Genomic DNA, 57,517 nt, shown 5'->3' with positions numbered 1-57,517 from the left:
GTCTCCGCCGCGCGTGAGGAACGCCGTGGGGGCGTACGGCGTGTGGGTGGCGTCGCCGGGAACCTCGGCGAGGCCGGGGAGGGCGACCATCGCGACCCGCGGGGCGACATTGTCGGCCGCGAGCAGTGCGTCGAGCTCGTCGGCCCGGCCCTCGGCGGTCAGGGCGCGGCGGAGCGCCCGCACGATCCACACCGGGTGTGAGGTCGTCAGCCCGAGGCGCTCGTCGTCGCTGCGGGCGTCGGCGGCGATGCGGTCCATCCACTGGCCGGGGGTGTCGCGCGAGACTCGGCGCAGCACCGCGTTCGCGAAGCCCGCGGCGCCCTTGCCACCGCCGTGGCGACGCGCCAGCTCGACGGACTCGTTGACCGCGGCGTGCGAGGCCACGCGGGTCGACAGCAACTGGTGCACGCCGAGCCGCAGGGCGTCGAGCACCGCCGGGTCGATGCGGTCGATCGTCCGGTCGGCGGCGGCGGCGATGATCGCGTCGTACGTGCCACGACGGCGCAGGGTGCCGTACGTGAGCTCGGTGGCCAGACCGGCGTCTTTCGCGTCGAGTTTCGCCCGCACGATCGCGTGCGGGAGCAGCAGGTTGGCGTAGGCCTCGTCACCCGAGACCGCACGCAGGACGTCGTACGCGACCGAGCGCGCTCCCTGCACGATCATGCGCCCAGCGCCGGATCGCTCGTGCGCAGACCACGGAACCAGGCCCCCGCGTCCATGGCGCCCTTACCGGCGGGTTGCACGCTCTCGAGGCGCAGGGGCGTCGTGCCGGTGCCGACGATGACGTCTCTTCCGGATGCCGCGACCCTCCCGGGCGGCAGCGGCGGCGCGTCGGAGGGGGTCGCCCGCAGCACCTTGAACCGGGCGCCGTCGAGCGTGGTGTGGGCGCCGGGCTCGGGCGTGACCCCGGCGATCTGGTGCAGGAGGGCCTCGGCGTCGCGGGTGAGATCGAGCGCACCGTCGGCGAGCACGAGTTTGGGCGCGACGGTCGCCTCACCCGCCTGCGGGGTGGCGACGGCCGTTCCGGCGGCGATGTCGTCGACCACGCGGGCCAGCAGGGGCGAGCCGAGCTCGGCGAGGGCGTCGAGCACCTCGGACGACGTCGCACCGGAGGGAACGGCATAGCGCTCCTCGGCGAACACGTCGCCCGCGTCGAGAGCGGCGACCAGCTGGAAGACGCTGGCCCCGGTCACCGCGTCGCCCGCGATGAGCGCCCGCTGCACGGGGGCGGCGCCGCGCCAGCGCGGCAGCAGGGAGAAGTGCAGGTTGATCCACCCGTGCGAGGGCGTCGACAGCAGCGGTTCGCGCACGAGCCCGCCGTAGGCGACGATCACGCCGAGCTGCGGCTCGAGCGCGGCGATGCGGGCGGTGACGTCGGCGTCGAGGCGGTCGGCCTTGATCACCGGCAGGCCCAGCCCGTCGGCGGCCTGCGCCACCGGCGAGGGCGTGAGCACGCGCCTGCGGCCCCAGGGTGCATCACTGCGCGTGACGACGGCGGCGATCTCGTGCGGACCGGATGCCAGGGCACGGAGCGAGGGGACGGCGACGGCGGGGGTGCCGGCGAAGACGAGGCGCATGGTTCTCCTCAGACGGTTCGAAGCGGGCTGTGCGGAGCGGGTGGTCGGGATCGCCGCACGCTCACAGATCGGGCTCGGGGATGTCGAGACGAACTCTGAGCGTACTGCGCGGCTGGGGACCGCGATTCTTCCGCGACTTGCGCGCGCGCAGAGCGTCGGCGATCACTCCGGCCCGCAGGGCCTCGGCCACCGCGCGTCCCTGTGCGTAGTCGAAGCGCACCAGCGCCCGGGAGGTGGCGACGTCGGGGGTCTCGGAGGTGTCGACCGGGCCCAGGATGGCGAGCGGGTCGAGCTCGGGCACCGTCTCGCGCAGTGACCCCAGCAGCGCGTCGACGCTGCGGGTGCGCCCGTCGACGCTGGCCACCCGCACGGCGGGCGGCATGCGCAGCGGTGCACGGTCGATGAGCTCGCCGCGCGCGTAGGCCGGCTGAGTCCAGGTCGCCAGCGCCCGGGCGACGGGTCCGGCGACCCCGACCAGATGCACCGGAGCGCCCGGGGCGGCGAGGGCGGCGGCGTTCGACCACCAGCGCAGGCAGCTCTCGGCGATGCGTAGGGCCTCGCTCTGCAGCATGCGGTCACCGTCGAGCAGGATGACGGCGCGGTAGCCCTTGCGCGCCAGGGGCTCGGCCCCGCGAGTGGCGATGATCAGGGCGGGCTGGTCGTCGACCTCGGCCACCGGATGCGCACCGTCGGCGACGATCACCCGCGTGTTCGGGAACGCACGACCGAGCTCGTCGGCGGTGCGCTCGCTGCCCGACGACGCCATGCGCAGCTTGGCCGACCCGCAGTGCCCGCACGTCCAGGCGTGGGCACTGCGCCCGCACCAGGAGCACACCGGGGTCGCCCCCGGCCGCGCGGCACGCAAGGGCCCCGCGCAGTGCGCGCAGCGGGCCGGGCGACGGCAGTCGGCGCAGACGAGCGACGGCGCGTACCCGGGACGTGCGACCTGCACGAGCACGGGACCGCTCTTCAGCGCCTCACGGGCCGCCGCGAACGCCGACGACGGGACGCGCGACATGCGCTGCTCGCCCTCGCGGGTGGCGCTGAGCACGATGCGCGGGCTGGGGCGACGGGTCTGCACGATCTCACGGACGTACCCCACCTCGACCAGGCGCTGCACGTCGGTCGTCCGGGTGTGCCCGGCGAACAGCAGGGCGGAACCCTCGAGCTCCTGCCGCACCAGGGCGGCGTCGCGCGCGTGCACACCCGGGGCCAGGGGCTCGGCGAGCAGGGAGTCACCGTCGTCCCAGATGGCCACGAGACCCGTGTCGTGCGCCGGGGTGTACACACCCGATCGACGACCCACCACGATGCACGGCACCGGGGCGAGGGCACGCAGATACTGCGCGTAGCGGGCGGGGCCGGACTGATCGGAATCGTCGCGCACGATGGCATCCGGGGTCACCAGCTCGGCCAGAGCCGCCAGCAGCTGCGCCTGATCGCGGTAGTCGGGAACGACGAGCACGGCGCTGCGTCCCCGCGCCAACGTGTGCACGGCGGCGGCGGCCAGAAGATCCGCCCACGCGCCGCGCGGCAGGTCGGCACTCGGATGCGGAGGGGCATCGACGGCGATGCGCTCGCCGCCGTCGATCGCCGCGGCGAGGTCGGCGTAGGGGGCGAGCAGCTGATGGGCGCGCTCGAGGGCGGCGGGAACGACCTCGGGCGGTTCGGGGGCGGGGGCGGCCGCCCAGGCCTTCTCGGCGCGCACCATGCGCTTGGGGACGGCCAGGCGCAGCACGTCGCTCACCGATCCCGCCGCGCGGTCGGCGACTCGCCGCGCGAGCGTGTACAGCCGCTCGGGCAGCACCGGCATCGGCGAGACGACCGTCTCGATAGACGACAGGGGACGCTCGCTGCCGTCATCGGCCACGACCTCGACGACGAAGGCGTCCATCATGCGACCGGCCGAGCGCAACGGCACCTTCACCCGCACTCCCGGTGCGACGTCGCCGACGAGCGGGTGCGGCACGGCGTAGTCGAACAGGCGATCGAGCTGCGGCACGGGCGACTCGAGCTGCACGCGCGCCACGCGGCGCTCGCTCACGAGCTACTCCCGCGGGCGCGATCATGCGCGCTGCCGACGCCCGCGGTGCCCAGGCCCGCGGTGCAGAGGCCCGCGGCGCCGACGTGCGTGCTGCCGAGACCCGCAATGCCGACGCCCGGAACGCCGACCATGCTGGCGCCCGCCTCGCCGACTCGCGCGCCGCCAAGACCCGCGACACCGATGCCCGCAACCCCGAGACGCGCAACGCCGACGGAGCCGCGTGGCCCGCGGCCGTGCTGCACGCTCAGATCCCGGAGGCGGCGCGCAGCTCGTCGACGCGGTCGGTGCGCTCCCAGGTGAAGTCGGGCAGTTCGCGGCCGAAGTGGCCGTAGGTCGCGGTCTGCGCGTAGATCGGGCGCAGCAGATCGAGCTGGTCGACGATGGCCTTGGGGCGCAGGTCGAACACCTCGCGGATCGCGCGCACGATCACGTCGTCGGCCACGTGCGCCGTTCCGAACGACTCCACGTACAACCCGACGGGATTGGCCTTGCCGATGGCGTAGGCCACCTGCACCTCGAGGCGGTCGGCGAGGCCCGCGGCGACGGCGTTCTTCGCCACCCATCGCATGGCGTAGGCGGCCGAGCGGTCGACCTTCGACGGGTCTTTTCCGCTGAAAGCGCCGCCGCCGTGACGGGAGGCCCCGCCGTAGGTGTCGATGATGATCTTGCGACCGGTGAGACCGGCGTCGCCCTTGGGGCCGCCGATGACGAACGGGCCGGCCGGGTTGATGTAGTACTTGACGTCGAGCAGCTCGAGACCCGTCTCGGCCAGCACGGGGTCGATGACAGCGGCCTGTACCTCGGCGCGCAGGTCTTCTTGCGAGATGTCGGGGTGGTGCTGCGTCGACAGCACGACGGAGTCGACGGTGCGTGGAACCAGGCCCTCGTAGCCGAGCGTGACCTGCGTCTTGCCGTCGGGGCGCAGGAACGGGAGCGTGCCGTCTTTGCGGACGGATGCCAGGCGCTCGGCGATGCGATGGGCGGTCCAGATCGCCATCGGCATGAGCTGCGGGGTCTCGTTCGTCGCGAAGCCGAACATGATGCCCTGGTCGCCCGCGCCCTGCAGATCGCGGGGATCGACCGAGCCCCGCTCGCGCTGCTCGAACGCCTTGTTGACGCCCGCGGCGATGTCGGACGACTGTGCGCCGATCGAGATCGAGACGCCGCACGATTCGCCGTCGAAGCCCGTGTCGCTGGAGGTGTAGCCGATGCGGTTGACCACGTCGCGCACGATCGCCGGGATCTCGACGTAGGCGCTGGTCGACACCTCGCCGGCCACGTGCACGAGACCGGTCGTGACGAGGGTCTCGACGGCGACGCGACCGGTGGGGTCGTCGGTGAGGATGGCGTCGAGGATGCTGTCGGAGATCTGGTCGCAGATCTTGTCGGGGTGTCCTTCGGTGACGGACTCGGACGTGAACAGGCGCAGGTCGGTCAAGGCGACTCCGGGAGGGTAGCGAGGTGGGGACGGGCACAAGTATGCCCCGGGCGGCGCACGGCCGTCCGGGGCATCGTCACATCTGTGAACAGTTCACGTGTGAGCGGGTCTCGCCGGGAGATTACTCCGCAGCGCGCAGACGCAGCTTGTCTTCGTGGATCTCGTGCAGCGCGATCGTCAGCGGCTTGTCTTCGACGGTCGAGTCGACGAGCGGCCCGACGTTGTCGAAGAGGTTGCCCTCGTGCAGGTCGGAGTAGTAGTCGTTGATCTGACGCGCACGCTTGGACGCGTAGATGACCAGCTGGTACTTCGAGTCGACCTTGTCGAGCAGTGCGTCGATGGGCGGGTCGATGATGCCCTTGTCACGTCCGGCCATGGGGAACCTCCTGGTTCGGCGGGATGGGGTGGATGCGGCGCCGGAAGCGCCGAAGCATCCTCGTATTCTAGCCGACGCGGGCTCGGACTGTGCCGAGGGCCCGCCGCGGCGTGTGCCGCGGCGCCCGGCGGGGCAGCCACGGCAGTGTCGGCCACGCCGAAGGCGCGACATCGGGGCGTGTTCGGTGCACCGGGGCGCACCGTGTCCGCCCCGTTGCACCATTCGTGCCCCAAACCGGCCCGCGCCCCCAACCGGCCCGCGCCCCCAACCGGCCCGCGCCCCGAGCCGGCCCGCGCCCCGAGCCAGCCCGCGCGCCGAGCCAACCCGAGCCCGGCTGAACCACACCGCGGCGCGTCGGCGACGCGTCAGTGCTGCGCGGCGGCCAGGGCGACGACGTCGGCGGCGGCCGACGCGACGTCCTCGTTCACGACGCGGTAGTCGAACTCGTTCTGGGCCGCGAGCTCCACGCGGGCGGTGCGCAGGCGTCGGGCGCGCTCCTCGGCGTCTTCGGTTCCGCGTCCGACCAGGCGTTGGACGAGTTCGTCCCAGCTGGGCGGGAGCAGGAACACCAGGGTCGCCGAGGGATCGGCCGCCCGCACCTGGCGCGCGCCCTGCAGGTCGATCTCGAGCAGGGCGGTGCCGCCGTCGGCGAGCACCCGCTCGATGGGCTCGCGGGGCGTGCCGTACCGGTTCTTGTTGTGCACGACCGCCCACTCCAGCAGCGCACCGGTGGCGACCAGGCGATCGAACTCGGCGTCGTCGACGAAGTAGTAGTGCTCGCCCTCGACCTCGCCGGGACGGGGCGCGCGCGTCGTCGCCGAGACCGAGAGGTGGATCTCGGGGTAGTGCTCCTTGATGTGCGCCGCCACCGTCCCCTTGCCGACCGCGGTGGGACCGGCCAGCACGATGAGGCGGCTGCGTCCGTCACGCGGCCCGGGCTCGGGCCACCGGCCGTCGAGGAAGGCGCGCAACGCGTCGCGCTGCCGGGTGCCGAGGCCCCCCAGGCGCTTGACCGGCGAGATGCCGAGCGAGGCGAGGATGCGGTCGCGCTTGCTCTCGCCGATCGCGGGGATGGCGGTGAGGAACTCGGTGACGCGCATGGCCCCGGCCGCCGACAGCGGGTCGGCGAGTCCCCGCCGCAGGAGCTCCTGCGGCGAGATCACGCGCGTCGACACGTCGCGCTTGAGCGCGGCGCGCTCGCGACGCGCCTCGACGGCGCGGCGCGAGGCGGCGGCGCGGTCGACCTCGGGCGGGCGACGGGTCTCAGCCATGCAGGGTCTCCCGGTAGAGCGCGGCGCGCTGGTCGATGCGGGCGGCCAGACGATCGGGTCCGACCGCGAGGATGCTCCGGCTCTCGTTGGCCACGACCGCCTTCGCGACGTAGCCGAAGAGGCGGCCCAGGTCGGCGGGCTCGGCACCCTGCGCGCCGAAGCCGGGAGCGAGGATCGGCATGCCCGCGAGCGCCACGTCGCCGAGGCCGAAGGCGGCGCGGTCGACCGTGGCGCCCACCACCACGCCGATCGGGCCCAGGGCTCCGGGCGCTCCGAGGTTGGCCTCGTTGATGTCGTGCGCGACGCGCGCGGCGACGTGCTCGTGGTCGCCGACGGCGAGGGCGTCGTCGACGATCGCGCTCTGCACGGCCCGTGCCTCGGGGTTGCTCGTCGCGGTGAGGACGAAGGCGCCCTTGCGGTGATGCACCGCGAGCGAGAGCGTGGCGCGCAGCGAATCGGCGCCCAGGTACGGCGTCAGGGTCACGGCGTCGGCTTCGAGCGGCGAGCCGGGCTCGAGCCAGGCGTGGGCGTAGCCCTCCATCGTCGTGCCGATGTCGCCGCGCTTGGCGTCGGCGATCACCAGCAGACCCGCCGCGCGGGCTGCGGCCATCACGTCTTCGAGCGCGGCGAAGCCCTTCGAGCCGTACCGCTCGAAGAACGCCACCTGCGGCTTGACCACCCCGACCCGGCCGACGGCGGCCTCGACCACCCGCAGACCGAACTCCCGGGCGCCCTGGGCCGTGGCATCCAGCCCCCACGCCGACAGGAGTGCGGCGTGGGGGTCGATGCCGACGCACAGGGCGCCGTGGGTGTCGAGGGCGGCGCTGAGCCGCTGGCCGAACGTTTCGCTCACAGACGCCCCGCGCGATCGATGGCGTACTCCTGCAGGCTCCGCACCTCGAAGCCGTCCTTCATGGCGCCGAGGGCGCTCACGGCGGCACCCAGGACGGCCATCGTGGTGAACAGTGCCTTGTCGGCGGCCACGGCCGCCGCGCGGATCTCGTAACCGTCGGCGCGGGCCGTGCCGCCGCTGGGCGTGTTGACGATCATGTCGATCTCGCCCGCGTTGATGAGGTCGACGACGTTCTGCTGACCCGACCCCTGCGTCTCGGAGTACTTCTCGACGACCTGCACCTTGATGCCGTTGCGGGCCAGGATCTCGGCCGTGCCCTCGGTGGCCATCAGCTCGAAGCCGAGCTCCTGCAGACGGTGGGCCGGCAGGATGACGGCGCGCTTGTCGGCGTCGGCGACCGAGATGAACACGGTGCCCGAGGTGGGCATGCCGCCGTAGGCGGCCTCCTGCGACTTCGCGAACGCCGTCGGGAAGTCGCGGTCGATGCCCATGACCTCACCGGTCGAGCGCATCTCGGGTCCGAGCACCGAGTCGACGGTGTGACCGTCGGCGGTGCGGAACCGCTTGAACGGCAGCACGGCCTCTTTCACGGCGACGGGTGCGTCGAGCGGCACGCGGGAACCGTCGCCCTCGGGCAGCAGCCCCTCGGCGATGAGCTCGGCGATGGTGTCGCCGACCATGATGCGGCTGGCGGCCTTCGCGAGCGGGATGCCGAGGGCCTTCGACACGAACGGCACGGTGCGGCTGGCGCGGGGGTTGGCCTCGATCACGTAGAGCACGCCGGCCGAGATCGCGAACTGCACGTTGAGCAGACCCCGGACGCCGACGCCCTTCGCGATCGCGAGGGTGGCCACGCGCACGCGGTCGACCTCGGTGGGGCCGAGGCTCACCGGCGGAAGGGTGCACGAGGAGTCACCGGAGTGGATGCCGGCTTCTTCGAGGTGCTCCATGACGCCGCCGATGTACAGGTCGGTGCCGTCGTACAGGGCGTCGACGTCGAGCTCGATCGCGTCGTCGAGGAAGCGGTCGACCAGCAGCGGCAGGCCGGGTCCGATGATCGCCTGGTCGGCGACGCGCACGAAGTAGTCGCGCAGGGCGTCGGTCGAGTAGACGATCTCCATGCCGCGGCCGCCGAGCACGAAGCTCGGGCGCACGAGCACGGGGTAGCCGATCTCCTCGGCGATCGCCACGGCGCCGTCGACGTCGATCGCGGTGCCGCTGCGGGGCGCCACGAGACCCGCCTCATCGAGCAGACGCGAGAACAGCTCGCGCTCCTCGGCGAGGTCGATCGCCTCGGGGCTGGTGCCCAGGATCGTGTAGCCGGCGGCCTCGATGCCCTTCGCCAGGCCCAGCGGCGTCTGGCCGCCCAGCTGGCAGACGACACCGAGGATCGTGCCCGACTGCGCCTCGGCGTGCAGCACCTCGAGCACGTCCTCGAGCGTCAGCGGCTCGAAGTACAGGCGGTCGCTGGTGTCGTAGTCGGTCGAGACGGTCTCGGGGTTGCAGTTGACCATGACGGTCTCGTACCCGGCATCCGACAGCGCGAACGACGCGTGCACGCACGAGTAGTCGAACTCGACGCCCTGGCCGATGCGGTTCGGACCCGAGCCGATGATGACGACCTTCGTGCGGTCCGAGGGCGTGACCTCGGTCTCGACGTCGTAGCTGGAGTAGTGGTACGGCGTGAGCGCCGGGAACTCCCCCGCGCAGGTGTCGACCGTCTTGTAGACCGGGCGCACGTCGAGGGAATACCGGATGCCGCGCACCTCGGCCTCGTCGAGACCGCGGATCTGGGCGATCTGCACGTCGCTGAAGCCGTGGTCCTTCGCGAGACGGAGGGTGTCGGCGTCGAGGGTCTCGGCCTGCGCGATGAAGCCGGCGACCTCGTTGATGAGCACGATCTGGTCGATGAACCACGGGTCGATCGCCGTCGCGTCGAACGCCTGCTGGGCGGTCGCGCCCAGGCGCAGCGCCTGCTGCAGCACGACGATGCGGCCGTCGGTCGGCTTCTTCGACACCTCGAGCAGCTCGTCGACCGAACGCGACTCCTCGCCCCAGTGGAAGCTCGATCCGCGCTTCTCGAGCGAGCGGAGCGCCTTCTGCAGGGCGGTCGTGTAGTTGCGGCCGATCGCCATGGCCTCGCCGACCGACTTCATGGTCGTGGTCAGCGTGGTGTCGGCGGCGGGGAACTTCTCGAAGTTGAACCGCGGCACCTTGACCACGACGTAGTCGAGCGTGGGCTCGAAGCTCGCCGGGGTCACCTTGGTGATGTCGTTGGGGATCTCGTCGAGGCGGTAGCCGATCGCGAGCTTGGCGGCGATCTTGGCGATCGGGAAGCCCGTGGCCTTGGACGCCAGGGCGGAGGAGCGCGAGACGCGCGGGTTCATCTCGATGACGATGATGCGGCCGGTCGCGGGGTCGACCGCGAACTGGATGTTGCAGCCGCCGGTGTCGACGCCCACGGCACGGATGATGTCGATGCCGATGTCGCGGAGCTTCTGGTACTCGCGGTCGGTGAGCGTCAGCGCCGGGGCCACGGTGATCGAGTCCCCCGTGTGCACGCCGACCGGGTCGACGTTCTCGATCGAGCAGACGACCACCGTGTTGTCGGCGGTGTCGCGCATGAGCTCGAGCTCGTACTCCTTCCACCCGAGGATCGACTCCTCGAGCAGCACCTCGCTGGTGGGAGAGTCGTGCAGGCCCGCGCCGCCGATGCGGCGGAGGTCGTTCTCGTCGTAGGCGAAGCCCGAGCCGAGGCCGCCCATGGTGAAGCTGGGTCGGACCACCAGCGGGTACCCCAGCTTCTCGGCGCCGGCGATCAGTTCGTCCATCGAGTGGCAGATGACGGATGCCGCGACATCGGCGCCCGCCTCGAGCACGAGCTCCTTGAAGATCTGGCGGTCCTCGCCCTTGTTGATCGCCTCGAAGTCGGCGCCGATGAGCTCGACGTCGTACTTCTCGAGGATGCCGAGCTTGTGCAGCGCGATCGCCGCGTTCAGCGCCGTCTGTCCACCCAGGGTGGGGAGGATGGCATCCGGCTTCTCTTTGGCGATGATCGTCTCGATCACCTCGGGGGTGATCGGCTCGATGTAGGTCGCGTCGGCGAAGTCGGGGTCGGTCATGATCGTCGCCGGGTTGGAGTTGACGAGGATGACGCGCACCCCCTCTTCGCGGAGCACGCGGCACGCCTGGGTGCCGGAGTAGTCGAACTCGCAGGCCTGACCGATGACGATCGGGCCGGAGCCGATGACGAGGACGGAGTGGATGTCGTCGCGCTTAGGCATTCTTCTTCTCCTGGGTGGCGATAACCATGTCGCGGAAGCGGTCGAACAGGTAGTTGGCGTCGTGCGGGCCGGCGGCGGCCTCGGGGTGGTACTGCACGCTGAACGCGGGGATGTCGAGGGCGCGGAGGCCCTCGACCACGTTGTCGTTGAGACCGATGTGGCTCACCTCGACGCGGCCGAAGCCGGCGGGGCTGTCGACCACGGCGTCCAGCGGAGCGTCGACCGCGAAGCCGTGGTTCTGCGAGGTGATCTCGACGCGCCCGGTGGTCTTGTCGAGCACGGGCTGGTTGATGCCGCGGTGGCCGAAGGGCAGCTTGTAGGTGCCGAAGCCCAGGGCGCGCCCCAGCAGCTGGTTGCCGAAGCAGATGCCGAAGAACGGCAGTCCGTCGCCGAGGACGGCGCGCAGCAGCTCGACGTGCTGGTCGGAGGCCGCGGGGTCGCCGGGGCCGTTGGAGTAGAACGCGGCGACCGGCTCGATGGCGCGGATCTCGTCGATCGTCGCGGACTGCGGGAAGACGTGCACGTCGAAGCCGCGGGCGGCGAGGTTGTCGATCGTCGAGGTCTTCACGCCCAGGTCGAGCACGGCGAGGTTGCCGATGCGCTCCGCGGTGGCGGCGGTCACCTCGACCTCGGTGACGGACACCTCGGCGCTCAGGTTGCGCCCGGCCATGCCGGGAGCCTCGCGGACGCGGCGCAGCTGCTCGTCGGCATCGAGGTTCGCGAGCTCGCCCGAGAAGACGCCGCCGCGCATGCTGCCCGAGGAGCGGATGCGACGGGTGACGGCGCGGGTGTCGATGCCCGAGATGCCGACGATGCCGTCTTCGACGAGCGCGTCGTCGAGCGAGCGGTCGGCGCGCCAGTTCGACACCATGCGCGAGGGGTCGCGCACGACGTAGCCGGCGACCCAGATGCGGCGCGATTCGGGGTCCTCGTCGTTCACCCCGGTGTTGCCGATGTGCGGGGCGGTCTGCAGCACGATCTGGCCCGCGTACGAGGGGTCGGTGATCGTCTCCTGGTAGCCGGTCATGCCGGTGGCGAAGACGACCTCGCCGAGGGTCTCGCCGCGCTGGCCGTACGCGCGGCCGGTGTAGCGGGTGCCGTCTTCGAGGACCAGGACGGCGGGGTCTCGCGAGATGAGTGAGGAAAGGGTCACGGCGGTCATGCGTCGCTTCCTGTCGTGAGGATGAGGGGACGGATGGCGTCGGCGAGGGCTTTCGCCGAGGCATCCTGGGGTCGGAGGTAGGTGTCGACGACGGTGTCGTCGTCGATGCGCCAGCTGATGCGCGTCAGGCCGTCGCGCTCGACCACGCGGTCGATGGCGACGGTGGCCTGAGCGGCATCCACCAGGCGGTCGCGGGTGAGCGCGATGCGGGGCTGGCCGGGCAGGTCGAGGGCGACACCGAGGGTCGTGACCGTGATGTCGACGCGGGAGCGGAAACCGAGACCCTTGATGGCGAGGCGCTCGAGCGGCTCGTCGTGACGGGTCGTGGCGACGTAGAGCCCCGGGAACATCGCCGTTTCGACGGCGTTCTCGGGCAGCTCCCCCACCGGGGCCGTGTAGCGCGCATCGCGCCGCGTTCGTCGCACCCAGGCCCAGGCCAGCAGGGCCAGCAGCACGACGGCGACGCCGGCCATGACCAGCAGGGCGCCTTCGCGGCTCACGCGAGCACCCCGGGGGCGTCGAGCAGGGCGCCGTCGACGACCGTGGGGATGCCACGACGCACGGTCCAGCGCACCTCGCCCGGCAGCTCGCGGCCGAGGTACGGCGAGTTCTTGCTGCGGCCGCGCAGGTCGCCCACCCCGAAGGGACGCGAGGGGCGCGGGTCGTACAGCGTGAACGACGCGGCCTGTCCCGTGGTCAGCGGGGTGCCGTGGCCGTCGAGACGGCCGATGCGCGCGGGGGCGGCCGACATGACCCGGGCGACGTCGGCCCAGTCGAGCAGGCCCGTGTCGACCATGGCCAGCTGCACGACGCGTAGCGCGCTCTCGAGGCCGACCATGCCGTTCGCCGCGACGGCCCACTCGCAGGCCTTCGCCTCGGCGGGGTGCGGGGCGTGGTCGGTGGCGACGATGTCGATCGTGCCGTCGGCCAGGCCCTCGCGCACGGCCAGGACGTCTTCTTCGCGGCGCAGCGGCGGGTTGACCTTGAACCGCGCGTCGTAGTCGCGCACGAGTTCGTCGGTCAGCAGCAGGTGGTGCGGGGTGACCTCGGCGGTCACGTTCACACCGCGCTTCTTGGCCCAGCGGATGATGTCGACCGACCCCGCGGTGCTGAGGTGGCAGACGTGCAGGCGCGAGCCCACATGTTCGGCCAGCAGCACGTCGCGGGCGATGATCGATTCTTCGGCGACGGCCGGCCAGCCGGTCAGGCCCAGTTCGGCCGAGACGGCGCCCTCGTTCATCTGCGCGCCCTCGGTGAGCCGGGGGTCTTGCGCGTGCTGGGCGACGACGCCGTCGAACGCCTTCACATACTCGAGCGCGCGGCGCATGATGAGCGGGTCGAACACGCAGAAGCCGTCGTCGCTGAAGACCCGGACGCGCGCGCGGGAGTCGGCCATCGCGCCGAGCTCGGCGAGCCGCTCCCCCTTCTGGCCGACCGTGACCGCACCGATGGGCTGTACGTGCACGTACCCGGCCGCCTCGCCGAGCGCGAGCTCCTGCTCGACGACTCCGGCGGTGTCGGCGGTGGGTGAGGTGTTGGGCATGGCGAAGACGGTGGTGAATCCGCCGGCCGCGGCGGCTCGCGATCCGGTGAGGACGGTCTCGGATGCCTCGAACCCGGGCTCGCGCAGGTGCACGTGCAGGTCGACCAGGCCGGGGAGGGCGATCAGCCCGTCGGCGTCGACGACGGTGGCACCCGCGTGCGACAGACCCGAGCCGGTCTCGACGATGACCCCGTCACGCACGAGGAGGTCGGTGGCATCCGTTCCCTCGACGCGCGCGCCGCGGACCAGAAGCGTCTGGGAGGGGGCGTGGCTCATCGAAGGTCCTCTTTCTCGGTGTCGGGCCGCTCGCCCGCCAGCAGCAGGTACAGCACGGCCATTCGCACGGAGACGCCGTTCGTGACCTGCTCGAGCACCGTCGAGCGAGGGGAATCGGCGGCTTCGGCGGAGATCTCCAGACCCCGGTTCATGGGGCCGGGGTGCAGAACGATGCTACCGCCCGGCAGGGCCTCCAAACGCCGCGCGTCGAGACCGTAGCGCCGTGAATACTCCCGTTCAGTCGGGAAATACGCGGCGTTCATGCGTTCCAGCTGGATGCGGAGCATCATGAGCGCGTCGGGCTCTTGCGCGATGGCGTGGTCGAGGTCGTAGTCGATCTCGACCGGCCAGCCGCGGACGTCCTGGGGAACGAGCGTGGGGGGTGCGACGAGGGTCACGTGCGCGCCGAGCGTGTGCAGCAGCCAGACGTTCGACCGCGCCACCCGCGAGTGCAGCACGTCGCCGACGATCGTGACCCGGATGCCGGCCAGGTCGCGCCCGCGGCTGTCATCGCCGAACAGACGCTTGCGGATCGTGAACGCGTCGAGCAGCGCCTGGGTGGGGTGCTCGTGCGTGCCGTCGCCGGCGTTCACGACCCCGGCGGTGATCCATCCGCTGGTCGCCAGCGTCCGCGGGGCGCCGGACGCGCCGTGGCGGATCACCACGGCATCCGCCCCCATCGCCTGGAGTGTCTGGGCGGTGTCCTGCAGCGACTCGCCCTTGCTGACGCTGGAGCCCTTCGCCGAGAAGTTGATGACGTCGGCGCTCAGGCGCTTCGCCGCCGCCTCGAACGAGATGCGGGTGCGCGTGGAGTCCTCGAAGAAGAGGTTGACCACGGTCTTGCCCCGCAGGGTGGGGAGCTTCTTGTTCTCGCGGCGCTGGGTGTCGGCCATGTCCTCGGCGACGTCGAGGATCGACAGGGCCGCGGCGCGCGAGAGGTGCTGGGTGTCGAGGAGGTGCCTCATGATCCGATCGTCACCTCTTCGATGCCGTCGATCTCGGCGAGGCGCACGTTGACGCGTTCGTCGCGGGCGCTGGGGAGGTTCTTGCCCACGAAGTCGGGGCGGATCGGCAGCTCCCGGTGGCCCCGGTCGATCAGGGTCGCGAGGCGCACGGCCGCGGGGCGGCCGATGTCCTGCAGCGCGTCGAGCGCGGCGCGGATGCTGCGGCCCGAGAACAACACGTCGTCGATCAGCACGACGACCCGGCCGTCGATGCCGCCGGCGGGGATCTCGGTCTTGCGCGGCGCCCGGGTGGGGTTGCGGTGCAGATCGTCGCGGTACATCGTGACGTCGAGCGAGCCGACCGGGACCGGCGCTCCCCCGAACTCGCTGACGAGCGGCCCGATGCGGTTCGCGAGCGTGACGCCGCGGGTCGGGATGCCGAGGAGGACGAGTCCCTCCGGTCCTTTGTTGGACTCCAGGATCTCGTGCGAGATGCGCGTCAAAGCGCGGGCGATGTCGGCATCGTGCATAACGGTGCGCGTACTCATCCGTCGCTCCCTTCTCCGCCTCACGGGACGGGGTTAAAGGTTGCTGTGGTTCGTGGTCGAGTCTAGCGGGTGGATGCCGTGACGGCAGGTCCGGGACGGTGGCGCCGTGGCGCCCGACGCCGCGCTGCCCCGCCCGCGCGGGCTCAGCCCGCGGCGACCTCGGCCGTCTCGGCGGCGCGCGTCGAGCGGATCGGGTGACCCGTCGTCGTCAGGCAGCGACCCGTCGCCAGGTCCCACTTCCAGTCGTGCAGCGAACAGGTCAGCACGCCGTCCTCGATCTTGCCGGTCTTGGTCAGGTCGGCGCGCAGGTGCGGGCACCGACGCTGCACGGTCCAGCCGTCGATCTCGGCATCCTCTGTCTGATCCGACTGCTCGGCGTACCAGTTCTCGACGTATTCGATGCGGTCGCGCGACAGGCACTTGAGGAACGTGGTGAGGAACTCGTTGAACTTGCCGGAGCGACCGACCTCGAACTGCATCGACAGGAAGATCGAGTTCGACCAGTCGATCTCGTGGTCGCGGATGTTCGTCGACACCAGGTCGGCGGGGATCGTGTACCAGTAGATGCAGTCCTCGCCGGCGTACTCGCGCACCTTTGCCTTGGGGAAGTCCACGACCATGTCGAGCTCGCCGATGCGGAAGCGCACCGCTCCCCCGACGCCGTTGCGGATCGTGCGCGCGCGGCGGAGCAGCGGCTCCCACCATTCCTTGATCGCGGCCAGCATCTCGGCGGGCGGCAGGATCTCGGCGCGCGATGCCACCTCGGCGGCGACCTCGCTCTGGCGCGCGTCGCGCTGTTCGGCGAGGTAGTTCCACTTGTCGCCGAAGACCCGGTCGATCTCGGCGTCGGTGTACAGCGTCTGCGTCACGGTGACGTCGGACCCCCGCACCTCGACCTCGGCGCCGGGGAGGAACAGGTAGCCCTTCTGATCGGGGCGCTGCTGCTTCATGTGCGCGAGGAACTCCCGCTGATCCGTGAAGATCGAGTCGTTCTCGAGGCCGGTGCCGTTGTAGCGGAAGAGCTCTTCGCGCAGGAACATCGGCGGTCCCGCCATGGGGAAGACGTGCTCGGCATCCACCTTCTCGATGTAGTACATCGCGCGCTTGTTCTGCGCGTCGCGCTTGAGCTGCGCGAAGTTCTCTTTCGCATCGAGCGGCAGGTCGTAGACCATGGGCCACCAGATGGCGCCCGACACCTGCGTGAAGTAGGCGTCGGGCTTGCCGAAGTCCATGAGCTTCTCGAGGTCGAGGGGATGCGAGTCGTTCTGGTTGAGGATCGACGCGGTTCCGTCGTCGACCGACAGCGACGAGTCGCCGATGGGGCCGTCGGAGGGGGCGCGCAGCGGCGTGATCATGAGCTTCAGATCGCCGTACTGCAGGGGGACGCCCGCTTCGGTGCGCACCAGGTTCGTGTACCCGAGGGCCACCAGGTCGCGCTCGAGGTCGTCGGTGGGGTACTCGGGCAGCAGCACGCGGATGTCCTTCGACACGTACCGCTCGAGCACCGCCGGGTCGAAGTGATCGCGGTGGCGGTGCGAGATGTAGAGGAAGTCCGCCGCGCCGTACCGCTCCCAGTCGAGCTGGCGGTTGTCGGGGAACGGGAACCACGAGCCGAAGAAGCTCGGACCGATGACGGGGTCGCAGAGGATGCTGCCACCCGCGGTCTCGATGAACATGCCCGCGTGGCCGAGGCCGGTGATTCTCATGTCGCTCCTGTGTCGTTGGCGAACCTGACGAGTCTACGCGGGGGTGGCTGAACGGGTTCGGGGAGCCACGGCGGGTCGCTCGCGAGAACGGATGCCGGGGTGCCCGCGCTGCGCCCCGCGTCAGGGCCCCAGCAGCCCCCGGATGTCGTCGGCGTCGAGCGAGGCCGCGAAGGCGTCGTCGTCGTCGATCACGGCGTCGAACAGCGCCGCCTTGCGGTGCTGCAATGCCCGCACCTTCTCTTCGACCGTGCCCGCGGCGATGAGCCGGTAGACGAACACGCTCCGGGTCTGGCCGATGCGGTGGGCGCGGTCGATGGCCTGCGACTCCGCGGCGGGGTTCCACCAGGGGTCGAGCACGAACACGTACTCGGCCTCGGTGAGGGTGAGCCCGAAACCCCCGGCCTTGAGGCTGATGAGGAACACCGGGGCGTCTCCCCCGCGGAAGCCCTCGATCACCTCGCCGCGGCGAGCCGTGCTGCCGTCGAGATGGGCGTAGGCCAGACCCGCGGCATCCAATCGCGCGGCGGCCAGGTCGAGGAACGAGGTGAACTGGCTGAACACCAGCGCGCGGTGCCCCTCGGCGGCGACCTCGGCGAGGCGCTCCAGCAGCACGTCGAGCTTGGCCGAGCCCAGGTGCGCGTCGTGCTCGTCGACGAGGCCCGGGGCCAGCGCCAGCATGCGCAGCAGCGTCAGCGAGCGGAAGACGATGAAGCGCTGCCGGTCGAGGTCGTCGAGCAGCCCGAGCACCTTCTGCCGCTCGCGCTGCAGCACCCGGTCGTAGAGCTCCTGGTGCGCGGGCCCCAGGGCGACCGCGATCTCCTGCTCCTGCTTGGGCGGGAGATCGGAGGCCACGACGTCTTTCGTGCGGCGCAGGAGGAAGGGCCGCACGCGGCGGCGCAGGCGATCCAGCGTCTTCTCGCGGTGCGCGCCGGCCGCGGCGGCCGACAGCGCGGTGGGCGCGTCGGCGGGCAGTTGCTCGATCGCGCGCGTGTAGTCCTCGCGGAACTGCCGGATCGACGGGAACAGCCCGGGCGCGGTCAGCGCGAGCAGGGCCCACAGATCGTCGAGGCCGTTCTCGATGGGGGTGCCGGTCGCCGCGAACACCGCGTCGGTGCGCAGCGCCGCGATCGCGCGGTGGATGCGGGTCGCCGGATTCTTCACGAACTGCGCCTCGTCGAGCACGACCCCCGCCCAGTGCGGACCGGCGAACTCCTCGGCATCGGCGCGCACCACCCCGTACGGGGCGACCACGATGTCGACGTCGGCGGCGACCTCGGCGATGGTGAGCTCGCGACGGACGGCGGTGGCTTCGACGACGGCGACCCGCAGGCCGGGAGCGAACCGCGCGGCCTCGTCGCGCCACGTCGGCAGCACCGAGGTCGGGGCGACCACCAGCCACGGCCGCTCGTCGCCGAGGTTTTTCGCGTGGGCGATGAGGGCGAGCAGCTGCAGGGTCTTGCCGAGCCCCATGTCGTCGGCCAGGATTCCCCCCAGTCGATGCCGGTGCAGCAGGGCCAGCCACGACAGGCCCTCGCGCTGGTACGGGCGCAGCTCGGCGCGGAATCCGGGGGGCGTCGGCACCTGCGGCACGTCGGCGACGTCGCGCAGGGCGCGGGCGAGCCGGCGCCACTCGACCGCCGCCTCGGATTGGTCGGCGAGGTCTTCGAACTCCGCCCACAGCGACAGATGGGTGCGCGGCAGGCGCGGCCCGGCCTCCCACTCGTCGAGGGCCGCCGCCTCGTCGAGCAGATCGCGGAGCCGCTGCAGAGCGGGGTGCGCGAGCGAGAACCACGCGCCGTCGGAGAGCTTGATGCGCGTGCGCCCGCGGGAGAGAGCCGAGAACAGGGTGGCGAACGGGATCGTCCGACCCTCGATCGTCACCACGATCCCCAGGTCGAACCAGTCGCGGTCGATGGACTCCACCGCCGTGACGCGCAGCGAGGGGTCGCCCCGGAGCTCGCGGAACGACGGTGCCGTGCCGGTCGCGCGCACCCGCACCTCGTCGAGCAGGTCGACGGCGGGGAGCACGCGCGAGACGAACACCGCCGCGTCGGCGTCGCGCAGCGTGGCGCGCGCCGACACCGGCAGGTCGGATGCCGCCCGCCACGCCGTCTCGAATCGTTCGCCGATCTGCGCTTCGGCGCGGGGGTCGCGCTCGGGGTCGTCGGCCGTGGCGTCGTAGGCGACGCGGTGCGTGCCGGGGTACGCCCAGGTGAGGACGAAGGCCACGTCGTCGTCGGCGTACGTCACGGCGACCTCGAGGGTCGGCCGCGGGGGCGGTGGGGCCGGAACCCCCGCCCCCACCGACAGCGGAGCGCGCCGGGCGAGGCGGGGGTACATCTCGGCCAGGAACTCCGCCGCATCGGCCGACGAGACCTCGACGACCCCGCCGCCGAGAAGGGCCGGCAGGGGCGCCGGCAGCTCGACGGCGGCGAGCACGATCGGCACCGGGTCGCGGTCGAGTTCGTAGGCGAACAGGCCCGCTGCGCCGAGAGCGCGCGCGTGGGCGGCGTCGACGCGCCGCTCGTCGATCTCGAGGTCGGCCGAGACGCGCAGCGCTCCCCCGCCCACCGCGTCGAGCGCCACGCGCGCGGTGGCGGTGCGCGCGAGGCGGACGCTCTGCTGCGCATGCATCGGCACGATCGGGATGCCGAGCACCTCGGCGCTGCGCAGGAGCGGCCACAGCAGGGGCGAGTCGGCGGCGTCGAGGGCGACCGTGTCGCCCGACGGCGCGAAGGGGCCGGTGGTGCGCAGCGCCTGCGCCAGCGCGTAGAGTTCGGCGAACCAGCGCACGTGCGCCGGGTCGAAGCGTCCCGACGATCGGCGCACGGCATCCCAGGTGGCATCGGCGCGGATCCAGGCGTCGCGGGCTCCGCGCACGAGCGGACGTGCGACCAACTGCAGGTCGTCTTGGCGCTGGGCGAGCGAGCGCGGGGTCACCGGCACGACCGCGCGGGCCTCCCACCGCGCCGGGTCGTACGCCTCGCGCTGGCGCAGCTCGATGCCGAGGGCGAGCGGCTCGAACGCGGTCGTCTCGCCCGCGGGGACGAGGTCGCGCCACGAGGTCACGGGAGCATCCTGCCGGGAGCCTCCGACATCGGCGCGGGTGCGGGCGCCGGACGCGCGGACACCCGGGTCTCGGCATCCGGGAAACGACGCGACGCGACCGCCGACACCGGGTCGGGGCCGCGTCGGAACACGTCGAGAGGGGTCAGGACGAACGCGCGATGCGCGCCAGCACGCCGTGCACGAACGAGCCGGAGTCGTCGGTCGAGAACTCCTTGGCCAGCTCCACGGCCTCGTCGATGGCGACGGCCACGGGAACCTCGTCGTTGTAGAGGATCTCCCACGCGGCCATCCGCAGCAGGGCACGGTCGACGGCCGGCATGCGCTGGAGCGACCAGTCCTTCGAGAACGTGGTGATCTGCTCGTCGATGGCGTCGCGGTTGTCGATCACGCCGTCGACGATGTCGCGGGCGTACAGCCACGAGGCTTCACGCGCGGGCTCGGATGCCGCGCGCTTGGCCTCGGCGGCCAGCATGATCGCGAGCTCTTCGCCGCGCACGTCGGCCTGGAAAAGGATGTCGAGGGCGCGCTTGCGCGCCTTAGTCCTCGCGCTCATTTTGTCAGGACCACGGGGTCAGCTGATGCGACCGAGGTAGTCACCCGTGCGGGTGTCGACCTTGATCTTCGTGCCGGTCTCGAGGAACAGCGGAACCTGCATCTCGTAGCCGGTCTCGACGGTGGCGGGCTTGGTGCCGGCCGACGAGCGGTCGCCCTGCAGGCCCGGCTCGGTGTAGGTGACCTCGAGGATGACCGACGGCGGCATCTCGACGTAGAGCGGGTTGCCGTTGTTCAGCGCGATCTGCACCTGCTGGTTCTCGAGCAGGAAGTTGGCCGCGTCGCCGACGGTGGCGGCTCCCACGGTGATCTGGTCGTAGTCGAGCACGTCCATGAAGACGAAGCCGTCACCGTCGTTGTAGAGGTAGGTGAAGTCGCGGCGGTCGACGTTCTCGGTCTCGATCTTCGCGCCGGCGTTGAACGTCTTGTCGACGACCTTGCCGCTCATGACGTTCTTGAGCTTGGTGCGGACGAACGCGCCGCCCTTGCCGGGCTTGACGTGCTGGAACTCCACGACGCTCCAGAGCTGACCGTCGATGTTCAGGACGACGCCGTTCTTGATGTCTGCGGTGGATGCCATGAGGTCGCTGTTCCGTTTCGTGTGAGGAGGGTCCGCGCTGTGGCGCGCACCCGGCGACCGAGTCTACGCGATGCCCCGACGCCGGTGCGATCCGCGCCCGGGCGCGGCGCGTCAGCCCTCGGCGAGCCCGGCGATGACGGGGATCAGCAGGTCGACCGCGCGCGCATAGCCGGGCACTCCCTCGCCGATGACGTGCACGACGGCGACGTCTTCGATGTACGAGAAGTGCCGGAAGGCCTCGCGCTCCTTGATGTTCGAGATGTGCACCTCGGCGACGGGGAGGGCGACGGATGCCAGGGCGTCGCGCAGGGCGATGGAGGTGTGCGTGAGTCCTCCGGCGTTGATCACGATCCCGGCGCAGTCGAGACGTGCGTCGTGGATCGCGTCGATCAGCACGCCCTCGTGATTGCTCTGCACGGCGCGCACCTCGAGCCCGTGACGCGCGGCGGCCTCGTCGACGACGCGTTCGACGTCGGCGAGCGTGTCGCGACCGTAGATCTCGGGCTGCCGCGTGCCGAGCAGATTGAGGTTGGGGCCGTTGACGAGCAGCAGGCGGCGGGGCGTGGTCATGTCGGGCACGCTATCAGCGCCGCCCCTGCGCGGTGAGGCGCACCGGGGCGGTCCCGGCGCCGTAGCCGGCGTAGGCGTCGACGCGCTCCACGAACTCGAAGAAGACCTCGCCGATCGTGCGCGTGTAGAAGTGCAGGTACTCGCCCGCGTCGTCGCGGTCGTAGCCGAGGTGCAGGTCGCGCAGCTCGTCGACGGCGGGCTCCGACAGATCGAAGCGGGCGGCGATGTCGTCGTAGTAGTTGGCCGGCATCTCGAGCGGCGCGAAGCCGCGTTCGCGCGCCGCGCGGGCGACGTGGCGCACGTCGTCGCAGACGAAGGCGACGTGCTGCGGGAGTGCGGCTCCCGCGCGTTGCGAGGCGAGGATGGGCGGGGCGACGTTCAGGGGAAGGCGCACGGCGCTCCCCGGCGCGACCAGCACGCGGCTGGCCACGAGTCCACGGGGCCCCGGCACGTCGGTGCTGCTGTCGACGCGCAGCGCGAAACCCGCGGTGTAGAACAGCGTCGCCTCCTCGATCGCGTCCCAGGGCTGGCTGAGGCTGACGTGATCGACACCCGTGATGGCCGTGTCTCGCGCGGCCTCGCCGTGCTCGAACTCGCCCACCCACGCCGGGTCGCCCTCGTCGGCCGCTTGAGCCCAGTACACCTCGGTGCCGTCGGGGGCGATCGCGCCGTCGAGGCGCTCCTCGGTGGCGTAGGTGCGGCGGTAGGCCCGCGGTACCCGCAGCTCGTCCATGCGCAGGTCGACCGCCTCGGCGTCGTCGACCTCGAGCCCGACGGCCGCGAGCCGGGGCTCCCAGCCTCGGGCGTGCTGCTCGTTGAGCACCACCCGCGCGTCGCCGGCGGTCCACAGGGTCACGGGCTTCGTGCGGTGGCGTCCACGCGAGGTGAAGCCGAGCTGGCCGAGCAGCCCCTCGATCACGGAGGTGTCCTCGGCCTTGACCTCGACGAAGTCGACGCCCGAGGGGGCCGCCGAGTCGGGCAGCATCGACAGATCGCCGCGGTGGGTCGTGGCATCCGGGATCTCGCGGGCCACGGCGTCTTCGAGCCAGCGCAGCGACCGGCGGGCGTGCAGCGCCGTGCGGCGCGGGTCGGTCTGGCGGAACGTGTCGTTGAACACCTCGAGTGACCAGGGTCCGGTGTAGCCGGCCTCGACGATGCGCGCGGTGAAGTCGGCGAGGTCGAACTCGCCCTCGCCGGGGAACAGGCGGTGGTGGCGGCTCCACGAGAGCACGTCCATGCTCAGGCGCGGGGCGTCGGCGAGCTGGACGAAGAAGATCTTGTCGCCGGGGATCGCGGCGATCCCGGCGGGGTCGTGCCCGCGCGAGAGGATGTGGAATGAGTCGAGGCAGACACCCACCGCGGGGTGGTCGGCCTGCTCCACGATGCGCCACGCGCGCCGGTAGTCGTCGACGTACCGACCCCAGGCGAGGGCTTCGAAGGCGATCCGGATGCCGTATCCCGCGGCCAGGTCGCCGAGGCGTCGCAGCTGGTCGGCGGAGACGGCGTCGTCGTCGATCGTGGCGGTGCCGACGTTGCTGCAGCAGAGCACGAGGTCCATGCCGAGGCGCCGCATGAGCTGGAACTTGGCCTCGGCGCGGCGGAGCACCGCGGCGAAGGCGGCCTCGTCGACGCCCTCCACGTCGCGCATCGGCTGGTAGAGGTCGAGGCTGAGCCCGAGGCGCCCGGCCAGTGCCGCGATCTCCTCGGGGCTCTCAGGGGCGGCGAGCAGGTCGGGCTCGAAGATCTCCACCCCGTCGAAACCGGCGTCGGCGCAGGCGTGCAGTTTGTCGGCGAGGGTTCCGCTGATGCAGACGGTCGCGATGGAGGTCCTCATGGCGGCCGAATGTACCATCTGGTACAAAGCGGGTCCACTAGTCTGACCGAATGGCCGAGGCACGTCGAGACGCCGAGCGCACCCGCGCCGAACTCCTCGCGGTGGCCACCGAGGTCTTCGCCGAAGACGGCTTCTCGGGAGCGCGGGTCGACGAGATCGCCGCCCGCACGCGCACCACGAAGCGCATGATCTACTACTACTTCGGCGGCAAAGAGGGCCTGTACCGGGCCGTGCTCGAAGAGGCGTACCGCGGCATCCGCGAGGCGGAGCGGGCGATCGACGTCGATCACGCCGACCCCGTGGATGCCATCCGCTCGCTCGCCGAGCTGACCTTCGACCACCACGTCGGGCACGACGCCTTCATCCGTCTCGTCGCGATCGAGAACATCCACCGCGGCGAGTTCATCCGCCAGATCGAGGGGCTCCGCACCCTGTCGCAGCCGGCGAAGGGCCTGCTCGACGAGATCCTCGAGCGCGGGCGCACCGCGGGGGTCTTCCGCTCCGACGTCGACGCGATCGACGTGCACCTCGTCATCAGCTCGTACTGCGTGTTCCAGGTCGCCAACCGCTACACGTTCGGCCACCTCTTCGACGTCGATCTCACCTCGCCCGACCGGCGCTCGCACCTGCGCGCGGTCATCGGCGACGTGGTCGTCGGTTGGCTGACGGCCCCCGCCCGCTGACCGCGCCCCCGCTCGGCTCCCGCGCGCTGACCGCGCTCGGCCCCCTCCGCGGCCCAGACCCTCGTTGAGTGTCCACGGCATGCCGTGTCGGTCCGGCGGCGTGCGGCGTGTCTTGGGCACTCGACCATCCGGACGGGCCCCGCGCGCCGAGTGGGCCCCGTGCGCTGAGCGTGCGCCGGGCGGGCCCTGCGCCCCTCCCCTCGGCCCCCTCCCCGGCCCAGACCCCCGTTGAGTGTCCACGACATGCCGTGTCGACCCTGGGGCGTGCGGCGTGTGTTGGACACTCGACTATCCGGGCGGGCCGCGCGCGCTGACCGCGCGCCGGGTGGGTCCCGCGCGCTGAGCGTGCGCCGGGCGGGCCCCGCGCCCCTCCCCTCGGCCCCCTCCCCGGCCCAGACCCCCGTTGAGTGTCCACGACATGCCGTGTCGGTCCGGCGGCGTGCGGCGTGTCTTGGACACTCGACCATCCGGGCGCGCCCGGGCGTCCGGGTCCCGGCAGCGGCGCCATACCGAAGTCGTCGTTGACACGATGCGCTTCCGCATGGTTTCCTCTGAACGTACCGGTTAGTACATAACCGGCTCGCGGAAACGAAGGAGTACCGTGATCGACGCGCACCCGTATCTCGTCGGCCTCATCGGCACGGGGGTCCTCCCCTCGTTGACGCCGCCGATGCACATGGCCGAGGCGCGCGCTCTCGGACTCACTTACGTCTACCGTCCGCTCGACCTCACCGCCCTCGGCATCGATCCCGAGCGCATCGGCGATGTGCTGGCGTGGGCCGAACGGCTCGGCTATGACGCCGTCAACGTCACCCACCCGTGCAAGCAGAGCGTGCTCGCGCACCTCGATCGCATCGACTCCGTCGCCGCCGCCCTCGGCGCGGTCAACACCGTGCTGTTCACCCCCACCGGACGCGTCGGGTACAACACCGATACGACGGGCTTCGCCGCCGCCTTCACCGACGGACTCCCGGATGCCGCGACCGACCACGTCGTCCAGCTCGGCGCGGGAGGTGCGGGGTCGGCCGTCGCCGACGCGCTGCTGCGCCTGGGTACCGCGCGGTTGAGCATCGTCGACCTCGACCCCGTGCGCGCCGCGGCCCTCGCCGACGACCTGGCGTCACGGCATCCGCTCGCCGTCGTCGACACCGCCGCCCCCGACCGGCTCGCCGACGTGCTCACCGGCGCCGACGGCCTCGTGCACTGCACCCCCGTCGGAATGGCCGAGCACCCGGGGCTCCCCCTCGACGCCGCGCTCCTCCGCCCCGAGCTGTGGGTCGCCGACATCGTCTACCGCCCGCTCGACACCGAACTCCTCGTCACCGCGCGCGAGCGCGGCTGCCGCACACTCAGCGGCGGACGTATGGCGGTCCACCAGGCCGTCGACGCGTTCGCCCTCATCACGGGGACGCGACCCGACCCCGACCGCATGACCGCCCACTTCCTCGACCTCGTCACCACCGACAGCATCCCCGACACGACCGCCGACCCGGCCGTCGCCCGATAAGGAGCACACTCGCATGACCACCCCCGCAACGACGCGGAAGACTCCCGTGAAGGCGGCCACCGCCAGCTTCATGGGCAGCGCCGTCGAGTACTACGACTTCTTCCTGTTCGGCTCCGCCGCCGCCCTGATCTTCCCGACGGTCTTCTTCCCGTCGGGCGATCAGGCGGCGCTCGTGATGTCGTTCGCGACCTTCGGGTTCGCCTACATCGCGCGCCCCTTCGGCGCCGTCATCCTCGGCCACTTCGGCGACCGCATCGGGCGCCAGAAGGTGCTGATGTTCACCCTGCTGCTGATGGGCCTGTCGACCTTCATCATCGGCTGCCTCCCGGGCTTCGCCCAGATCGGGTGGTTCGCTCCCGCGCTGCTGGTGCTGTGCCGTCTCGCCCAGGGGCTGTCGGCCGCCGGCGAGCAGGCGGGGGCCTCGTCGCTCACGCTGGAGCACGCCCCCGACTCGCGCCGGTCGTTCTTCACGTCGTGGACGCTCACCGGCACCCAGGGCGGGCAGATCCTCGCCGCCCTCATCTTCATCCCGGTGGTCGCCCTGCCCGACGACATCAAGTTCTCGTGGGGCTGGCGCATCCCGTTCTGGCTGAGCGCGGTGGTCGTGGTCGTGGCGTTCTTCATCCGCCGGAGCCTGCACGAGACTCCCGAGTTCGAGCAGGCCAAGGCCGACGGGAAGATCGCGCGGATGCCGCTGGTGCCCCTGCTGAAGAACCACTGGCGCGACGTGCTCCGCGTGATCTTCTGCGCCTTCATCGCCGCGGTGTCCACCGTGTTCGGCACGCTCGCGATCGCCTACGGCAAAGAGGTCGGTCTCGCCGCCAGCGTGACGCTGTGGCTCGTCGTCGTCGCCAACGTCGTCGCGCTGTTCACTCAGCCGCTGTTCGGCAAGCTCGCCGACCGCATCGGCCGCAAGCCCGTCTTCATCTACGGCGCGCTGTCGTCGGCGGCGTTCATGCCGTTCTACATGCTGTCGATGGGCGCCGGGAACGACCTGCTCACCTTCGGCCTGGCCATCTTGACGTTCTCGTGCGGGTATGCCGCGGCCAACGCCGTGTGGCCGTCGTTCTACGGCGAGATGTTCAGCACCCGGGTGCGTTTCTCGGGCATGGCGATCGGTACGCAGCTCGGCTTCCTGATGGCCGGCTTCGCGCCGAGCATCGTCGCCGCCCTCGGTGGTGGCGGTGCGGGCGGCTGGGTCGTCATCAGCATCTTCACCGCGGTCATCGCGATCATCGCCTCGGTCAGCGCCCTGACCGCTCGAGAGACGAAGGACGTCCCCACCGACCAGCTGGGTCTGTCGTCGCGCGAGCGCGCGACCGTCTCGGTCTGACGCCCGACCTNAGCCGGGCGCCGGCGGCCGTGTCAGCGCAGCGAGCGGGTCATGGCGAGCTCGCGGCCGATCGACGTGGTGAACTCTTCGCCCGTCGCGATGAATCCCGCGCGACGATACGCGGCCTGGGCGCGCCCGTTGTCGACGTGCACGTCGAGCGACAGCGTCTCGAATCCGAGCGCGCGGGCCCAGTCCGCGGCAGCGTCGAGCAGGGCGTCGATGGCCCCGGAGCCGCGGTGCGCCGGGTCGACGAAGACGCCGACGATCCCGGCGTGCGCCTCGGTCCGCCGACGGCCCGTGTGGTCGACGTCGCCGGCCCGGCGCACGAGCACCGTCGCCGATCCCCCCCACTCGCCCGCGGTCTCGACCACGAACATCGCGCCCGCGTCGCCGCTCGCGCCGCTCGCCGCGCGGGCATCCCAGAACGCGGGATCGCGCGCGATCTCCTGCTCGTAGGTGGTCAGGAACGCCAGGGCGGCGTTCGGATCACGGACAGCACGCAGCCGCAGTTCCCGGACGCGCGCGCCCTCGTCCGCGCGCACACGGCGCGCGGCGGGGGTCACGCACCGACCTCCTGGTAGGCCGCGAAGAGCAGTGACTCGTCGGGAGCCTGCAGCACGGTGGGTCGAGCGAGGTCGTCGAGCACGATGAAGCGCAGCATGCCGCCGCGGCTCTTCTTGTCGCGCTGCATCGTCGCCTTGAGCGTCTGGAAGGCGCCCGCACGGTACGACGTGGGAAGACCCAGCGACTCCAGCACCGTGCGGTGACGCTGCGCCACCTCGTCGGGAAGACGGCCGGCCAGGCGCGACAACTCGGCGGCGAACACCATGCCGACCGAGATGGCGGCACCGTGGCGCCAGCGATAGCGCTCGGCGTGCTCGATGGCGTGGCCCAGGGTGTGACCGTAGTTCAGGACCTCGCGCAGACCCGCCTCGCGCAGGTCTTCGCCGACGACGCGCGCCTTCATGTCGATGGCGAGCTCGATGCAGCGGCGGAATCCGTCGCCCCGCGGATCGACGATGTTCTCGGGGTCGGCTTCGATGAGGTCGAGGATCTCGGGATGCCAGATGAAGCCGGCCTTGACCACCTCGGCGAACCCGGCGGTCGACTCGTTTCGCGACAGGGTCTCGAGCAGGTCGAGGTCGCAGACGACCGCGACGGGCGGCCAGAAGGCGCCGACGAGGTTCTTGCCCTCGGCGGTGTTGATCCCGGTCTTGCCGCCCACGGCGGCGTCGACCATGCCGAGCACGGTGGTGGGCACCTGCACCAGCGCGACGCCGCGCAGCCAGGTCGCGGCGACGAAGCCCGCGAGGTCGGTCACCGCTCCCCCGCCGAAGCCGATGACCGCGTCCGTGCGGGTGAAGTCCGCCTGCCCCATCACCTGCCAGCAGAACGCGGCCACTTCCACGCGCTTGCCCGCCTCGGCATCCGGGATCTCGGCGAGCAGAACCTCGCGATCGCCCACGAGCTGCGCCCGCAGCGCCTCGGCTTGAGCCGCGAGCGTCGGCGGGTGCACGATGAGCACCTTGCGGGCCGCCGGCGGCAGCTTCTCGCCGAGCGAGGCCAGCAGGCCGCGTCCGACGGTGATGTCGTAGCCGGGGTCGCCGGCGACGCTGATGGTGGTGGTGTCGGTCATGCCGTCTCTCCGGCCGGCACACGGCGTGCCCAGGCCACGATGTCGTCGACGACCCGCGCGAGCGGGCCCGACGAGGTGTCGAATACGATGTCGGCGGCCTCTTCGTACACGGGCCGTCGTTCATCGAAGATGCGCTGCCACCGGGCCACGGGGTCTTCGCCGCCCAGCAGGGGTCGCTCGTCGCCATGGATCCGCGACGCCACGACGTGCATCGCGACGGTGAGGAGCACGACGCGGTGCGCGTGGAGCCGCTCGCGGGTCACGGGGTCGAGCACCGCTCCCCCACCCAGCGCCACGACGCCGCCGCGGGCCAGTGCCTCGGCCACGGCGTCGCGCTCGAGCGCGCGGAAGTGGGCCTCTCCGTGCGCGAGGAACAGATCGCGGATCGGCCCGTGGTCGCGCACGACGATCTTGTCGGTGTCGGCGAAGGGCTCGCCGAGCGCGCGCGCCACACGGCGCCCCACGCTCGTCTTGCCCGCTCCCATGGGGCCGATGAGCACGAAGGCGCGGCCGTTCGCGTCGGCGCCGGTCGAGAGGCCGCCCGTCGCGTGCTCGGGCGCGACCTCAGGCGAGGTCATGCGCGAGCAGCGCGGCGTCGGACGCGTCGGTGGTGCGCAGCGTCTCGGGCAGGTGGGCCAGGTACGTCTCGAGGTTGCGTCGCGTCTCGGCGATGTTGTCGCCGCCGAACTTCTCGAGCACCGAGTCCGCGAGGGTGATGGCCACCATCGCCTCGGCCACGACACCCGATGCGGGCACGGCACAGACGTCGGAACGCTGGTGGTGGGCGGCGGCGGTGTCACCGGTGGCCACATCGACCGTGCGCAGGGCCTTGGGGATGGTCGCGATCGGCTTCATGCCGGCGCGCACGCGCAGCACGGTGCCGGTCGACATGCCGCCCTCGGTGCCGCCCGCGCGGTCCGACGAGCGCGTGATGCCCTCGCCGGTGGCGAACAGCTCGTCGTGTGCCTGCGAACCGCGGCGCGTGGTCGTGAGGAAACCGTCGCCGACCTCGACACCCTTGATCGCCTGGATGCTCATGATGGCCTGGGCGAGCTTGGCATCGAGGCGCCGGTCCCACTGCACGTGCGAGCCGAGCCCCGGGGGCAGGCCGTAGGCGAGCACCTCGACGACGCCGCCGAGCGTGTCGCCGTCCTTCTTCGCGGCGTCGACCTCGGCGACCATCGCGGCGCTCGTGTCGGCGTGGAAGCAACGCAGCGGATCGGCGTCGAGCAGGTCGACGTCGTCGGGGGTCGGCAGCGCGGCGTCGTCGGGAACGCGCACGGGGCCGATCGAGAGGGTGTGGCTGACGAGGCGGATGCCGAGCTCGCCGAGGAACGAGCGCGCGATCGCGCCGAGCGCCACGCGGGCGGCGGTCTCACGGGCCGATGCGCGCTCGAGGATCGGACGGGCCTCGTCGAAGCCGTACTTCTGCATGCCCACCAGGTCGGCGTGGCCCGGGCGCGGGCGCGTGAGGGCGGCACCGCGTCCGCGTGAGCGGTCCGACAGCTCGACGGGCTCGGGGCTCATCACCTCGGTCCACTTCGGCCACTCGGTGTTGCCGATGCGGAGCGCGATGGGGCTGCCGATGGTGAAACCGTGCACGATGCCCGTCGACAGCGACAGTTCGTCTTCTTCGAACTTCATGCGCGAGCCGCGGCCGTAGCCCAGTCGGCGTCGCGCCAGTTCGGCGCGGATCTGCGCGGACGAGATGGGAACGCCGGCGGGCATCCCCTCCATGAGGGCGATCAGTTCGGGGCCGTGGGATTCGCCGGCCGTGAGAACGCGAAGCATGGACCTAGTCTCCCATGAGCGCGGTGCGCATCGCGGCCAGGACGGCGTCCTCGCGATCCACGGGGCGCGAGGGGTCGCCCCCGACGAAGACGCGGACCTGCAGTAGAGCCTGGTGCAGCAGCATCGTCAGACCGTCGTGGGCGGGTCGACCGGCGCGTTCCCACTCCCGCGCGAGCGGGGTGGGCCAGCCGCCGTAGACGACGTCGACGAGGGGTCCCGACGTGGATGCCAGGGCCTCGGCGAGGGGTCCGAGATCGGTGCCGCCGGGAAGAGCCGCGATCGTGGCATCCACGGGCTCCCCGTCCGAGGCGGGGTCGGCGAGGGCACGGACGCGCACGTCGATCCCCAGCTCCGGCCCGAGCGCGCGGAGCGACGCGGCCGCCTCGACGCGCCGGGCGCGCACCTCGACGACGCCGGCGCCCGCCCGCGCCGCGGCGACGACGGCCGAGGTGGCGGTCGCTCCCGCACCGAGCACGCGGATCACGCCCGGCGCGCGAACCCCGAACTCGTCGAGCGCGCGCGCGAGCCCGCCCACGTCGGTGTTGAAGCCGCGCGGACCATCGGCGTCGAGCAGGTAGGTGTTCACCGCCCCGGTCCGTCGGGCGTCGTCGTCGAGCGAGACGGCACTGCGAGCGGCGACGTGCTTCAACGGCATCGTGAGCGAGAGGCCGCGCCAATCGGCATCCAGTCCGCTCAGCGCAGCCGGGAAGCCCGCCTCGTCCACCCGTTCGCGGCCGTAGTGCCAGTCGAGTCCGAGCACCTCGTAGGCCGCCGCGTGCAGTCGGGGCGACCGCGAATGCGCGATCGGGTCGCCCCACACGGCGAGGCGCGTGCGATCGGTCAGCATCCGCCGTCGGGGTTCGCCGCGCACCACGCCTGCCACTGGGCGACGGCCTTCTCGTGCTCGCTGTAGGTCGAGGTGAAGACCGTCTCACCGGTGTCGAGGTTGACGGTCACGAAGTACAGCCACGGACCGTCGGCGGGCTTCATGGCCGCGTCGATCGCGAGATCACCGGGGTTCGCGATCGGACCGACGGGCAGGCCCGGGTACATGTACGTGTTCCACGGGTTGTCGGAGTTGCGCGCCTCGGTCGAGGTGCTCACCGAGCCGCTACCCATCTCGCCCGCACCGTACTGCACGGTGGAGTCCATCTCGAGCTTGCCGAACGTCTCTTGGTTCGTCGGCTGCAGACGGGTCTCGATCACGCGCGAGACCTTATAGAAGTCCTCGCTGCTGCGCGCCTCGCGCTCGATGATCGAGGCGACGGTGAGGATGCGCTCCCGATCGGCTTCGGGCACCCCGGCGGCGTCCAGCGACTGGATGGTGCGCTGCACCATGCGCGTGATGACGTCTTTCGCGGTGACGCCCTCGTCGAAGTCGTACGTGGCGGGGAAGATCCACCCCTCGAGGGTGCCGGCGGGCACGCCGTACTGCGAGGGATCGGCGGCCGCGGCGGTGAGCTCCTCACGCGGGATGCCGATCTGCTCCGAGATCAGGTCGAGCGACTGGTTGAGGGTGAGCCCCTCGCGCAGCTGCACGGAGTTGTCGAGACGGTTCGCCGGGTCGCGGAGCGCCGTGAGCACGGCCTCGGACGTCATCTGCTGCTGCAGCTGGTAGATGCCCGGCTGGAACGTGAAGACGACGGAGTTGTCGAGCATGTACTTGTACAGCGAGTTCGAGGCCTTGGTGATCCCCGCGTCGAAGAGCTTCGGCGAGACCGACTCGCCGGTGTCACCCGCGACGATCGTGACGCGGGCTTCGCCCGTCGCCTGACCGGCGTCGAACTCGATCGGCTCGCTCGTGCCGAAGAACGCCTGTACGCGCGTGCCGTAGGTGTTCCACAGCGCGAAACCTCCACCGACGATGCCGGCGAGGAGGAGAAGGACCACGCCGAGGGCGATCCAGCCGCCGATGCGACGGCGCTTCTTCGGCGGACGCGGCGGCGGGGAGCCGATGTCGTGCGTGGTGGTCTCGCCGGTGAAGAGCTCCTCGAGTGATCCGGATGCCACCGGACCCCGCGACGCGGACGCGGACGACGCACCGACGCCGGCGAGAGCGGGCTCACGGTCGCGCGACGGCTCGGTCGTCCGGGGCGTCTCGGCACGGCGAGCGGCGTCGGGACGCCGGGCGGCGGGGACGTCGGTCGACGCGCGGCTCGGCGACTCGGCGGAACGCGGGGTGGCGGCGGGGGCATCGGCGCGTCGGGCGGCGTCGAAGCGCCGTGTGACGGGGGGCTCGGCCGCTGCGGTCGGGCGGGGAGCCTCGGCGCGAGGCGCGGAGACGTCATCGCGCGCAGCGGCCACGGCCGGGAGGGGCGCCGGGGCGTCGCCGGCGGCCGGGCGTGACGCGTCGTCGCCGACGGCGGATCGCGGGGCGTCCACGGGGCGCGCGGCGGCGGCGGGAGCGCCCGCGGCGGGCGCGGGGGACGACGGCGCGGCGGTGTCCCCGACGGTCGAATCGCCCTGCGCGGGGGTGTCCGACGCGCTCGAGTCCGCCGCCGAGGTGGCGGTGGGACCGGTCGCGGCGCCGCGGGCCTCGCGGGCGGCGCGGCGCGGCGAGAGGGTCTCTCCCTCGGCACCGTCCGGCGCCGAGGCGGCAGACGGGCGTGCGCCCGTGCGCGGGTCGGGAAGGCGCCCGTACAGATCAGCGAACGGATCGTTCTCGGGAGGCTGGTTCTCGGGCATGTCAGGCGGGCTCCTGTCCCGGTGAGACGGTGGGTCCGGCCGGCTCGCCGGACTGTCGCTCCACGTCGAGCGCCTGCTGCAGCAGCACCACGGCGGCGACTTGATCCACAATGCTACGAGACGCTCGCTGGGAACGGCCTGCCTCTCGCAGGACGCCGTGCGCCGACACCGTGCTCAGACGCTCGTCGACCAGGCGCACCGGCATCGGCAACGCCTCGGCGAGGGCGACGGCGAACGCGCGGGCGTCGGTCGTCGACGGGGTGTCGTCGCCCCGGAGGTTCAGCGGCAGGCCGACCAGCACCTCGAACGCCTCGTACTCCGCCGCGAGCTCGACGATCCGCCGCACCGGCTCACCCTTTCGCGGCACGGTCTCGACGGGCACGGCGAGCACGCCGTCGGGGTCCGAGCGGGCTACGCCCACCCGGGCGCGCCCGACGTCGATCCCCAGGCGGATACCGCGCCGGAATCCCGTCACGCGGCGGTCGCCCGCACGTCGGTCACGATGCCCTCGAGCGCCGTCGGCAAGGCCGCGGCATCCGTTCCGCCGCCCTGGGCGACGTCGGGGCGTCCGCCACCTCCACCGCCGAGCACGCCCGCGGCATTCTTGGCGAGGGCACCCGCGGCGAGGCCGCGCTCGCGCGCGCCCTCGTTGGTGACGACGACCACCGTGGCGCGCCCGCCGGCGACCGAGGCGAGAGCCACGACGGCGGGGTCGGACCCCAGCCGATCGCGCACCTGCAGGGCGAGCGAGCGCACATCGTCGGCCGAGGCCCCCTCGCCGAGGCTCTGGGCGACGACCCGCACGGCGCCGACCGCGACGGCCGACTCGACGAGCTGCGGCAGACGCCCGCTCAGGGCCTGAGCCTCGAACGCGGCGATCTTCTTCTCGGCGGCCTTGAGGCTGGCCGCGAGGTCGGCGATGCGGGTGGTGAGCTGTTCGCGCGGCGTCTTCAGGCTCGAGCTCAGCTGCGACACGATCGCCCGCTCGGCGGCGAGATCGCGGAACGCGTCGAGCCCGACGAGCGCCTCGACGCGGCGGTTGGAGGCACCGACGGACTGCTCCCCCACCAGGTTGACCAGGCCGATCTCGGAGCTGCGGGCGACGTGCGTGCCACCGCAGAGCTCGCGCGACCACGGTCCGCCGACGTCGACCATGCGCACAGTGTCGCCGTACTTCTCACCGAACAGCGCCATGGCACCCGCGGCCTTCGCCTCGTCGAGCGACATCACGCGCGTGGTGACCTCGAGGTTGTCGCGGACGGCGTTGTTGGCGATGTCCTCGATCTCGGTGCGCGTCTCGGGAGACAGCGCGGCGCCCCAGCTGAAGTCGAAGCGCATGTAGCCCGCGCGGTTGAGCGAACCGGTCTGCGTGGCGCTCTTGCCGAGCGTGTCGCGGATCGCGGCGTGCACGAGGTGGGTGGCGGTGTGCGCCTGCTGCGCCGAGTGGCGGTTGAGGGCGTCGACGACGGTCGTGGCGCGGGCGCCCACCGACACCTCGCCGGTGCTGACCTCGACGGTGTGGCTGACGAGGCCCGGAACGGGACGCTGCACGTCGAGCACCTCGAGCTCGTACCCGGGGCCGACGATCACGCCCTTGTCGGCGACCTGGCCACCCGACTCGGCGTACAGCGCGGTCTCGGCGGTGATGATCTCGGCGATCTGTCCCTCGGCGGCGCGGTCGGTGCCGCGGCCGTCGATCAGGATGCCGAGCACCGTCGACTCCGTCTGCAGTTCGGTGTAGCCGGTGAACACCGTCTCGCCGAGCGCGCGGAACTCGCGGTAGGCGCTCTGGTCGGCGATCGTTCCCTTGCGGGCGCGGGCATCGGCCTTGGCGCGGGTGCGCTGCTCGAGCATGAGCTCGTCGAAAGCGGCGCGGTCGACGGACAGGCCGGCTTCTTCGGCGATCTCGAGCGTCAGGTCGATCGGGAAGCCGTAGGTGTCGTGCAGGAGGAAGGCCTCCGAGCCCGACAGCGTCGTGCCCCCGTCGTTCTTCGCCTCGACGACGGACTGATCGAGGATCGCCGAGCCGGCGGCCAGCGTGCGCAGGAACGTCTGCTCCTCGGCGATCGCGTAGGCCGAGAGGCGCGCGTAGTCGGTGCCGACCTCGGGGTAGGACTCCTTCATCGCATCGCGCGAGGCGGCGAACAGCTCGGGGAAGGTCGCACCCTCGACGCCCAGCAGGCGCATCGAGCGGATGGCGCGGCGCATGATGCGGCGCAGGATGTACCCACGGCCCTCGTTCGAGGGCGTGACACCGTCGGCGAGCAGCATGAGCGAGGAACGCACGTGGTCGGCGACGATGCGCAGGCGCACGTCGTCTCCGTGCGACTCGTGGCCGTAGGCCTTGCCGGCCAGCTTCGCCGCCAGGTCGAGCACGGGGCGCACCTGGTCGGTCTCGTACATGTTGTCGACGCCCTGCTTGAGGAACGCGATGCGCTCCAGGCCCATGCCGGTGTCGATGTTCTTGGCGGGGAGCTCGCCGACGATGTCGAAGTCGTACTTTGAGCGCACGTTGGTGATCTCGTACTGCATGAACACGAGGTTCCAGATCTCGACGTAGCGGTCGTCGTCGGTGGCGGGGCCGCCGTCGATGCCGTACGCGGGTCCACGGTCGAAGAAGATCTCGGAGCAGGGACCGGCGGGACCGGGAAGACCGGTCGACCAGTAGTTCGTGTCCTTACCCAGACGCTGGATGCGCTCCTCGGGCAGGTCGGTGAGCGAGCGCCACAGATCGTGCGCCTCGTCGTCTTCTTCGTAGACCGTGACCCACAGGTCTTTCGCGTCGAAGGCGAGGCCGCCCTCGGATTCGGGCGAGGTCAGCAGTTCCCAGGCGAAGCGGATCGCGTCCTCTTTGAAGTAGTCACCGAAGGACCAGTTGCCGAGCATCTGGAAGAACGTCCCGTGGCGGGGGGTCTTGCCGACCTCTTCGATGTCGTTGGTGCGGATGCACTTCTGCACGTCGGCGGCCCGGGGGTACGGCGGCGGAACGACGCCGCTCAGGTACGGGATGAACGGCACCATGCCCGCCACGGTGAAGAGCAGGGCCGGGTCGTCGGTGACGAGCGAGGCCGACGGGACGATCGTGTGATTCTTCTTCTCGAAGAAGTCGAGGAAGCGCTGGGCGATCTCGGCGGTTTTCATGGCGGGTCTTTCCGTGCGCGTGAGGTATCGGCCCCGACACGCGGAACCCGATGCCGGGGAGGTCAGTCGGAGGGCGAAGCGGCTTTCTTGGCAGCCGCTGCGGCGTCGTCGACGGCGTCCGCTGTCTTGTCGACCGCCGTGGATGCCACGCTCTTGACGTCGTCGATGATCTCCGACAGACGCGTCTCCTGCTGGCGGTACGCGTCGCTCATGTGATCGGTGAACTCGCCGATGCGCGAGTCGAGCTGGGCGAGGACTTCCTGCCCGCGGGGGTCCTTGTTGACCATGTGGGCGGCGACGAATCCGCCGACGATGCCCAGGGCGAACCAGACGAGGCTTCTCACGATCACCACTTCTTCCTCGATACGACGCCGCGGTCGCGGCATCCCTCATCGTAGGCGACCACCCCTGTCCGCCGCGAAAGAGGGATCGATGGATGCCGTGCCCTCCGGCATCCGAGGGCGATCGGGCGGTGAGCGGGGAGCGCGGTCAGAACGAAAGAAGGGCGCCGGGAGAACCCGGCGCCCTTCAGCTCGCTGAGATCAGCGGGCGGCGTAGTACTCGACGACGAGCTGTACGTCACACGTGACGGGCACCTCGGCGCGCTTGGGGCGACGGAGCAGGCGAGCCTGCAGCGTCGCCAGGTCGACCTCGATGTAGCCCGGAACGGGGGGCAGCACTTCGGCGTGCCCACCGGCGGCGGCGACCTGGAAGGGCTCGAGGCCCTCGCTCTTGGTCTTGACGTGGATCATCTGGTTCGGCTTGACGCGGAACGACGGGCGGTCCACGAGCTGGCCATCGACCATGATGTGGCGGTGCACGACGAGCTGGCGAGCCTGCGCGGTGGTGCGGGCGAAGCCCGCGCGCACGACGAGGGCATCCAGACGCATTTCGAGCAGCTCGACCAGGTTTTCACCGGTCAGGCCGTCGGTGCGACGGGCCTCGTTGAACGCGATGCGCAGCTGCTTCTCGCGGATGCCGTACTGCTCGCGCAGACGCTGCTTCTCGCGCAGACGAACGGCGTAGTCGCTGTCGGCCTTGCGCTTGGTGCGACCGTGCTCACCCGGAGCGTAGGGACGCTTCTCGAGGTAGCGGGCGGCCTTGGGGGTGAGCGCGATGCCGAGGGCTCGCGACAGACGCACCTTACGGCGGTCCTGAGACTTCGTGGTCACGAAGTGCTCCTTCCGATGACGCGGCCGCGCCTTTCGCGGCTCGCGGGCGTATCGCCCCCTTCCGCCCGATCCGAAGCGCACGCCGGGGCGCACCGGAAGGTGATCACTGGAAGGAGGGGATGCCCGAAAACCCTGTTTCGAGCCGGTTCATGCTATCAGAGCACTCGGCGAGACCCCTGCGCGGGTGTCACTGCCCGTCGAGGATGCGGCGGATCTTCTCGAGCCGTGCCGAGACATCGCGCTCGGTGCCGTGGTTCGTGGGCTCGTAGTAACGCTTGCCCCGCAGCTCGTCGGGCAGGTACTGCTGCGTCACGATGCCGATCTCGCTGTCGTGGGCGTACTTGTATCCCTTGCCGTGGCCCAGGCGCTTGGCGCCCGGGTAGTGGGCGTCGCGCAGGTGCATCGGGACGCGTCCGAAACCGCCGGCGCGCACATCGGCGATCGCCGCATTGATGGCGCTGTACGCGGCGTTGGACTTGGCCGTGGTCGCGAGGTACACGGTCGCCTCGGCGAGCGGGATGCGCCCTTCGGGCATGCCGATGAACGCCACGGCGTCGGCCGCGGCGACCGCGATCTGCAGGGCCTGCGGGTCGGCCATGCCGATGTCTTCGGCGGCCGAGATGACGAGGCGTCGGGCGATGAAGCGCGGGTCCTCCCCCGCTTCGATCATGCGGGCGAGGTAGTGGATCGCGGCGTCGGGGTCGGAGCCGCGCACCGACTTGATGAACGCGCTGATCACGTCGTAGTGCTCGTCGCCCTGACGGTCGTATCTCAGCAGAGCGCGATCGACGGCCTGGGCGATGTGGTCGGCGGTGATGACCGGCAGATCGTCGGCGGGACGCGAGGGGTCGTCTGTCCCGGCATCCGATTCGTCGTCGTCATCGTCGTCGTCATCGTCATCGCCGTCGGCGGCACGGGTGGCCACCGGCGCGGCGACCCCGCCGTCGTCACCGGCGACCGCCGCGGCGGCCTCGAGGGCGGTCAAGGCGCGACGGGCGTCGCCCGATGCCAGGCGCACCAGCGTGGCGCGGGCCTCGTCGTCGAGCACGACGCGCCCCGCGAGTCCGCGCGGGTCGGTCACCGCCCGATCGACGAGGGCGCCGAGGTCGTCGTCGCCCAGGGGGCGCAGCGTCAGCAGCAGGGAGCGCGAGAGCAGCGGGGAGATCACCGAGAACGAGGGGTTCTCGGTCGTCGCGGCGATGAGCACGACCCACCCGTTCTCGACTCCCGGGAGCAGGGCGTCCTGCTGGGCCTTCGTGAACCGGTGGATCTCGTCGAGGAAGAGGATGGTCGACTGCCCGTACAGGTCGCGCTGCGTCAGCGCCTCTTGCATGACCTCGCGAACGTCCTTCACACCCGCGGTGATCGCCGACAGCTCGACGAAACGACGCCCCGACGAGCGCGCGATGGCCTGTGCCAGCGTGGTCTTGCCCGTTCCGGGAGGACCCCAGAGGATGACCGACACCGCCGAGACGGATGCCGAGGAGTCGGTGGTCGCGAGGGTGACCAGCGGAGAGCCGGGGCGCAGCAGGTGACCCTGGCCGGCGACCTCATCGAGGCTGACGGGTCGCATTCGCACCGCGAGCGGGGTTGAGCCCTGGAAGAGGGCAGAGGCACGGGTCACTGCTCCAGGCTAACCGGGGCCTCCGACACCGGAGCGAGCAGCGGTCCCCGCCGCTCTCGTCGGAGGCCGCCGGACGACCGCCGGCACCTCGGTCCGTGGGGCCCGTGCGTAGGATCGAGGCGTCCGAGCGCGAGGAGGTCGATGTGGCGACGCGGGGGAAAGACCGTCAGACACGGGAGCAGCGCGAGCGCGCGCGGGTCTACCAGGCGCGCCTCGAGCTGCACGAACGCCAGGGGCGTCGGCGTCGCCGCGACACCGTGATCGGCGTCGTCGTCGGACTCGCGGTCATCCTCGGTGCCGGGGCCGCGCAGACGTTCTACTTCGTCGCGGGTCCGGGCGCACCCGTGCCCGCCGTCACCGATGCGCCGACCACCCCGGCGCCGACGGCCATTCCCGAGACGCCCGCACCGGTGCCGACGGAGTGAGCCGGGGCGGCATCCTGTTCCGTGGGTGCGGCCCGTACTAGGCTCGGAGAGTCCTACTCCCCCAGGCGGTTCTGCCGCGATGAGGTGCTACCCGTGACTTCCGCTCCCACCCCCGAGACCTCCGACCCGCGCGACGGCGCGAGTGATGCCGAGGTCGAACCCACCGCCGCGCCCGAGGGCGCGACGGCCGCCGAGGCCGATTCCGCGCCCGGTGCCGATTCGCCCGGTGCCGATTCACCCGGTGCCGATTCGCCCGGTGCCGATTCGCCCGGTGTCGACTCGCCCGTCGCCTCCGACGACCACGGCGCCGACTCCGTCCCCGACGTGGACCCGTCCGCGGCATCCGATGACACGGACGACGCAGCCCCCGATGCCGACGCGGTCGACGCCGCGTTCGGCACCCCCGCCGCGACCGACGGCGATGAGCCCAGTGCCGATGAGCCCAGCGCTGACGAACCCAGCGCCGACGAACCCAGCGCCGACGAGCCTGCCGCCGCCGAACAGTCGGAGGAGCCCTCCGCGCCTCGCACGCCGGCGCCGTCGCCGCGTCCCGCCGCCACCCCCATGGCTCGTCCGCGCCCGGGTGCCCCCGTTCCCTCGAAGCCCGCCGGCGCCCCCGCGTCGAGCGCGCCCACCGAGCCGTGGGGCCGCGTCGACGACGACGGCACCGTCTCGGTGCGCGAGGGTGACGACTGGCGCGCCGTGGGACAGTACCCCGACGGCACGCCCGCCGAAGCACTGGCCTACTTCGAGCGCAAGTACTCCGACCTCGCGAGCGAGGTGACCCTGCTCGAGGTGCGCCACCGCCGCGGCGGTGCGTCGGCCGGCGATCTGCGCTCGACGGCCAAGACGGTGCGCGGCAAGCTCGACGGCGCCGCCGCGGTCGGCGACCTCGCCGCCCTGGTCGCGCGCCTCGACGCCCTCACGTCGCAGCTCGCCGAAGCCAGCGAGACCGAGGCGGCCGCCGCGAAGGAGGCCGTCGACGAAGCCGTGCGCGAGCGCACGGCCATCGTCGAGCAGGCCGAGGCCCTGGCCGCCCGCGACCCGCAGACCGTGCAGTGGAAGCAGATGACCGCCGACATGGCGGCGCTCTTCGATCGCTGGCAGGCCCACCAGCAGAACGGGCCCCGCCTGTCGAAGTCGACCGCGCAGCAGCTGTGGCGCCGGTTCCGCGACGCCCGCGCGACGGTCGACCGTCACCGCCGCGAGTACTTCTCGCAGCTCGACGACACCCACAAGGTCGCGCGCGACGCCAAGACGCGTCTCGTCGAGCGCGCCGAGGCCCTGGCCCCGCGCGGCGAGGACGGCATCGGCGCCTACCGCGACCTGCTCGACGCCTGGAAGGCTTCGGGCCGCGCCGGCCGCAAGGTCGACGACGCTCTGTGGGCGCGGTTCAAAGCCGCCGGTGACGCCCTGTACGGCGCTCGCATCGAGCGGGAGTCCGCCGAGACCGAGGCCTCGAAAGAGAAGATCGAGCAGAAGAAGGTGCTCCTCGCCGAGGCGGCTCCGCTCGTCGACGAGAAGAACCTCGCCACCGCGCGACAGAAGCTCACCGCCATCCAGCGCCAGTGGGACGAGATCGGTCGCGTGTTCCCGCGCGACAAGGAACGCGCCCTCGACGACGACCTGCGCAAGATCGAGCAGAGCGTGCGCACCCGCGAAGACGCCGACTGGAAGCGCAACGATCCCGAGCAGAGGGCGCGTGCCAACGATATGACGCGCCAGCTGTCCGACGCGATCGACAAGCTCGAGGCCGAGCTCGCCGACGCCACCGCGCGCGGCGACAAGCGCGCGGCGGCTCAGGCGTCCGAGGCCCTCGAAGCGCGACGGACCTGGCTGCGCGCCCTCGGCGGCTGAGCGGGTTCTCCACAGATCGACACGGTCAACAGAAAGGGCGACACCCTCGCGTCACACTGACGGGATGGTGTCGCCCTTCCTGTTCTTCGCCGACGAGCGCATGGCCCTGGCCGAGCTCACGGCCGCGTGCCTCGACGGCATCCTGGTCGCCCTGGGCGAGGGGTTCATGCCCGCCGATGCCGTTGAGAGCCCGTGGATGCGTGCGCGAAGCCTCCGTCCGCTCCTCGGAGACCGCTGGGCGGCGGTACGCGCGAGCGCGGCGTGGATCCACGGTGGACAGACCGTCGAGCCGACCCGCCACCACGCGCAACGGGTGAGCGCGATACGCCACATCGTGCGGGGAACCGCCCGCGCGCAGTATCACGAGGTGCGTCTCGGGGCGGCCGACGTCGTCACCGTCGCGGGGGTTCACGTCACCACGCCGGCGCGCACCCTCATCGATCTCGCGCGTTCCGGCGACGCCGCCGAGCGAGCCGTGGCCTGCGCGTGGGCCGCCGAGGAGCCGAGGATCGCCGCCGCAGCGACGCTCTGGCTGCGGGCGCACCCCCGCTTCCCCTACGGTCGGCGAGCTGTCGACGCGCTGCGGTGCGCCCGCGGAGCAGCAGAGCCCGGCTACGCCGCGCAGCACGAGGCACGGAGCAGCGACATGTCCCACGGTCACCCGGGATCACCGGGTACGGCCATCGCCCGTGCCGGCGCGGACGAGGACCGCGTCGCCCCTCAGGAAGACGTGACGCGGTAGACGTCGTAGACCGCATCGATGCGGCGCACCGCGTTCAGCACCCGATCCAGATGCACGGTGTCGCCCATCTCGAACACGAACTTGCTGAGCGCGAGTCGGTCGTTCGTCGTCGACACGGTGGCCGAGAGGATGTTGACGTGGTGCTCGCTGAGCACCCGCGTGACGTCGCTGAGCAGGCCCGAGCGATCGAGGGCCTCGACCTGGATCTGCACGAGGAACACGCTCTTCGAGGTCGGCGCCCACTCGACCTCGATGAGTCGATCGGGCTCTTCCTTGAGCGACTTCACGTTCGTGCAGTCGCCGCGGTGCACCGAGACGCCGCTGCCGCGCGTCACGAAGCCGACGATCTGATCACCCGGCACGGGGGTGCAGCACTTGGCCAACTTGACCAGGATGTCGGGCGCGCCGCGCACGAGCACTCCCGAGTCGCCACCGCGCGGGGCCCGGCTGCGTCCGACGGGGATGTCGATGGGGCCGGTGTTCGACTCCTCGACGTTGACCAGAGCCGTGACCTTCTCGATCACCGACTGGGTCGAGACGTGACCCTCGCCGACCGCGGCGTACAGCGCCGAGACGTCTTCGTAGTGGAAGAGCCGCGCGACCTCGGTGAACGAGTCCTGGCTCATCAGACGCTGCAGGGGAAGGTTCTGCCGGCGCATGGCGCGGGCGATGGAGTCCTTGCCCTGCTCGATGGCCTCTTCGCGACGTTCCTTCGTGAACCACCCGCGGATCTTGTTGCGCGCGCGGGTGCTCTTGACGAAGCCGAGCCAGTCCTGGCTGGGGCCGGCGTCGGGGTTCTTCGACGTGAAGACCTCGACCACATCGCCGCTCTGCAGGGCCGACTCGAGGGGCACCAGGCGACCGTTGACCTTCGCCCCCATGGTGCGGTGGCCGATCTCGGTGTGCACGGCGTACGCGAAGTCGACGGGCGTCGCCCCCGTGGGCAGACCCACGACGCGCCCCTTCGGCGTGAAGACGTAGACCTCTTTCGCGCCGATCTCGAACCGCAGCGAGTCGAGGAACTCCCCCGGGTCGGCGGTCTCTGCCTGCCAGTCCGAGATGTGCGCGATCCAGGCCATGTCGGCGTCGACGGCCTTGGCATCCGTCTTGCCGCCGGCCATGCGCTCTTTGTACTTCCAGTGGGCCGCGACACCGAACTCGGCCTGCTGGTGCATCTCGTGCGTGCGGATCTGGATCTCGACCGTGCGGCCACCCGGTCCGAGCACCGTCGTGTGCAGCGACTGGTACAGGTTGAACTTGGGAGTGGCGATGTAGTCCTTGAAGCGCCCCGGCAGCGGCGTCCACCGCGCGTGGATCGCACCCAGCACGGCGTAGCAGTCGCGCACCGTGCCGACGAGGATGCGGATGCCGATGAGGTCGTAGATGTCGTCGAACTCGCGCCCGCGCACGACCATCTTCTGGTACACCGAGTAGAGCTGTTTGGGTCGCCCCATGACCCGGCCGCGTACCCGCAGTTCGCGCAGGTCGGCGTCGACGGAGTCGATGACGTTCTGCACGTACTGCTCGCGCTGCGGAGTGCGCTGTCTCACCAGGCTCTCGATCTCGGCGTAGAGCTTCGGGTGCATCACCGCGAACGAGAGGTCTTCGAGCTCGCTCTTGATGGCCTGGATGCCGAGACGATGTGCCAGCGGAGCGTAGATCTCGAGCGTCTCAGTCGCCTTCTTCGCGGCCTTGTGCGGGGGGACGAAGCCCCAGGTGCGCGCGTTGTGCAGGCGGTCGGCGAGCTTGATGAGCAGCACGCGGATGTCTTTCGACATCGCGACGATCATCTTGCGCACCGTCTCGGCCTGGGCACTGTCGCCGTACTTGACCTTGTCGAGCTTGGTGACGCCGTCGACGAGCATGGCCACCTCATCGCCGAAGTCGGCGGCGAGTTCGTCGAGGGGGTAGCCGGTGTCTTCGACGGTGTCGTGCAGAAGCGCCGCCGCGATCGCCTTGGGCCCCAGACCCAGCTCGGCGAGGATCTGCGCCACCGCCAACGGGTGGGTGATGTAGGGCTCGCCGCTCTGGCGCTTCTGTCCGTCGTGCGCCTTGTCGGCGACCGCGTAGGCCCGTTCGACGATCGCGAGATCGCCCTTGGGGTGGTGCGTGCGGACGGTGCGCAGCAGCTTGTCGACGTCGTCGCGGCGGGCGGCGCGCGAGAAGATGCGCGGCACCAGGCGGCGCAGTGACGACGGGGGCGGCGTGGACGACGCGGTCTCGGTCATCGCCACCTCTTCCTCACGGCCAGTCGATCAAGTCTACGCCCCGCGGGGCGGGGCCCCGGCGTCAGGCCGGGACGCCCGCCTTCTCGCGTGCGGCCACGACGCGGGCATCGCGCTCGGCGATCGGCTTCTCTTTCTCACGCAGGAGGGCATACATCGGAACGGCGACGAACAGCGTCGAGTACGCCGCGACGATCGTGCCGACGAAGATCGACAGCGAGATGTCGCTCAGGGTGCGCGCGCCCAGCGGAACTCCGATGAAGAGGATGGCGCCGACGGGGAGAATGGCGACCACCGTGGTGTTGATCGATCGGATCAACGTCTGGTTCGCGGCGAGGTTGACCGACTCCGCGAACGTGCGGCCGGAGATCTCGCCGTCATCCCGGGTGTTCTCTCTCACCTTGTCGAAGACGACGGTGGTGTCGTACAGCGCGTACGAGAGGATCGTCAGGAAGCCGATGACGGCGGCCGGCGAGATCTCGAAGCCGAAGAGCGCGTACACGCCGATCGTGATGACGAGCACGTCGACGAGGCCGATGATGGCGGCGACCGACATCTTCCACGTGCGGAAGTACAGCGCGAGGATGAGGAAGGTCAGCGCGAGGAAGATCGACAGACCCCAGAGCGACTGGCGCGTGACGTCGTTGCCCCAGGTGGGTCCGATGAACGAGTTCGTGATCTCGGACGCATCGACGCCGTAGGCGGAGGCCAGGGCTGCGGCCACCGCCTGGGTCTCGTCGTTGTCCATCTGGTCGGTCTGCACGCGCACGGCTTGGTCGCTGATGGTGCTGACGCGCGTACTCGCACCGGGCACGACCGAGGTCACGGCGTCGGTGGCGAGCGACTGGTCGAACGAGGCCGGGTTCGACACCGTGAACTGCGAGCCGCCGGTGAACTCGATCGAGAACTGCACCGGGCGGATGAGCGGCACGAGGGCCGCGCCGATCACCAGCACGGCGGCGATGATGAACCAGAGGCGACGGCGCTGAACGAACGGGAACGAGGTCTTCCCGGAGTAGAGGTCGTTGCCGAGCTGCGTCATGGAGCGCATCAGACGTCTCCCTCTTTCGTCGAGCGGCTATCGCTGCGCGCGGCGGCGAGCTCGGCCTGCTTGCGTTCGGCGATCGTCTGGCGGCGCTGGGCCTCACCGCGCGAGCGCTTCGCACGGCCGGCGTCGGCGACGGGAGCACGGAACTCGGCGCGGCCGCGGTAGACGGCACCCAGCGCGTGCGGGTCCATTCCCGACAGGGGGTGTCCCGACCCGAAGAACCGGGTACGTGCCAACAACTGCATCACGGGGTGGGTGAACAGGATGAAGATCAGGATGTCGATCGCGGTGGTGAGCCCCAGCGTGAACGCGAAGCCCTTCACCGTGGAGTCGGCCAGGATGTACAGCACGACGGCGGCGAGGATGTTGATCGACTTCGAGATGTAGATGGTGCGCTTGGCGCGCGACCATCCGTCTTCGACGGCGGCCGTGATCGACTTTCCGTCGCGCAACTCGTCGCGGATGCGTTCGAAGTAGACGATGAACGAGTCGGCCGTGAAGCCGATCGTCACGATCAGACCGGCCACACCGGCGAGCGACAGGCGGAAGCCGGCCCGCCACGCCAGGATGCACAGGGCGAGATAGGTCAGCACTGCCATCACGCCCAGCGAGGCGATGATCACCGTGCCGAGGGCCCGGTACACGATCAGGGAGTAGATCGCGACGAGCCCTAGACCGATCAGACCGGCGATGAAGCCCACCTGGAGCTGCTGCGAACCCAGGGTCGCCGACACGGTGTCGGAGCTGACCACCTGGAAGCTCAGGGGCAGGGCGCCGTACTTGAGCTGGTCGGCGAGGGCCTTCGACGACTCCTGCGTGAAGCTTCCCGTGATGCTCGGGCGGCCGTCGACGATGATGCCGTTCATCGACGGGGCCGACAGCACGCTGCCGTCGAGCACGAAGGCGAACTGGTTGAGCGGGGCCTGAGCGCCGTAGAGGCGCTGGCTGATCTCGGCGAAGGTCTGCGTGCCCTGGTCGTTGAAGACGAGGTTCACGGCCCACTGGCCGGTGTTATGCTCCTGGCCGTTGGTGGCGTTGGAGATGTCGGTGCCGTCGAGCTCGACGGGACCGAGGATGTACTTGGTCGAGTCGCCCTGACCGCACGTGATCATGGGCTGGTCGGCGGGAGCCTGCGCGGGGTTGCTCGGCGGGTTCGCGCAGTCGTACGAGAGGAACTGCGCCTGCAGCGCCGGGGTGATCCACGCGGGGTCGCTGCCGTTGGTGGGCGACGCGGTCGGGGTCGCGGGCAGCGACGGGTCGGGTGTCGGGTACGGCGTGGTGTTGCCGTCCTGGCCGACGAACGTCGTGGCCGGCGAGCCGGTGAACAGCACCGGGCGCAGCTGCAGCTGAGCCGAGCTCTGGATCCGCTCGCGGGTGGCCTCGTCGGCCTCGCCCGGGATCTGCACGACGATGTTGCGGCCGCCCTCGGTGGCCACGTCGGCCTCACTCACGCCCGAGGCGTCGACGCGCTGGCGGATGATCGAGACGGCCTGCTGCAGCTGTTCGCTGTCGGGGTTGGCCCCGTCGGTGGTCTGGGCCTGCAGGATGATCTGCGTGCCGCCCTGGAGGTCGAGCGCGAGCTCGGGGGTCCAGGAACTTGCGGAGAAGGCGTACACGCCCAGCGCGTTGATGCCGAAGAGCACGCCGGTGATGGCGAGCAATCCGGTCAACACGCGCCAGGCATGACGGACAGGAGTCGAGGGCGCCACGGAGTCGGCTTTCTGTGCGGCGGTGAACGAGGAAGGGGCCGGTGAGGGCGTCAGACCTGCGGGCGGTCCTTGTCGGCGCGCTCGGCGTCGGTGAGGCCGGCCTCGGTGTGCTCGTCGTGACGCGCGGCGCGGCGGTCGTCGCTGATCGAGGTGATGTCGCCGTCGGCGACCCCGGCGACGTACTCGGCCTCGGCCTCTTCGGCCTCGATGAAGTCGTCTTCGGTCACGAAGCCCTCGGCCGGGTTGACGATGCGGAGCACGGCCTGGCTGTGCACCTTGATCACGACGCCGGGAGCGATCTCGACGTGCGCGGGCTTGTCGAGGTCTTCACCGTCGTACTCGACGATGGTGCCGTACAGGCCGCCCTGCAGAAGGACCTCGGCGCCGGGAACGGTCTCGCGCGCCTTCTGCTCGATGTCGGCCTTCTGCTTCTTCATCCGACGGCGCGAGCTGTAGAACATGAAGACCAGCAGGCCGATGAGCAGGATGATGATGCCGTAATCGGCGAAGAACCGGGCGATATCCATCGAGGCGGTGCACCTTTCAATTCAGGCGCGCCGTGCGGCACTGCCTAGCGGGGGTCGGGGAATCCCTCGCCGAGTATAGGTCATGACCCCTGGCTGAACCGGAGGACGCCGTCGGGGTGGGGAGCGCCGAGGTGGTCGTACGCCTCGGGGGTGGCCACGCGTCCGCGGGGCGTACGCCCCATGAAACCGATGCGCACGAGGTACGGCTCGACCACCGACTCGATGGTTTCGGGCTCCTCGCCGACGGCGACGGCGAGGGTGCTCAGCCCCACCGGTCCCCCGCGGAAGCGGCGGACGAGCGCGTCGAGCACCGCGCGGTCCAGGCGGTCGAGTCCGATGGCATCCACGTCGTACAGGTCGAGGGCGGCGCCCACCGTCCGCACGTCGGCGTCTCCCTCGGCGGCGCCGTCGGAGGGGCCGTACACGACGAGGTAGTCCCGCACGCGGCGCAGAAGGCGGTTGGCGATGCGGGGCGTCCCGCGCGAGCGACGGGCGATCTCGGACCGAGAGGTGCCGGGCAGGCCCACGTCGAGCATGGATGCCGATCGGGACACGACCCGCTCGAGCTCCTCGGGTTCGTAGTACTCCAAGTGCGCGGTGAAACCGAAGCGGTCGCGGAGGGGGTTGGGGAGGAGCCCCGCGCGTGTCGTCGCCCCGACGAGGGTGAAGGGGGCGAGATCGAGCGGGATGCTCGTCGCGCCCGCGCCCTTGCCGACCATGATGTCGATGCGGAAGTCCTCCATCGCGAGGTACAGCATCTCTTCGGCCGAGCGCGCCATGCGATGGATCTCGTCGATGAAGAGCACTTCGCCGGGGGTGAGCGACGACAGCAGGGCCGCCAGGTCTCCCGCGTGCTGGATCGCCGGTCCGCTCGACAGACGCAGCGGGCGTCCGCTCTCGTGCGCGACGATCATGGCGAGCGTCGTCTTGCCGAGACCCGGGGGGCCCGACAGCAGGATGTGATCGGGCGAGCGCTGCTGGATGCGGGCGGCGTCGAGCAGCAGTTGCAGCTGCCCGCGCACCTTCTGCTGGCCGACGAACTCGGCGAGCGAGGTGGGGCGCAGGGCGCCCTCGATCGCGAGCTCGATCTCGTCGTCGGGCGTGCCGGCGTCGCGCACGTCAGCCACTCACCGGCTCCTTGCGCGCGGGGCCGAGCAGGGCGAGGGTGAGGCGCAACAGCGCCTGCACCGACGCGCGGTCGGCCTCGGAGGCGTTCTCGGCGACGGATGCCACGGCTTCGGCGGCGGTCCGCTCCGTCCAGCCCAGACCGATGAGCGCCTGCGTCACCTGCGCGGGCACGGCGCCGCGGACCGAGGCGACCGCGGGGGCGGCGGCGGCGACCACGGCGAGCTTGCCGGCGAGCTGCACGACGATGAGCTTCGCGGTCTTCGGGCCGATGCCCGACACGCGACGGAACGGGGCGTCGTCGTCGTCGGCGACCGCCTGCGCGATCTGCGGCACAGTGAGCGACGACAGCACGCCGAGCGCCGACTTGGGACCCACCCCGGTGACGCCGATCAGCTGGGTGAACACCGTCAGCTCCTCGCGGGACTCGAAGCCGAACAGCGAGAGCGCGTCTTCACGCACGATGAGGTTCGTGTGCAGGTGCACGTCGTCGCCGATGTGCACGGTGCGGGCGAGCTGGGAGGTCACGGCCACCGAGAAGCCGACGCCGCCGACCACGATGACCAGTGAATCGTCGGCGACGTGGGCCGCCGAACCGTGCAGCGAGGAGATCATCTTCCGAGCCTAGGGCGCGGTTCGTACATGTGTTCGAGCGACACGCGTGGGGGGCGTGCGTCGCTTCTCGGCGTCGCGCCAGGCGCGCTGCGCGGGGGTGAGTGCCGAGTCGTCCGAGGGGGATGCCGCTCCCCCGCGCCACGCGTGGCAGAGAGCGATCGCCAGGGCATCGGCGGCATCGGCGGGCTGTGGCAGGGCGTCCAGGCGCAGCACGCGGGCGACCATCGTCTGCACCTGCAGCTTGTCGGCGGCGCCGTACCCCGTGACCGCGGCCTTCACCTCGCTGGGGGTGTGGGTGGCTGCCGGGATGCCGTGCTCGGCGGCCAGCAGCAGGGCGATGCCGCTGGCCTGGGCGGTGCCCATGACCGAGTGGCGGTTGTTCTGTGCGAAGACGCGCTCGACGGCGACGACGTGAGGATCGTGCGCGTGCAGCACCTCGCGGATCCCCGCGGCGATGGCCGCCAGGCGCTTCTCGATCGGATCGGTCGGCGCGGACCGCACGACGCCCACATGCACGAGCGACGCCGTACGGGTGGGCGAGACGTCGACGACGCCGATGCCGCAGCGGGTCAGGCCGGGGTCGATACCGAGGACGCGGAGGGAACGGGACACGGCCCCCACGCTAAGCGCAGGAGCCGTGTCGCAAACGAGGGCGCGCCCTTACTCGTCGTTCTCGAGCTCGGCCTGCACCTCGGCGCTGAGGTCGAAGTTCGTGTAGACGTTCTGCACGTCGTCGCTGTCTTCGAGCGCGTCGATGAGGCGGAACACCTTGCGGGCGGTGTCGGCGTCGACCTCGACCTTGAGCGAGGGGACGAACTCGACGTCGGCCGAGTCGTACTCGATCCCGGCGTCCTGCAGGGCGCTTCGTACCGACACGAGGTCGCTCGCCTCGGTGATGACGCCGAAGCCTTCGCCGTGGGGCTCGACCTCTTCGGCGCCGGCCTCGAGCACGGCGAGCATGACGTCGTCTTCGCTCGTGCCCTCGGAGGGAACGACGATGACGCCCTTACGAGCGAAGTTGTAGGCGACGCTGCCCGGGTCGGCGAGGGTGCCGCCGTTACGACTGAGGGCGGTGCGCACCTCGGCCGCGGCGCGGTTCTTGTTGTCGGTCAGACACTCGATCAGGAACGCCACGCCGTTGGGTCCGTAGCCTTCGTACAGGATCGAGGCGTACTCGACGGCCTCACCGCCGATCCCGGCGCCGCGCTTGATCGCACGGTCGATGTTGTCTTTGGGGACCGAGGTCTTCTTGGCCTTCAGCACCGCGTCGAACAGCGTCGGGTTGCCCTGCATGTCGGCCCCACCGAGCTTCGCCGCGACCTCGATGTTCTTGATGAGCTTGGCCCACGACTTGGCGCGGCGGGAGTCGATGACCGCCTTCTTGTGCTTGGTCGTGGCCCATTTGGAGTGTCCGGACATGCGTTCCAGTCTAGAGCGCGGGCGCGCCCGCACCGCGTCGGGCGCGAACGCGATCCAGGAAGCGACGGTGGAAGCGCAGCTCCCCGGTCGACTCCGGGTGAAAGGCGGTGCCCAGGAGCGAGCCCTGTTCGATCGCGACGACGCGTCCGTTGGGAAGCGAGGCAAGGGGTTCGGCATCCGGACCCCACTCGACGACCGCGGGGGCGCGGATGAAGACGGCGTGCACGGGAGGGGCGCCGAGGGCGGGGACCTCGAGGTCGGTCTCGAACGAGGCGGTCTGGCTGCCGAAGACGTTGCGCGCGACGCGGGCGTCGAGCCCGCCGAAGGTCTGCTGACCCTCGATCGCGCCGTCGAGGCGATCGGCGAGCAGGATGAGGCCCGCGCACGTGCCGTACATCGGCATGCCGTCGGAGATCGCCGCGCGGATCGGCGCCTGCATCCCGAACGTGCGGGCCAGCTTGTCGATGACGCTGGACTCGCCGCCGGGAAGGACGAGTCCCTCCACCGCGGCGAGCTCCTCGGGCCGACGCACCGGACGGGCGTCGGCGCCCAGGGCCGTCAGCGCGGCGAGGTGCTCCCGCACGTCGCCTTGCAGGGCGAGGACGCCGACGCGGGGACTACCAGCCACGCTCGGAGAGTCGGTGCGGGGCGGCCAGATCCGACACGTTGATGCCGACCATCGCCTCGCCGAGCCCGCGCGACGCCTCGGCGACGATCTTGGGGTCGTCGTGGAAGGTGGTGGCCTTGACGATGGCCGCGGCGCGCTGGGCGGGGTTGCCCGACTTGAAGATGCCGGAGCCCACGAAGACGCCGTCGGCGCCGAGCTGCATCATCATGGCGGCGTCGGCCGGGGTGGCCACGCCCCCGGCGGTGAAGAGCACGACGGGCAGCTTTCCGGTCTCGGCGATCTCGGCGACGAGGTCGTAGGGGGCCTGCAGCTCCTTGGCGGCGACGTACAGCTCGTCCTTGGTCTTGGCGCGCAGGGCGTTGATCTCGCCGCGGATGGTGCGGATGTGCTTGGTCGCCTCCGAGACGTCGCCGGTGCCGGCCTCGCCCTTCGAGCGGATCATCGCGGCACCCTCGGTGATGCGGCGGAGCGCCTCGCCCAGGTTGGTGGCGCCGCAGACGAACGGCACGGTGAAGTCGTACTTGTCGATGTGGTTCACGTAGTCGGCGGGCGAGAGCACCTCGGACTCGTCGATGTAGTCGACCCCGAGCTCCTGCAGGATCTGCGCCTCGACGAAGTGGCCGATGCGGGCCTTGGCCATGACGGGAATCGACACCGACGCGATGATGTCGTCGATCAGGTCGGGATCGCTCATGCGCGCCACGCCGCCCTGGGCCCGGATGTCGGCGGGCACGCGCTCGAGCGCCATGACGGCGACGGCGCCGGCGTCTTCGGCGATACGGGCCTGGTCGGCCGTGACGACGTCCATGATGACGCCGCCCTTGAGCATCTCGGCGAGACCGCGCTTGACGCGGGAGGTTCCGGTGTCGGTCATGTCCACTCCGTTCCGCGCTTCGGGGCGCGTTCATTGACTTAGGCCAAAACGTAGCATGGCTCAGGACATAGGCTGGACGCCGACCCAGGGGGGCGTATGACCATCGACATGACCGGCCGGTCGGCATCCGGAATCGCCGCGGACCTGCGCACGCGCATCGAGCGCGGGGAGCTCGCCCCCGGCACCCTGCTGCCATCGGTGCGGGCCGTGGCCGCCGACCTCGGGGTCAACCGCAACACCGTCGTCGCCGCCTACCGTCAGCTCGCGCAAGCCGGCCTCGTCGAGGCGCGTGGCCGCGGCGGCACGCGTATCGCCGACCGCGCCGCCGTCGCTCAAGAGGGGTACGCGCCCGACACCGTGCTGCGCGACGTCGGCACGGGAAACCCCGACCCCGGGCGCATCCCCGACCCCACCGCGGCCCTCGCGCGCTCGACCCGACCCGTGCTGTACGGCGAACCGGTCATCGACCCGGGCCTCGAGGCCTGGGCGCGCGAGTGGATGGCGGATCAGCTCCCCCACGACGAACTGCGCATCACCGTCACCAGCGGTGCGAGCGACGCGATCGAACGCCTGCTGGCCCAGTCCCTGCAGCGCGACGACGCCGTCGCCCTCGAAGACCCCTGTTTCCTCTCGGCGTTGCACACCGTGCGCACCGGCGGGTATCGCGCGGTGCCCGTGGCGGTGGATGCCGAGGGCATGACCGTGGAGGGGCTCCGCGTCGCACTCGAGGCGGGGGTGCGCGCGGTGATCTGCACGCCTCGCGCGCACAACCCCACGGGGGCCAGCCTCACCGCGGAGCGCGCGGCGGCCCTCCGTGCGGTGCTCGCCGAGCATCCGTACGTGCTCGTCATCGAGGACGACCACTTCTCGCTGCTGTCGCGGGCGGCACTGCATTCGGTGATCGGCCCGGGTCAGCGCCGGTGGGCGCGTATCCGGTCGATGTCGAAGTTCCTCGGACCCGACACGTGCCTGGCGGTCACGGCATCCGACGTCGACACCGCCGACGGCCTCGCCGTGCGCCTGACCCCCGGCACCACCTGGGTCAGCCACCTGCTGCAGCGCATGACCCTCGCGCTCGTCACCGACGAGGCCGTGCGCGCCGGCATCGAACGGGCGGCGGCGCACTATGCGCACCGCAACGCGGCCTTCGCCGAAGCGCTGAGTGCGCGCGGGCTGGCGGTGAGCCCGGGCGACGGCCTGAACCTCTGGGTTCCGCTCCCCGTTCCCGCAGCCGCCGTGCGCGAGGAGCTCATGCGGCGCGGCTGGCTCGTGCGCGAGGGCGATCCGTTCTTCCTCGCGCCCGAGCACGCGGGATCGTTCCTGCGTCTGACCGTGCACGACCTCGACGCGGACTCGGCCGACTCCCTCGCCGACGACATCGCGATCGCCGCGGGCACACTGTCGGCGGGCGTGCTCCCCGCGCGGGCGCGAAGTGGGAGGATCGAGGCATGAAGGTGCTTTCGATCCAGTCGGCCGTCGCGTACGGGCACGTCGGCAATTCCGCCGCCGTCTTCCCCCTGCAGCGCATCGGCGTCGAGGTCCTGCCGGTCTACACGGTCAACTTCTCGAACCACACCGGATACGGCGCGTGGCGCGGCCCCCTCATCGCGCCCGACGACGTGGCCGCGGTGATCGCCGGCATCGAGGACCGCGGGGTGTTCCCCGAGATCGACGTGGTGCTCTCGGGTTACCAGGGCGGCGAGGGCATCGCCGACGTCATCATCGACACCGTCGCGCGGGTCAAGCGGGCGAATCCGGATGCCGTGTACGCCTGCGACCCCGTCATGGGCAACGCCAAGTCGGGCTGCTTCGTGGCACCGGCCATCCCCGAGCTGCTGCGCGAGCGCGTGGTGCCCGTCGCCGACATCCTCACCCCCAATCAGTTCGAGCTCGGTTTCCTCACCGGCACCGAGCCCGGCAGCATCGACTCGACGCTGGACTCGGCCGACGCACTGCGCGACCGCGGTCCGCGCACGATCCTCGTCACCAGCGTCGAGCGCCCCGACCGCGAAGCCGACACGATCGAGATGATGGTCGTCGACGACAACGGCGCGTGGATCGTGCAGACCCCGCTCATCCCGATGAAGGCCAACGGCTCGGGCGACGTCACGGCCGCCCTCTTCACCGCGCATTACCGCCGCAGCGGCGGCGACGCGGCCGACGCGCTCGCGCGCACGGCGTCGAGCGTCTTCGACCTGCTCACCAACACCTACGAGTCGGGCTCGCGCGAGCTGCGTCTCATCGAGTCGCAGGAGGCGTACGCGCACCCGCGCCTGCAGTTCTCGGTGCGCCAGGTGCGCTGAGCAGCCCCCGCAGCGCGATCGCCCGCGCGGCGCGGTCCGGTCGGTCGCTTCGGCGTCGGCGGGAGGCGTCAGCCTCCGTAGACCTCGAGGTATGCCGCCTGCCACGCGGGGGCGTCGTCGGGGCAGAGGAACGAAGTTCCGAAGATCATGACGCTGGCGACGTTGCGCTCGCCCGCGGCCCGCGTCGCGGCGTCGGTGTCTTTCGGCAGGATCGCGCCGAACAGCGGAGACGTGTCGACGTGGGTCTGCAGGGTGGTCGCATCGACTTCGTGCGCGCTGAGGATGGCGGTCTCGCACGCGTCGGCCGCCAAGGCGAGCGTGATGCTCTCGTCTTGCGGCGACCAGGAAGCCCCCTGTCCCTCGACGTACGCGCGCTGCTCGGCGATGAACTGCTTCTGCGCGGGCGTCACCGCGACCAGGGGCGTACCGTCCATCGGCAGTTGCTGGGCGCGGAAGAACTCCTCGCGTTCGGCGAACGCGTCGCCCAGCTCGTCGGCGTCGGTGTCGTCGTCGGGTGCCGCGGACGACGACCCATCGGTCGGCGACTCCTCGGTGGTCGGCCCGGGAGTGGCGACGCTCTCGGCATCTCGCGGGCTCGGGAGCGGGATGCAGGCGGTCGCGCCCAGCAGCACTCCGACGAGCGTCAGCGACAGAACGAGAGGGCGGAGGCGAAGGTCCATCCGCCCACGCTAGTCACTGCGCGACGTGTGCGCCGACGGGGTGTGGATGAATCCGCTCAGGCGTTCCAGGCCTCGGCCACCGTGCGGCGCACGTCTCCCAGAAGCTGCGGGAGCGCCTTCGTCTTGGCGATGATCGGGAAGAAGTTCGCGTCGGACGCCCAGCGCGGAACGATGTGCTGGTGCAGGTGCCCGTCGACTCCGGCGCCGGCGATGGCGCCCTGATTCATCCCCAGGTTGAAGCCGTCGCAGTTCGACACCGCGCGCAGCACGCGCATGCCCCGCTGGGTGAGCGCGCCGATCTCGGCGACCTCTTCGTCGGTCGCCTGGTCGTACGTGGCGATGTGACGGTACGGGCACACCAGCAGGTGGCCCGAGTTGTACGGGAAGAGGTTGAGCAGCACGTACGCGGTCGTGCCGCGCGCGACGATGAGCCCGTCTTCGTCGGACTTCTCGGGCGCCGCGCAGAACGGGCAGTTCTTCTCCATGGGCTCGCGGCCCGCCGAGATGTACGCCATGCGGTGCGGCGTCCACAGTCGCTGGAACTCGTCGGGCACCCCCGCGAGATCCGCGGCGTCGACGATCGACGGCTCGGCCGCCGCCCCGGCATCCGGATCGTGCGTCACGCCAGATCCTCGGCGGTGTTCACGAGCGTGCGGCCCGCGATCGCGCCGGTGATGCGGGCGACGGCCTCGGCGACGGGAACACCGTTGAGCTGGGTGCCGTCACGGAAGCGGAACGAGACCGTGCCGGCGGCGCGGTCCTGCTCGCCGGCGATCAGCATGAGCGGCACCTTGTGGGTGGTGTGCGTGCGGATCTTCTTCTGCATGCGGTCGTCGCTGTGGTCGGCCTCGGCGCGAACGCCCTTCGACTTCAGATCGGCGACGATCTCGGCCAGGTAGTCGCCGTACTCGGCCGCGACGGGAACCGCCACGACCTGCACCGGTGCGAGCCACACCGGGAACGCACCCGCGTAGTGCTCGAGCAGGATCGCGAAGAAGCGCTCGACCGAGCCGAAGAGGGCGCGGTGGATCATCACGGGGCGGTGCTTCTCGCCGTCGGGACCGGTGTACTCGAGCTCGAAGCGCTCGGGCTGGTTGAAGTCGAGCTGGATCGTCGACATCTGCCAGGTGCGACCGATGGCATCGCGCGCCTGCACCGAGATCTTGGGCCCGTAGAACGCCGCCCCGCCCGGGTCGGGCACGAGCTCGAGTCCCGAGGCCTCGGCGACCTCGCGCAGCGTCTCGGTCGCCTCGACCCAGAGCGCGTCGTCCCCGATGAACTTCGGGTTGCCGTCTTCTTTCGTCGACAGCTCCAGGTAGAAGTCATTGAGGCCGTAGTCGCGCAGGGTCTGCAGCACGAAGTCGAGGCTGTGGGTCAGCTCTCCCTTCACCTGCTCGGCGGTGACGTAGATGTGCGTGTCGTCCTGGGTCATGCCGCGCACGCGCGTGAGGCCCGCGAGGGTGCCGCTCTTCTCGTAGCGGTAGACCGATCCGAACTCGCTCAGGCGAAGCGGCAGCTCGCGGTAGCTGCGGCCGCGCGAGCGGAAGATGAGGTTGTGGAACGGGCAGTTCATCGGCTTGAGGTAGTACGCCTGACCCTCGCGCGAGACGTGACCGTCGGCATCCAGCACCTCGTCGAGCACCATCGGGGGGTACATGCCGTCGGCGTACCACTGCAGGTGACCGCTCGTCATGAACAGGTCGCCCTTGGTGATGTGGGGGGTGTTCACGACGTCGTAGCCGTTGGCGAGCAGGCGCTCGCGCATGTACCGCTCGATCTCGTAGCGGATGATGCCGCCCTTGGGGTGGAACACCGCCAGCCCCGGGCCGATCTCGTCGGGGAACGAGAACAGGTCGAGTTCCTTGCCGAGCTTGCGGTGGTCGCGCTTGGCGGCCTCTTCGAGGCGGTGCTGGTACGCGCGCAGCTCGTCTTTCGTGGGCCACGCGGTGCCGTAGATGCGCTGCAGCTGCGGGTTCTTCTCGCTGCCGCGCCAGTACGCACCGGCGATGCGGGTGAGGTCCCAGCCGTTGCCGATCAGGCGGGTACCGGGAACGTGGGGTCCGCGGCACAGGTCTTTCCACGCGGTCTCGCCGTCGCGGGTGACGTTGTCGTAGATCGTCAGCTCGCCCGCGCCGACCTCG

51 protein-coding genes (2 of these 51 only partly in view) are annotated in these 57,517 nt (G+C 71.1%); 8 read left to right on the top strand and 43 right to left on the bottom strand.

All coding sequences use genetic code 11. The features are described 5' to 3' along the window. From IFR11_RS02685 to IFR11_RS02595, 19 genes are all read right to left on the bottom strand, one after another. Nucleotides 1–663, bottom strand: partial view of an RsmB/NOP family class I SAM-dependent RNA methyltransferase gene (locus IFR11_RS02685; RefSeq protein ID WP_191915123.1) — the 5' end (the start) only. It extends 708 nt beyond the left edge of the window; the window shows 663 of its 1,371 coding nt (coding positions 1–663); the start codon lies at nucleotides 661–663; its stop codon lies beyond the left edge, outside the window. Further along, entirely contained in the window at nucleotides 660–1,577 is a 918-nt protein-coding gene (fmt, locus tag IFR11_RS02680; protein WP_191915122.1) for a methionyl-tRNA formyltransferase, read from the bottom strand. Before fmt ends, IFR11_RS02685 begins: the two co-directional genes overlap by 4 nt. A gap of 61 nt (nucleotides 1,578–1,638) precedes the next feature. Beyond that, nucleotides 1,639–3,621 carry a primosomal protein N' family DNA-binding protein gene (locus IFR11_RS02675; protein WP_191915121.1) on the bottom strand — a complete coding sequence of 661 codons (1,983 nt, stop codon included), beginning with the start codon at nucleotides 3,619–3,621 and terminating at the stop codon, nucleotides 1,639–1,641. A gap of 244 nt (nucleotides 3,622–3,865) precedes the next feature. After that, nucleotides 3,866–5,059, bottom strand: coding sequence for a methionine adenosyltransferase (gene metK / locus IFR11_RS02670; RefSeq protein WP_191915120.1), 1,194 nt, complete (start codon nucleotides 5,057–5,059; stop codon nucleotides 3,866–3,868). Nucleotides 5,060–5,180: 121 nt separating this feature from the next. Further along, nucleotides 5,181–5,435 (bottom strand): DNA-directed RNA polymerase subunit omega, encoded by a 255-nt coding sequence (gene rpoZ, locus IFR11_RS02665; protein ID WP_055837405.1) that lies wholly within the window; start codon nucleotides 5,433–5,435, stop codon nucleotides 5,181–5,183. A 365-nt stretch (nucleotides 5,436–5,800) separates the two neighbouring features. Further along, nucleotides 5,801–6,706, bottom strand: coding sequence for a guanylate kinase (gmk, locus tag IFR11_RS02660; RefSeq protein WP_055940218.1), 906 nt, complete (start codon nucleotides 6,704–6,706; stop codon nucleotides 5,801–5,803). Beyond that, nucleotides 6,699–7,559 (bottom strand): orotidine-5'-phosphate decarboxylase, encoded by an 861-nt coding sequence (gene pyrF, locus IFR11_RS02655; RefSeq protein ID WP_191915119.1) that lies wholly within the window; start codon nucleotides 7,557–7,559, stop codon nucleotides 6,699–6,701. The genes gmk and pyrF overlap by 8 nt, the downstream gene beginning before the upstream one ends. Then, nucleotides 7,556–10,843, bottom strand: coding sequence for a carbamoyl-phosphate synthase large subunit (carB, locus tag IFR11_RS02650; RefSeq protein ID WP_191915118.1), 3,288 nt, complete (start codon nucleotides 10,841–10,843; stop codon nucleotides 7,556–7,558). Before carB ends, pyrF begins: the two co-directional genes overlap by 4 nt. Then, on the bottom strand, nucleotides 10,836–12,005 hold the full coding sequence (gene carA / locus IFR11_RS02645) for a glutamine-hydrolyzing carbamoyl-phosphate synthase small subunit (protein WP_055837389.1): 1,170 nt from the start codon (nucleotides 12,003–12,005) through the stop codon (nucleotides 10,836–10,838). The genes carB and carA overlap by 8 nt, the downstream gene beginning before the upstream one ends. After that, nucleotides 12,002–12,505, bottom strand: coding sequence for a PH-like domain-containing protein (locus IFR11_RS02640; RefSeq protein ID WP_055837386.1), 504 nt, complete (start codon nucleotides 12,503–12,505; stop codon nucleotides 12,002–12,004). The genes carA and IFR11_RS02640 overlap by 4 nt, the downstream gene beginning before the upstream one ends. Next, nucleotides 12,502–13,824: a dihydroorotase gene (locus IFR11_RS02635; protein WP_191915117.1), complete on the bottom strand. Its 1,323-nt coding sequence runs from the start codon at nucleotides 13,822–13,824 to the stop codon at nucleotides 12,502–12,504. The genes IFR11_RS02640 and IFR11_RS02635 overlap by 4 nt, the downstream gene beginning before the upstream one ends. After that, the gene (locus IFR11_RS02630; RefSeq protein WP_191915116.1) at nucleotides 13,821–14,789 is read right to left on the bottom strand and encodes an aspartate carbamoyltransferase catalytic subunit; all 969 of its coding nucleotides are present in this window, start codon (nucleotides 14,787–14,789) and stop codon (nucleotides 13,821–13,823) included. Before IFR11_RS02630 ends, IFR11_RS02635 begins: the two co-directional genes overlap by 4 nt. Continuing rightward, complete coding sequence (gene pyrR / locus IFR11_RS02625; protein WP_055837376.1) at nucleotides 14,786–15,316, bottom strand: bifunctional pyr operon transcriptional regulator/uracil phosphoribosyltransferase PyrR; 531 nt, start codon at nucleotides 15,314–15,316, stop codon at nucleotides 14,786–14,788. Before pyrR ends, IFR11_RS02630 begins: the two co-directional genes overlap by 4 nt. Before the next feature lie 143 nt (nucleotides 15,317–15,459). Next, on the bottom strand, nucleotides 15,460–17,022 hold the full coding sequence (locus IFR11_RS02620; protein ID WP_070408006.1) for a Rieske 2Fe-2S domain-containing protein: 1,563 nt from the start codon (nucleotides 17,020–17,022) through the stop codon (nucleotides 15,460–15,462). 120 nt (nucleotides 17,023–17,142) lie between these two features. After that, nucleotides 17,143–20,091 carry an SNF2-related protein gene (locus tag IFR11_RS16515; RefSeq protein WP_191915115.1) on the bottom strand — a complete coding sequence of 983 codons (2,949 nt, stop codon included), beginning with the start codon at nucleotides 20,089–20,091 and terminating at the stop codon, nucleotides 17,143–17,145. Between the two features lie 142 nt (nucleotides 20,092–20,233). Beyond that, nucleotides 20,234–20,644 (bottom strand): transcription antitermination factor NusB, encoded by a 411-nt coding sequence (gene nusB / locus IFR11_RS02610; RefSeq protein ID WP_055837367.1) that lies wholly within the window; start codon nucleotides 20,642–20,644, stop codon nucleotides 20,234–20,236. A gap of 18 nt (nucleotides 20,645–20,662) precedes the next feature. Continuing rightward, a complete protein-coding gene (gene efp / locus IFR11_RS02605) occupies nucleotides 20,663–21,223 on the bottom strand; it encodes an elongation factor P (RefSeq protein ID WP_055837365.1) in 561 nt (186 codons plus the stop codon). A 111-nt stretch (nucleotides 21,224–21,334) separates the two neighbouring features. Beyond that, entirely contained in the window at nucleotides 21,335–21,793 is a 459-nt protein-coding gene (locus IFR11_RS02600) for a type II 3-dehydroquinate dehydratase (protein WP_191915114.1), read from the bottom strand. Between the two features lie 13 nt (nucleotides 21,794–21,806). Further along, on the bottom strand, nucleotides 21,807–23,627 hold the full coding sequence (locus tag IFR11_RS02595; RefSeq protein ID WP_191915113.1) for a sugar phosphate isomerase/epimerase and 4-hydroxyphenylpyruvate domain-containing protein: 1,821 nt from the start codon (nucleotides 23,625–23,627) through the stop codon (nucleotides 21,807–21,809). Nucleotides 23,628–23,677: 50 nt separating this feature from the next. On the opposite strand from IFR11_RS02595, the gene IFR11_RS02590 reads away from it, so the two are divergent. The 3 genes from IFR11_RS02590 (at nucleotide 23,678) to IFR11_RS02580 (ending at nucleotide 27,150) form a co-directional block, all read left to right on the top strand. Continuing rightward, nucleotides 23,678–24,310 (top strand): TetR/AcrR family transcriptional regulator, encoded by a 633-nt coding sequence (locus tag IFR11_RS02590; RefSeq protein ID WP_055837357.1) that lies wholly within the window; start codon nucleotides 23,678–23,680, stop codon nucleotides 24,308–24,310. A 601-nt stretch (nucleotides 24,311–24,911) separates the two neighbouring features. Continuing rightward, nucleotides 24,912–25,817, top strand: coding sequence for a shikimate dehydrogenase (locus IFR11_RS02585; RefSeq protein WP_191915112.1), 906 nt, complete (start codon nucleotides 24,912–24,914; stop codon nucleotides 25,815–25,817). Between the two features lie 13 nt (nucleotides 25,818–25,830). Beyond that, nucleotides 25,831–27,150, top strand: a complete 1,320-nt coding sequence (locus IFR11_RS02580; protein WP_055837349.1) for an MFS transporter — start codon at nucleotides 25,831–25,833, stop codon at nucleotides 27,148–27,150. 32 nt (nucleotides 27,151–27,182) lie between these two features. Here IFR11_RS02580 and IFR11_RS02575 read toward each other — a convergent pair whose 3' ends face one another. The 11 genes from IFR11_RS02575 to IFR11_RS02525 all read right to left on the bottom strand — a co-directional run bounded on the left by IFR11_RS02575 (nucleotide 27,183) and on the right by IFR11_RS02525 (nucleotide 39,199). Further along, nucleotides 27,183–27,713, bottom strand: a complete 531-nt coding sequence (locus IFR11_RS02575; RefSeq protein WP_191915111.1) for a GNAT family N-acetyltransferase — start codon at nucleotides 27,711–27,713, stop codon at nucleotides 27,183–27,185. Then, nucleotides 27,710–28,786 (bottom strand): 3-dehydroquinate synthase, encoded by a 1,077-nt coding sequence (gene aroB / locus IFR11_RS02570; RefSeq protein WP_191915110.1) that lies wholly within the window; start codon nucleotides 28,784–28,786, stop codon nucleotides 27,710–27,712. Before aroB ends, IFR11_RS02575 begins: the two co-directional genes overlap by 4 nt. Beyond that, nucleotides 28,783–29,271, bottom strand: coding sequence for a shikimate kinase (locus tag IFR11_RS02565; protein WP_055837939.1), 489 nt, complete (start codon nucleotides 29,269–29,271; stop codon nucleotides 28,783–28,785). The genes aroB and IFR11_RS02565 overlap by 4 nt, the downstream gene beginning before the upstream one ends. Nucleotides 29,272–29,350: 79 nt before the next feature. Beyond that, nucleotides 29,351–30,577, bottom strand: coding sequence for a chorismate synthase (gene aroC / locus IFR11_RS02560; RefSeq protein ID WP_055837339.1), 1,227 nt, complete (start codon nucleotides 30,575–30,577; stop codon nucleotides 29,351–29,353). A gap of 4 nt (nucleotides 30,578–30,581) precedes the next feature. Further along, a complete protein-coding gene (locus tag IFR11_RS02555; protein ID WP_191915108.1) occupies nucleotides 30,582–31,424 on the bottom strand; it encodes a shikimate dehydrogenase family protein in 843 nt (280 codons plus the stop codon). After that, the gene (gene mltG / locus IFR11_RS02550) at nucleotides 31,418–33,262 is read right to left on the bottom strand and encodes an endolytic transglycosylase MltG (protein WP_191915107.1); all 1,845 of its coding nucleotides are present in this window, start codon (nucleotides 33,260–33,262) and stop codon (nucleotides 31,418–31,420) included. The genes IFR11_RS02555 and mltG overlap by 7 nt, the downstream gene beginning before the upstream one ends. Nucleotide 33,263: 1 nt before the next feature. Continuing rightward, nucleotides 33,264–33,737 carry a Holliday junction resolvase RuvX gene (gene ruvX, locus IFR11_RS02545; protein ID WP_191915106.1) on the bottom strand — a complete coding sequence of 158 codons (474 nt, stop codon included), beginning with the start codon at nucleotides 33,735–33,737 and terminating at the stop codon, nucleotides 33,264–33,266. Beyond that, nucleotides 33,734–36,403: an alanine--tRNA ligase gene (gene alaS, locus IFR11_RS02540; protein ID WP_191915105.1), complete on the bottom strand. Its 2,670-nt coding sequence runs from the start codon at nucleotides 36,401–36,403 to the stop codon at nucleotides 33,734–33,736. The genes ruvX and alaS overlap by 4 nt, the downstream gene beginning before the upstream one ends. A 62-nt stretch (nucleotides 36,404–36,465) precedes the next feature. Further along, a complete protein-coding gene (locus IFR11_RS02535) occupies nucleotides 36,466–36,747 on the bottom strand; it encodes a hypothetical protein (RefSeq protein ID WP_055837932.1) in 282 nt (93 codons plus the stop codon). Between the two features lie 198 nt (nucleotides 36,748–36,945). Continuing rightward, a complete protein-coding gene (gene rpsD, locus IFR11_RS02530; RefSeq protein ID WP_055837326.1) occupies nucleotides 36,946–37,575 on the bottom strand; it encodes a 30S ribosomal protein S4 in 630 nt (209 codons plus the stop codon). 187 nt (nucleotides 37,576–37,762) lie between these two features. Further along, nucleotides 37,763–39,199, bottom strand: a complete 1,437-nt coding sequence (locus IFR11_RS02525; RefSeq protein WP_191915103.1) for an AAA family ATPase — start codon at nucleotides 39,197–39,199, stop codon at nucleotides 37,763–37,765. A gap of 143 nt (nucleotides 39,200–39,342) precedes the next feature. On the opposite strand from IFR11_RS02525, the gene IFR11_RS02520 reads away from it, so the two are divergent. The 3 genes from IFR11_RS02520 to IFR11_RS02510 all read left to right on the top strand — a co-directional run bounded on the left by IFR11_RS02520 (nucleotide 39,343) and on the right by IFR11_RS02510 (nucleotide 42,223). Next, nucleotides 39,343–39,624, top strand: coding sequence for a hypothetical protein (locus IFR11_RS02520; RefSeq protein ID WP_055940458.1), 282 nt, complete (start codon nucleotides 39,343–39,345; stop codon nucleotides 39,622–39,624). A gap of 564 nt (nucleotides 39,625–40,188) precedes the next feature. Beyond that, nucleotides 40,189–41,481 (top strand): DUF349 domain-containing protein, encoded by a 1,293-nt coding sequence (locus tag IFR11_RS02515; RefSeq protein WP_197978838.1) that lies wholly within the window; start codon nucleotides 40,189–40,191, stop codon nucleotides 41,479–41,481. A 64-nt stretch (nucleotides 41,482–41,545) separates the two neighbouring features. After that, nucleotides 41,546–42,223: a hypothetical protein gene (locus IFR11_RS02510; RefSeq protein WP_191915101.1), complete on the top strand. Its 678-nt coding sequence runs from the start codon at nucleotides 41,546–41,548 to the stop codon at nucleotides 42,221–42,223. Here IFR11_RS02510 and IFR11_RS02505 read toward each other — a convergent pair. The 10 genes from IFR11_RS02505 to pdxS all read right to left on the bottom strand — a co-directional run bounded on the left by IFR11_RS02505 (nucleotide 42,202) and on the right by pdxS (nucleotide 52,393). Then, complete coding sequence (locus IFR11_RS02505; protein WP_055837319.1) at nucleotides 42,202–44,451, bottom strand: RelA/SpoT family protein; 2,250 nt, start codon at nucleotides 44,449–44,451, stop codon at nucleotides 42,202–42,204. The genes IFR11_RS02510 and IFR11_RS02505 overlap by 22 nt on opposite strands. A gap of 61 nt (nucleotides 44,452–44,512) precedes the next feature. After that, nucleotides 44,513–45,499, bottom strand: a complete 987-nt coding sequence (gene secF / locus IFR11_RS02500; RefSeq protein ID WP_055837316.1) for a protein translocase subunit SecF — start codon at nucleotides 45,497–45,499, stop codon at nucleotides 44,513–44,515. Next, complete coding sequence (gene secD, locus IFR11_RS02495) at nucleotides 45,499–47,205, bottom strand: protein translocase subunit SecD (RefSeq protein WP_191915100.1); 1,707 nt, start codon at nucleotides 47,203–47,205, stop codon at nucleotides 45,499–45,501. The genes secF and secD overlap by 1 nt, the downstream gene beginning before the upstream one ends. A 50-nt stretch (nucleotides 47,206–47,255) precedes the next feature. Further along, nucleotides 47,256–47,732 carry a preprotein translocase subunit YajC gene (locus tag IFR11_RS02490; protein ID WP_070407992.1) on the bottom strand — a complete coding sequence of 159 codons (477 nt, stop codon included), beginning with the start codon at nucleotides 47,730–47,732 and terminating at the stop codon, nucleotides 47,256–47,258. A gap of 80 nt (nucleotides 47,733–47,812) precedes the next feature. Continuing rightward, nucleotides 47,813–48,859, bottom strand: a complete 1,047-nt coding sequence (gene ruvB, locus IFR11_RS02485) for a Holliday junction branch migration DNA helicase RuvB (RefSeq protein WP_055837305.1) — start codon at nucleotides 48,857–48,859, stop codon at nucleotides 47,813–47,815. Next, nucleotides 48,852–49,472, bottom strand: a complete 621-nt coding sequence (gene ruvA, locus IFR11_RS02480) for a Holliday junction branch migration protein RuvA (RefSeq protein ID WP_055837302.1) — start codon at nucleotides 49,470–49,472, stop codon at nucleotides 48,852–48,854. Before ruvA ends, ruvB begins: the two co-directional genes overlap by 8 nt. Before the next feature lie 9 nt (nucleotides 49,473–49,481). Beyond that, nucleotides 49,482–50,084, bottom strand: a complete 603-nt coding sequence (ruvC, locus tag IFR11_RS02475; RefSeq protein WP_055940465.1) for a crossover junction endodeoxyribonuclease RuvC — start codon at nucleotides 50,082–50,084, stop codon at nucleotides 49,482–49,484. Between the two features lie 48 nt (nucleotides 50,085–50,132). Next, entirely contained in the window at nucleotides 50,133–50,891 is a 759-nt protein-coding gene (locus IFR11_RS02470; RefSeq protein WP_055837296.1) for a YebC/PmpR family DNA-binding transcriptional regulator, read from the bottom strand. Between the two features lie 10 nt (nucleotides 50,892–50,901). After that, nucleotides 50,902–51,519 carry a pyridoxal 5'-phosphate synthase glutaminase subunit PdxT gene (gene pdxT, locus IFR11_RS02465; protein WP_191915099.1) on the bottom strand — a complete coding sequence of 206 codons (618 nt, stop codon included), beginning with the start codon at nucleotides 51,517–51,519 and terminating at the stop codon, nucleotides 50,902–50,904. Then, nucleotides 51,509–52,393 (bottom strand): pyridoxal 5'-phosphate synthase lyase subunit PdxS, encoded by an 885-nt coding sequence (pdxS, locus tag IFR11_RS02460; RefSeq protein ID WP_055837293.1) that lies wholly within the window; start codon nucleotides 52,391–52,393, stop codon nucleotides 51,509–51,511. Before pdxS ends, pdxT begins: the two co-directional genes overlap by 11 nt. A gap of 96 nt (nucleotides 52,394–52,489) precedes the next feature. On the opposite strand from pdxS, the gene IFR11_RS02455 reads away from it, so the two are divergent. Next, nucleotides 52,490–53,845 (top strand): aminotransferase class I/II-fold pyridoxal phosphate-dependent enzyme, encoded by a 1,356-nt coding sequence (locus IFR11_RS02455; protein WP_191915098.1) that lies wholly within the window; start codon nucleotides 52,490–52,492, stop codon nucleotides 53,843–53,845. After that, on the top strand, nucleotides 53,842–54,696 hold the full coding sequence (gene pdxY / locus IFR11_RS02450) for a pyridoxal kinase PdxY (RefSeq protein WP_055837287.1): 855 nt from the start codon (nucleotides 53,842–53,844) through the stop codon (nucleotides 54,694–54,696). The genes IFR11_RS02455 and pdxY overlap by 4 nt, the downstream gene beginning before the upstream one ends. A gap of 68 nt (nucleotides 54,697–54,764) precedes the next feature. Here the strand turns inward: pdxY and IFR11_RS02445 are convergent, their stop codons facing one another. The 3 genes in view from IFR11_RS02445 to thrS are tightly spaced (at most 56 nt apart) and all read right to left on the bottom strand, a layout consistent with a single transcriptional unit that may run on beyond the window. Further along, the gene (locus IFR11_RS02445; RefSeq protein ID WP_191915097.1) at nucleotides 54,765–55,376 is read right to left on the bottom strand and encodes a hypothetical protein; all 612 of its coding nucleotides are present in this window, start codon (nucleotides 55,374–55,376) and stop codon (nucleotides 54,765–54,767) included. Nucleotides 55,377–55,432: 56 nt separating this feature from the next. After that, a complete protein-coding gene (locus IFR11_RS02440; RefSeq protein WP_191915096.1) occupies nucleotides 55,433–55,999 on the bottom strand; it encodes an HIT domain-containing protein in 567 nt (188 codons plus the stop codon). After that, nucleotides 55,996–57,517, bottom strand: partial view of a threonine--tRNA ligase gene (gene thrS / locus IFR11_RS02435; protein ID WP_191915095.1) — the 3' portion only. It continues 464 nt past the right edge of the window; 1,522 of the gene's 1,986 nt are visible here — the last part of the coding sequence; the start codon falls outside the window, past its right edge; the stop codon is at nucleotides 55,996–55,998. Before thrS ends, IFR11_RS02440 begins: the two co-directional genes overlap by 4 nt.

The sequence above is a fragment of the Microbacterium sp. CFBP 8801 genome (assembly GCF_014839455.1).
Classification (GTDB): domain Bacteria; phylum Actinomycetota; class Actinomycetes; order Actinomycetales; family Microbacteriaceae; genus Microbacterium.
This window is presented reverse-complemented; position numbering and strand designations above follow the sequence as displayed.

Coding starts and splice junctions, on each gene's coding strand:
- rpoZ (WP_055837405.1), bottom strand. CDS start 5,435: ATGGCCGGACGTGACAAGGGCATCATCGACCCGCCCATCGACGCACTG.
- IFR11_RS02600 (WP_191915114.1), bottom strand. CDS start 21,793: ATGACCACGCCCCGCCGCCTGCTGCTCGTCAACGGCCCCAACCTCAAT.
- IFR11_RS02580 (WP_055837349.1), top strand. CDS start 25,831: ATGACCACCCCCGCAACGACGCGGAAGACTCCCGTGAAGGCGGCCACC.
- gmk (WP_055940218.1), bottom strand. CDS start 6,706: ATGGCTGAGACCCGTCGCCCGCCCGAGGTCGACCGCGCCGCCGCCTCG.
- fmt (WP_191915122.1), bottom strand. CDS start 1,577: ATGCGCCTCGTCTTCGCCGGCACCCCCGCCGTCGCCGTCCCCTCGCTC.
- IFR11_RS02510 (WP_191915101.1), top strand. CDS start 41,546: ATGGTGTCGCCCTTCCTGTTCTTCGCCGACGAGCGCATGGCCCTGGCC.
- IFR11_RS02630 (WP_191915116.1), bottom strand. CDS start 14,789: ATGAGGCACCTCCTCGACACCCAGCACCTCTCGCGCGCCGCGGCCCTG.
- IFR11_RS02590 (WP_055837357.1), top strand. CDS start 23,678: ATGGCCGAGGCACGTCGAGACGCCGAGCGCACCCGCGCCGAACTCCTC.
- IFR11_RS02470 (WP_055837296.1), bottom strand. CDS start 50,891: ATGTCCGGACACTCCAAATGGGCCACGACCAAGCACAAGAAGGCGGTC.
- aroC (WP_055837339.1), bottom strand. CDS start 30,577: ATGCTTCGCGTTCTCACGGCCGGCGAATCCCACGGCCCCGAACTGATC.
- nusB (WP_055837367.1), bottom strand. CDS start 20,644: ATGAGCGCGAGGACTAAGGCGCGCAAGCGCGCCCTCGACATCCTTTTC.
- IFR11_RS02490 (WP_070407992.1), bottom strand. CDS start 47,732: ATGGATATCGCCCGGTTCTTCGCCGATTACGGCATCATCATCCTGCTC.
- IFR11_RS02635 (WP_191915117.1), bottom strand. CDS start 13,824: ATGAGCCACGCCCCCTCCCAGACGCTTCTGGTCCGCGGCGCGCGCGTC.
- IFR11_RS02445 (WP_191915097.1), bottom strand. CDS start 55,376: ATGGACCTTCGCCTCCGCCCTCTCGTTCTGTCGCTGACGCTCGTCGGA.
- alaS (WP_191915105.1), bottom strand. CDS start 36,403: ATGAAAACCGCCGAGATCGCCCAGCGCTTCCTCGACTTCTTCGAGAAG.
- IFR11_RS02565 (WP_055837939.1), bottom strand. CDS start 29,271: ATGGGAGCGGGCAAGACGAGCGTGGGGCGCCGTGTGGCGCGCGCGCTC.
- IFR11_RS02505 (WP_055837319.1), bottom strand. CDS start 44,451: ATGACCGAGACCGCGTCGTCCACGCCGCCCCCGTCGTCACTGCGCCGC.
- aroB (WP_191915110.1), bottom strand. CDS start 28,786: ATGACCGACACCACCACCATCAGCGTCGCCGGCGACCCCGGCTACGAC.
- efp (WP_055837365.1), bottom strand. CDS start 21,223: ATGGCATCCACCGCAGACATCAAGAACGGCGTCGTCCTGAACATCGAC.
- pyrR (WP_055837376.1), bottom strand. CDS start 15,316: ATGAGTACGCGCACCGTTATGCACGATGCCGACATCGCCCGCGCTTTG.
- pdxS (WP_055837293.1), bottom strand. CDS start 52,393: ATGACCGACACCGGAACCTCCCGCGTCAAGCGCGGTCTCGCCGAGATG.
- IFR11_RS02620 (WP_070408006.1), bottom strand. CDS start 17,022: ATGAGAATCACCGGCCTCGGCCACGCGGGCATGTTCATCGAGACCGCG.
- IFR11_RS02595 (WP_191915113.1), bottom strand. CDS start 23,627: ATGAGGACCTCCATCGCGACCGTCTGCATCAGCGGAACCCTCGCCGAC.
- mltG (WP_191915107.1), bottom strand. CDS start 33,262: ATGCCCGAGAACCAGCCTCCCGAGAACGATCCGTTCGCTGATCTGTAC.
- ruvA (WP_055837302.1), bottom strand. CDS start 49,472: ATGATCTCCTCGCTGCACGGTTCGGCGGCCCACGTCGCCGACGATTCA.
- IFR11_RS02555 (WP_191915108.1), bottom strand. CDS start 31,424: ATGCTGACCGATCGCACGCGCCTCGCCGTGTGGGGCGACCCGATCGCG.
- carB (WP_191915118.1), bottom strand. CDS start 10,843: ATGCCTAAGCGCGACGACATCCACTCCGTCCTCGTCATCGGCTCCGGC.
- secF (WP_055837316.1), bottom strand. CDS start 45,499: ATGCGCTCCATGACGCAGCTCGGCAACGACCTCTACTCCGGGAAGACC.
- IFR11_RS02515 (WP_197978838.1), top strand. CDS start 40,189: ATGGCTCGTCCGCGCCCGGGTGCCCCCGTTCCCTCGAAGCCCGCCGGC.
- IFR11_RS02455 (WP_191915098.1), top strand. CDS start 52,490: ATGACCATCGACATGACCGGCCGGTCGGCATCCGGAATCGCCGCGGAC.
- pdxY (WP_055837287.1), top strand. CDS start 53,842: ATGAAGGTGCTTTCGATCCAGTCGGCCGTCGCGTACGGGCACGTCGGC.
- carA (WP_055837389.1), bottom strand. CDS start 12,005: ATGACCGCCGTGACCCTTTCCTCACTCATCTCGCGAGACCCCGCCGTC.